Origin of the sequence: Nocardia sp. NPDC059228 (genome assembly GCF_042754245.1) — a bacterium.
Lineage (GTDB): Bacteria > Actinomycetota > Actinomycetes > Mycobacteriales > Mycobacteriaceae > Nocardia.
The window spans coordinates 53,907-102,426 of sequence record NZ_JBHZAL010000028.1; the positions used below are offsets into that span (position 1 = coordinate 53,907).

At 68.1% G+C, this 48,520-nt stretch carries 45 protein-coding genes and 2 tRNA genes (1 of these 47 running past the window's edge); 36 read left to right on the plus strand and 11 right to left on the minus strand.

What is annotated here, in order from left to right:
• A protein-coding gene (icmF, locus tag ACFXKA_RS32045; RefSeq protein WP_379430159.1) for a fused isobutyryl-CoA mutase/GTPase IcmF crosses the window boundary here: on the minus strand, positions 1-2,394 show its 5' portion. It extends 879 nt beyond the left edge of the window; the window shows 2,394 of its 3,273 coding nt (coding positions 1-2,394); it begins with the start codon at positions 2,392-2,394; its stop codon lies beyond the left edge, outside the window.
• 127 nt (positions 2,395-2,521) lie between these two features.
• On the opposite strand from icmF, the gene ACFXKA_RS32050 reads away from it, so the two are divergent.
• From ACFXKA_RS32050 to ACFXKA_RS32070, 5 genes are all read left to right on the plus strand, one after another.
• Positions 2,522-4,021 carry a CoA-acylating methylmalonate-semialdehyde dehydrogenase gene (locus ACFXKA_RS32050; protein ID WP_379430160.1) on the plus strand — a complete coding sequence of 500 codons (1,500 nt, stop codon included), beginning with the start codon at positions 2,522-2,524 and terminating at the stop codon, positions 4,019-4,021.
• A 4-nt stretch (positions 4,022-4,025) separates the two neighbouring features.
• Entirely contained in the window at positions 4,026-5,165 is a 1,140-nt protein-coding gene (locus ACFXKA_RS32055; RefSeq protein WP_379430161.1) for an acyl-CoA dehydrogenase family protein, read from the plus strand.
• 71 nt (positions 5,166-5,236) lie between these two features.
• Positions 5,237-6,352 (plus strand): enoyl-CoA hydratase/isomerase family protein, encoded by a 1,116-nt coding sequence (locus ACFXKA_RS32060; protein ID WP_379430162.1) that lies wholly within the window; start codon positions 5,237-5,239, stop codon positions 6,350-6,352.
• An 18-nt stretch (positions 6,353-6,370) separates the two neighbouring features.
• A complete protein-coding gene (mmsB, locus tag ACFXKA_RS32065) occupies positions 6,371-7,273 on the plus strand; it encodes a 3-hydroxyisobutyrate dehydrogenase (RefSeq protein ID WP_379430163.1) in 903 nt (300 codons plus the stop codon).
• A complete protein-coding gene (locus ACFXKA_RS32070; RefSeq protein ID WP_379430164.1) occupies positions 7,270-8,046 on the plus strand; it encodes an enoyl-CoA hydratase in 777 nt (258 codons plus the stop codon). The genes mmsB and ACFXKA_RS32070 overlap by 4 nt, the downstream gene beginning before the upstream one ends.
• 231 nt (positions 8,047-8,277) lie before the next feature.
• Here the strand turns inward: ACFXKA_RS32070 and ACFXKA_RS32075 are convergent, their stop codons facing one another.
• Both ACFXKA_RS32075 and ACFXKA_RS32080 read right to left on the minus strand, forming a co-directional pair.
• The gene (locus tag ACFXKA_RS32075; RefSeq protein ID WP_354849476.1) at positions 8,278-9,333 is read right to left on the minus strand and encodes a hypothetical protein; all 1,056 of its coding nucleotides are present in this window, start codon (positions 9,331-9,333) and stop codon (positions 8,278-8,280) included.
• Between the two features lie 76 nt (positions 9,334-9,409).
• Positions 9,410-9,952, minus strand: a complete 543-nt coding sequence (locus ACFXKA_RS32080; protein WP_354849479.1) for a MarR family transcriptional regulator — start codon at positions 9,950-9,952, stop codon at positions 9,410-9,412.
• A gap of 128 nt (positions 9,953-10,080) precedes the next feature.
• Between ACFXKA_RS32080 and ACFXKA_RS32085 the strand changes: the two genes are divergently transcribed.
• A tRNA-Cys gene (locus ACFXKA_RS32085) sits at positions 10,081-10,155 on the plus strand.
• 41 nt (positions 10,156-10,196) lie between these two features.
• Here the strand turns inward: ACFXKA_RS32085 and ACFXKA_RS32090 are convergent.
• Together ACFXKA_RS32090 and ACFXKA_RS32095 are read right to left on the minus strand one after the other, a co-directional pair.
• The gene (locus tag ACFXKA_RS32090) at positions 10,197-11,600 is read right to left on the minus strand and encodes a metallophosphoesterase (protein ID WP_379430165.1); all 1,404 of its coding nucleotides are present in this window, start codon (positions 11,598-11,600) and stop codon (positions 10,197-10,199) included.
• Positions 11,601-11,607: 7 nt separating this feature from the next.
• On the minus strand, positions 11,608-12,051 hold the full coding sequence (locus ACFXKA_RS32095) for a hypothetical protein (RefSeq protein WP_379430166.1): 444 nt from the start codon (positions 12,049-12,051) through the stop codon (positions 11,608-11,610).
• A gap of 179 nt (positions 12,052-12,230) precedes the next feature.
• Here ACFXKA_RS32095 and ACFXKA_RS32100 point away from each other — a divergent pair, with 179 nt between their 5' ends.
• The 6 genes from ACFXKA_RS32100 (at position 12,231) to ACFXKA_RS32125 (ending at position 18,649) form a co-directional block, all read left to right on the plus strand.
• On the plus strand, positions 12,231-13,253 hold the full coding sequence (locus ACFXKA_RS32100) for an iron ABC transporter substrate-binding protein (protein WP_379430167.1): 1,023 nt from the start codon (positions 12,231-12,233) through the stop codon (positions 13,251-13,253).
• A 74-nt stretch (positions 13,254-13,327) separates the two neighbouring features.
• Positions 13,328-14,866 carry an ABC transporter permease gene (locus tag ACFXKA_RS32105; protein WP_379430168.1) on the plus strand — a complete coding sequence of 513 codons (1,539 nt, stop codon included), beginning with the start codon at positions 13,328-13,330 and terminating at the stop codon, positions 14,864-14,866.
• On the plus strand, positions 14,863-15,981 hold the full coding sequence (locus ACFXKA_RS32110) for an ABC transporter ATP-binding protein (protein WP_379430169.1): 1,119 nt from the start codon (positions 14,863-14,865) through the stop codon (positions 15,979-15,981). The genes ACFXKA_RS32105 and ACFXKA_RS32110 overlap by 4 nt, the downstream gene beginning before the upstream one ends.
• A gap of 123 nt (positions 15,982-16,104) precedes the next feature.
• Complete coding sequence (locus ACFXKA_RS32115) at positions 16,105-16,479, plus strand: hypothetical protein (RefSeq protein ID WP_379430170.1); 375 nt, start codon at positions 16,105-16,107, stop codon at positions 16,477-16,479.
• Positions 16,480-16,636: 157 nt separating this feature from the next.
• Positions 16,637-18,040 (plus strand): hypothetical protein, encoded by a 1,404-nt coding sequence (locus tag ACFXKA_RS32120; RefSeq protein ID WP_379430171.1) that lies wholly within the window; start codon positions 16,637-16,639, stop codon positions 18,038-18,040.
• A 9-nt stretch (positions 18,041-18,049) separates the two neighbouring features.
• Entirely contained in the window at positions 18,050-18,649 is a 600-nt protein-coding gene (locus ACFXKA_RS32125; protein WP_379430172.1) for a TIGR03086 family metal-binding protein, read from the plus strand.
• Between the two features lie 693 nt (positions 18,650-19,342).
• On the opposite strand, the gene ACFXKA_RS32130 is transcribed toward ACFXKA_RS32125, so the two are convergent.
• From ACFXKA_RS32130 to ACFXKA_RS32140, 3 genes are all read right to left on the minus strand, one after another.
• Positions 19,343-19,418, minus strand: a tRNA-Arg gene (locus ACFXKA_RS32130).
• Between the two features lie 124 nt (positions 19,419-19,542).
• The gene (locus ACFXKA_RS32135) at positions 19,543-20,256 is read right to left on the minus strand and encodes a DUF305 domain-containing protein (protein WP_379430173.1); all 714 of its coding nucleotides are present in this window, start codon (positions 20,254-20,256) and stop codon (positions 19,543-19,545) included.
• Positions 20,257-20,267: 11 nt separating this feature from the next.
• Positions 20,268-21,227 (minus strand): DUF3105 domain-containing protein, encoded by a 960-nt coding sequence (locus ACFXKA_RS32140; protein WP_379430174.1) that lies wholly within the window; start codon positions 21,225-21,227, stop codon positions 20,268-20,270.
• A 122-nt stretch (positions 21,228-21,349) separates the two neighbouring features.
• Here ACFXKA_RS32140 and argS point away from each other — a divergent pair, with 122 nt between their 5' ends.
• The 6 genes from argS to rho all read left to right on the plus strand — a co-directional run bounded on the left by argS (position 21,350) and on the right by rho (position 30,301).
• Positions 21,350-23,008, plus strand: a complete 1,659-nt coding sequence (argS, locus tag ACFXKA_RS32145; protein ID WP_379430175.1) for an arginine--tRNA ligase — start codon at positions 21,350-21,352, stop codon at positions 23,006-23,008.
• On the plus strand, positions 23,009-24,430 hold the full coding sequence (lysA, locus tag ACFXKA_RS32150; protein WP_354849512.1) for a diaminopimelate decarboxylase: 1,422 nt from the start codon (positions 23,009-23,011) through the stop codon (positions 24,428-24,430).
• On the plus strand, positions 24,427-25,755 hold the full coding sequence (locus ACFXKA_RS32155) for a homoserine dehydrogenase (protein ID WP_379430176.1): 1,329 nt from the start codon (positions 24,427-24,429) through the stop codon (positions 25,753-25,755). Before lysA ends, ACFXKA_RS32155 begins: the two co-directional genes overlap by 4 nt.
• On the plus strand, positions 25,752-26,840 hold the full coding sequence (thrC, locus tag ACFXKA_RS32160; RefSeq protein ID WP_379430177.1) for a threonine synthase: 1,089 nt from the start codon (positions 25,752-25,754) through the stop codon (positions 26,838-26,840). Before ACFXKA_RS32155 ends, thrC begins: the two co-directional genes overlap by 4 nt.
• A 103-nt stretch (positions 26,841-26,943) precedes the next feature.
• Positions 26,944-27,900: a homoserine kinase gene (gene thrB / locus ACFXKA_RS32165; RefSeq protein ID WP_379430178.1), complete on the plus strand. Its 957-nt coding sequence runs from the start codon at positions 26,944-26,946 to the stop codon at positions 27,898-27,900.
• Between the two features lie 343 nt (positions 27,901-28,243).
• Positions 28,244-30,301 (plus strand): transcription termination factor Rho, encoded by a 2,058-nt coding sequence (gene rho / locus ACFXKA_RS32170; RefSeq protein ID WP_379430179.1) that lies wholly within the window; start codon positions 28,244-28,246, stop codon positions 30,299-30,301.
• Here the strand turns inward: rho and ACFXKA_RS32175 are convergent.
• A complete protein-coding gene (locus tag ACFXKA_RS32175; RefSeq protein WP_379430180.1) occupies positions 30,199-30,726 on the minus strand; it encodes a hypothetical protein in 528 nt (175 codons plus the stop codon). The two genes, rho and ACFXKA_RS32175, sit on opposite strands and share 103 nt — an antisense overlap.
• Positions 30,727-31,032: 306 nt before the next feature.
• Here ACFXKA_RS32175 and rpmE point away from each other — a divergent pair, with 306 nt between their 5' ends.
• From rpmE to prmC, 3 genes are all read left to right on the plus strand, one after another.
• Positions 31,033-31,254, plus strand: coding sequence for a 50S ribosomal protein L31 (rpmE, locus tag ACFXKA_RS32180; protein ID WP_040856062.1), 222 nt, complete (start codon positions 31,033-31,035; stop codon positions 31,252-31,254).
• Between the two features lie 225 nt (positions 31,255-31,479).
• A complete protein-coding gene (prfA, locus tag ACFXKA_RS32185) occupies positions 31,480-32,562 on the plus strand; it encodes a peptide chain release factor 1 (protein WP_354849528.1) in 1,083 nt (360 codons plus the stop codon).
• A gap of 210 nt (positions 32,563-32,772) precedes the next feature.
• On the plus strand, positions 32,773-33,651 hold the full coding sequence (prmC, locus tag ACFXKA_RS32190; protein WP_379430181.1) for a peptide chain release factor N(5)-glutamine methyltransferase: 879 nt from the start codon (positions 32,773-32,775) through the stop codon (positions 33,649-33,651).
• Positions 33,652-33,655: 4 nt separating this feature from the next.
• Here the strand turns inward: prmC and ACFXKA_RS32195 are convergent, their stop codons facing one another.
• On the minus strand, positions 33,656-33,949 hold the full coding sequence (locus ACFXKA_RS32195; RefSeq protein ID WP_379390897.1) for a DUF427 domain-containing protein: 294 nt from the start codon (positions 33,947-33,949) through the stop codon (positions 33,656-33,658).
• 323 nt (positions 33,950-34,272) lie between these two features.
• Here ACFXKA_RS32195 and ACFXKA_RS32200 point away from each other — a divergent pair, with 323 nt between their 5' ends.
• From ACFXKA_RS32200 to ACFXKA_RS32250, 11 genes are all read left to right on the plus strand, one after another.
• Positions 34,273-34,938 (plus strand): L-threonylcarbamoyladenylate synthase, encoded by a 666-nt coding sequence (locus ACFXKA_RS32200; RefSeq protein WP_354849536.1) that lies wholly within the window; start codon positions 34,273-34,275, stop codon positions 34,936-34,938.
• Between the two features lie 10 nt (positions 34,939-34,948).
• Complete coding sequence (locus ACFXKA_RS32205) at positions 34,949-36,145, plus strand: MraY family glycosyltransferase (protein ID WP_354849539.1); 1,197 nt, start codon at positions 34,949-34,951, stop codon at positions 36,143-36,145.
• 11 nt (positions 36,146-36,156) lie between these two features.
• Positions 36,157-36,585: a hypothetical protein gene (locus ACFXKA_RS32210; protein WP_379402842.1), complete on the plus strand. Its 429-nt coding sequence runs from the start codon at positions 36,157-36,159 to the stop codon at positions 36,583-36,585.
• 417 nt (positions 36,586-37,002) lie between these two features.
• Positions 37,003-37,728, plus strand: coding sequence for a F0F1 ATP synthase subunit A (gene atpB, locus ACFXKA_RS32215; protein WP_354849580.1), 726 nt, complete (start codon positions 37,003-37,005; stop codon positions 37,726-37,728).
• Between the two features lie 75 nt (positions 37,729-37,803).
• Positions 37,804-38,049 carry an ATP synthase F0 subunit C gene (locus ACFXKA_RS32220; RefSeq protein ID WP_040856073.1) on the plus strand — a complete coding sequence of 82 codons (246 nt, stop codon included), beginning with the start codon at positions 37,804-37,806 and terminating at the stop codon, positions 38,047-38,049.
• Between the two features lie 26 nt (positions 38,050-38,075).
• Complete coding sequence (locus ACFXKA_RS32225) at positions 38,076-38,627, plus strand: F0F1 ATP synthase subunit B (RefSeq protein ID WP_354849543.1); 552 nt, start codon at positions 38,076-38,078, stop codon at positions 38,625-38,627.
• A 19-nt stretch (positions 38,628-38,646) separates the two neighbouring features.
• The gene (locus ACFXKA_RS32230) at positions 38,647-39,456 is read left to right on the plus strand and encodes a F0F1 ATP synthase subunit delta (protein ID WP_354849546.1); all 810 of its coding nucleotides are present in this window, start codon (positions 38,647-38,649) and stop codon (positions 39,454-39,456) included.
• A 64-nt stretch (positions 39,457-39,520) separates the two neighbouring features.
• Positions 39,521-41,158, plus strand: a complete 1,638-nt coding sequence (gene atpA, locus ACFXKA_RS32235) for a F0F1 ATP synthase subunit alpha (RefSeq protein ID WP_379430182.1) — start codon at positions 39,521-39,523, stop codon at positions 41,156-41,158.
• 57 nt (positions 41,159-41,215) lie between these two features.
• Positions 41,216-42,187, plus strand: coding sequence for a F0F1 ATP synthase subunit gamma (locus ACFXKA_RS32240; RefSeq protein ID WP_379430183.1), 972 nt, complete (start codon positions 41,216-41,218; stop codon positions 42,185-42,187).
• 18 nt (positions 42,188-42,205) lie between these two features.
• Positions 42,206-43,636 carry a F0F1 ATP synthase subunit beta gene (gene atpD, locus ACFXKA_RS32245; RefSeq protein WP_157388301.1) on the plus strand — a complete coding sequence of 477 codons (1,431 nt, stop codon included), beginning with the start codon at positions 42,206-42,208 and terminating at the stop codon, positions 43,634-43,636.
• 6 nt (positions 43,637-43,642) lie between these two features.
• Positions 43,643-44,020, plus strand: a complete 378-nt coding sequence (locus ACFXKA_RS32250; protein ID WP_354849556.1) for a F0F1 ATP synthase subunit epsilon — start codon at positions 43,643-43,645, stop codon at positions 44,018-44,020.
• 120 nt (positions 44,021-44,140) lie between these two features.
• Here ACFXKA_RS32250 and ACFXKA_RS32255 read toward each other — a convergent pair whose 3' ends face one another.
• Positions 44,141-45,232: an NAD(P)-dependent alcohol dehydrogenase gene (locus ACFXKA_RS32255; RefSeq protein ID WP_379430184.1), complete on the minus strand. Its 1,092-nt coding sequence runs from the start codon at positions 45,230-45,232 to the stop codon at positions 44,141-44,143.
• A 263-nt stretch (positions 45,233-45,495) separates the two neighbouring features.
• Here ACFXKA_RS32255 and ACFXKA_RS32260 point away from each other — a divergent pair, with 263 nt between their 5' ends.
• From ACFXKA_RS32260 to murA, 4 genes are all read left to right on the plus strand, one after another.
• Complete coding sequence (locus ACFXKA_RS32260; protein ID WP_379430185.1) at positions 45,496-45,639, plus strand: hypothetical protein; 144 nt, start codon at positions 45,496-45,498, stop codon at positions 45,637-45,639.
• Positions 45,640-45,940: 301 nt separating this feature from the next.
• The gene (locus ACFXKA_RS32265; protein ID WP_354849582.1) at positions 45,941-46,363 is read left to right on the plus strand and encodes a DUF2550 domain-containing protein; all 423 of its coding nucleotides are present in this window, start codon (positions 45,941-45,943) and stop codon (positions 46,361-46,363) included.
• A 9-nt stretch (positions 46,364-46,372) separates the two neighbouring features.
• A complete protein-coding gene (locus tag ACFXKA_RS32270; RefSeq protein WP_379430186.1) occupies positions 46,373-46,966 on the plus strand; it encodes a cob(I)yrinic acid a,c-diamide adenosyltransferase in 594 nt (197 codons plus the stop codon).
• Positions 46,967-46,976: 10 nt separating this feature from the next.
• Positions 46,977-48,239: a UDP-N-acetylglucosamine 1-carboxyvinyltransferase gene (gene murA / locus ACFXKA_RS32275; protein ID WP_354849565.1), complete on the plus strand. Its 1,263-nt coding sequence runs from the start codon at positions 46,977-46,979 to the stop codon at positions 48,237-48,239.
• The last annotated feature ends 281 nt before the right edge of the window (positions 48,240-48,520 follow it).

Below are 48,520 nucleotides of genomic sequence, written 5' to 3' on the forward strand. Positions count from 1 at the left end.
GAAGCCGTTGGCCAGCGTGAAGGCCAGCTGGCTGATCGGGTTCGCCCCGGCCTCGGCGATGTGATAGCCGGAGATGGACACCGAGTAGAAGTTGCGAACGCCGTTGCGCACGAACCACTCCTGGATGTCGGCCATCATGCGCAGGCTGAACTCGGTGGAGAAGATGCAGGTGTTCTGACCCTGGTCCTCCTTGAGGATGTCGGCCTGCACGGTGCCGCGCACCGTGGCCAGGGTGCGGGCGCGCAGGCCGGCCGCCTCGTCGGGGGTGGGCTCGCGGCCCTGCTCGGCCGCGAACTCCGCCACCGCCTGATCGATGGCGGCATTGAGGAAGTAGGCCAGAATCGTCGGCGCGGGACCGTTGATGGTCATGGACACCGAGGTCGTAGGCGCGTCGAGGTCGAAGCCGTCGTAGAGCGCCTTCATATCGTCGAGGGTGGCGATGGACACCCCGGAGGTGCCGACCTTGCCGTAGATGTCCGGCCGCTCGGCCGGGTCGTGCCCGTACAGCGTGACCGAGTCGAAGGCGGTCGAAAGCCGTTTGGCCTCGGCGTGTTCGGAGAGCACCTTGAACCGGCGGTTGGTGCGGAAGGCATCGCCCTCGCCCGCGAACATGCGCGCCGGATCCTCGTTGTCGCGCTTGAACGGGAACACCCCGGCGGTGAACGGGAAGCGCCCCGGCAGGTTCTCCGAGCGCAGGAATCGCAGCAGCTCACCGTGATCGGTGAAGCGGGGGAGCGCCACCCGGGGAATCGAGCTGCCGGACAACGTCTCCCGGCGCAGCGCTGTCCGCAGCTCCCGATCGCGGACCCGCACCACCTGTTCGTCGCCCCGGTACGATTCCGCGACCGCTGGCCATTCCGCCAGCAGCGCAGCGGTTTCCGGCGTCCGGCCGGCGCGAGCCTGCGCGAGCAGCCCGCGCAGCACCTCTCCGGCGGCATCGGACGCGACGGCATCGCTGGTGGCCGCGGTCGCCGGGGCCGGGACTGCGCCGTCGCCCGGCAGCTCGGCGAGTACCTGCTCCAGGCGCTGGACACGCCGCGCGGCTTCCATCTCGCGCGCGGTGCCGGCATGGTAATCCCGTACGGCTTCCGCGATTTCGGCCAGATAGCGCACGCGGGCGGGCGGAATGATCTGGGCGAAGCGGGTGGAGGTGCGGGTGGCCACCCGCGGCAGCACGCCTTCCTGCAGAGGCAGCCCCTGCTCGGCGAGCAATCCGCTCAGGTGCTGGTAGAGCGCCGTCACTCCGTCATCGTTGAAGGTCGCCGCGCTGGTGCCGAAGACCGGCATGTCCTCGGGCGTGGCGTGGAACTCCTCCCGATTCCGCACCAGCTGCCGCGACACATCGCGCAGCGCGTCCTCGGCCCCGCGCCGCTCGAACTTGTTGATGGCCACCACATCCGCGTAATCGAGCATGTCGATCTTCTCGAGCTGGGAGGCCGCGCCGAACTCCGGCGTCATCACGTACAGCGACACGTCCACGTGCTCGGCGATGGCGGCGTCACCCTGGCCGATGCCGGGCGTCTCCAGGATCACCAGATCGAATCCCGCTGCCTTGCAGGCGATCACCATGGTGTCGATATCGTGCGGCAGTTCCCGCTCACCCCGGGTGGCCAGCGACCGGAAGTAGACCCGTTCGCCGTCGAGGGCGTTCATCCGGATCCGGTCGCCCAGCAGCGCGCCCCCGCCGCGCCGCCGGGTCGGGTCCACCGCCAGCACCGCGACCCGCAGCTTGTCCTGCTGATCGGTGCGCAGCCGCCGCACGAGTTCGTCTGTGAGAGAGGACTTTCCGGATCCGCCGGTGCCGGTGATGCCCAGCACGGGCACGTGCCGCACGGCCGCCGCGGCCGTCAGCGCCGCTCGGTCCGCCTCCGGCAGCGTCCCCTGCTGCAGGCAGGTGATGGTCCGCGCCAGCGCCGCCCGATCCCCGCTCAGCACCGCCTCCACCGACGCGGGCGTGTGTGAAAGATCCACGTCGCAGGCCGAAATCAGGTGATTGATCATCCCCGGCAGCCCGAGCCGCTGCCCGTCCTCCGGTGAGAAGATCGTCACCCCCGAGTCGGCCAGCCGCGCGATCTCCTCGGGAATGATCACCCCGCCGCCCCCGCCGAAGATCTTCACGTGCTCGGCCCCGGCCTCTTTCAAGGCCTGCGCCAGGTACTCGAAGTACTCGATGTGCCCGCCCTGATACGAGCTGACCGCGACGCCCTGCACGTCCTCGGTGACGGCCGCGTCCACGACGTCGCGTACGGCCCGGTTGTGCCCCAGATGAATCACCTCGGCTCCCTGGGCCTGCAGGATTCTTCGCATGATGTTGATGGCCGCGTCATGGCCGTCGAACAGCGCCGCTGCGGTCACGAACCGCACTGGATGAACCGGGACATGCAGATCGGGCATGCGGTTGCTCCAACTCTCGGAGGCTCTCTGGGTGCTGTGAATTATCCCACAGCCAATACTTGGATGTCCAACTATAGGATCGCCACAGACCGCGCAATCGGCGCGCAAGCATCGAGACAGGACTGGCATGGTTCGCGAACTGACTCACTTCATCGGCGGAAAGCACGTCCCGGGAACTTCGGGCAACTTCGGCGATGTGTTCAACCCCAGCACCGGCCAGGTTCAGGCACGGGTGCCGCTGGCGAGCAAGAGTGAGGTCGAGGCGGTCATCGCGAATGCCGCCGCCGCACAGCCGGCCTGGGCCGCCATGAACCCGCAGAAGCGCGCCCGGATCCTGATGAAGTTCCTGACCCTGGTGCAGGACGAGATGGATTCGCTGGCCGCACTGCTCTCCAGCGAGCACGGCAAGACCATCGCCGACGCCAAGGGCGACATCCAGCGTGGCCTCGAGGTCATCGAATTCGCCGTCGGCATCCCGCACCTGCTCAAGGGCGAGTACACCGAGAGCGCCGGCACCGGCATCGACGTGTACTCCATGCGGCAGCCGCTGGGCGTGGTCGCGGGCATCACCCCGTTCAACTTCCCGGCCATGATCCCGCTGTGGAAGGCCGGACCGGCGCTGGCCTGCGGTAATGCCTTCGTGCTCAAGCCCTCCGAGCGCGACCCCTCGGTGCCGCTGCGCCTGGCCGAGCTGTTCCTCGAGGCCGGACTGCCCGCGGGCATCTTCAATGTGGTCAACGGCGACAAGGAAGCCGTCGACACGCTGCTGCACGACGAGCGCATCAAGGCCGTCGGCTTCGTCGGCTCCACCCCGATCGCGCAGTACATCTACGAGACCGCCTCCGCCAACGGCAAGCGCGCCCAGTGCTTCGGCGGCGCCAAGAACCACGCCATCGTGATGCCGGACGCCGACCTCGACGATGTGGCCGACCAGCTCATCGGCGCGGGCTACGGCTCCGCGGGTGAGCGCTGCATGGCCATCTCGGTCGCCGTGCCGGTGGGCGAGGAGACCGCGGATCGCCTGCGCGCCAAGCTCATCGAGCGCATCGACAAACTCAATGTCGGCGTCTCCGACGACCCGGGCGCGGACTTCGGCCCGCTGGTCGGCCGCGACGGCGTGGACCGGGTGAACAACTACGTCCAGATCGGCGTCGACGAGGGCGCGGAACTGGTGATCGACGGACGCGGCCTGGTCGTCGAGGGCGGCGAGGACGGATTCTTCGCGGGCGCTTCGCTGTTCGACCGCGTCACCCCGGAGATGCGGATCTACAAGGAGGAGATCTTCGGGCCGGTGCTGACCATCGTTCGCGCCAAGGACTACGAAGAGGCGCTGCGCCTGCCCAATGAGCACGAATACGGCAATGGCGTCGCCATTTTCACCCGCGACGGCGACACCGCGCGCGATTTCGCCGCCCGCGTCCAGGTCGGCATGGTCGGCATCAATGTCCCGATCCCGGTGCCGATCGCGTACCACACCTTCGGCGGCTGGAAGCGCTCCGGCTTCGGCGACCTCAACCAGCACGGCCCGGACTCGATCCGCTTCTACACCAAGACCAAGACGGTGACGCAGCGCTGGCCCGCGGGACTCAAGGAGTCCAACGCCTTCGTCATCCCGACCATGGACTGACCTGATGTTCGTACTTGACGAGGACGAGAAGGCGATCGTCGAGACCGCCCGCTCCTTCGCCGACGAGCTGCTCGCGCCCAATGCCCTGGAATGGGATGAGCGCAAGCACTTCCCGGTGGACGTGCTGCGCAAGGCGGGCTCGCTCGGCCTGGGCGGCATCTACGTGCGCGAGGACGTGGGCGGCTCGGAGCTGCGGCGGCTGGACGCCGTGCGCATCTTCGAGCAGCTGGCCACCGGCTGCCCGGCCGTGGCCGCCTACATCTCCATCCACAATATGGCCACGTGGATGATCGACACCTACGGCGATGCGGCGCAACGCAATCGGTGGCTGCCGGGGCTGAGCTCCATGGACCTGCTGGCCTCCTACGCGCTGACCGAGCCGGGCGTCGGCTCCGACGCGGCGGCGCTGAGCACCAAGGCCGTCCGTGACGGCGACGACTACCTGCTCACCGGCGTCAAGCAGTTCATCTCCGGCGCGGGCAGCACCGACGTGTACGTCATCATGGCGCGCACCGGAAGCGAAGGGGCGCGCGGGATCTCGGCCTTCATCGTCCCGGCCGATACGCCCGGGCTGTCCTTCGGGGCCAACGAGAAGAAGATGGGCTGGAACGCGCAGCCCACCCGGCAGGTGATTCTCGACAATGCCCGGATCCCGGCGGCCAACCTGCTGGGCGAGGAGGGCAACGGCTTCCGCATCGCCATGAACGGGCTCAATGGCGGACGGTTGAACATCGCCGCCTGCTCGATGGGCGGGGCGCAGGCCGCGTTCGATCGGACCGTCGCCTATCTGGCCCAGCGCAAGGCGTTCGGCTCGCGACTGCTGGACAACACCGCCCTGCAGTTCGAGCTGGCCGACATGCGCACCTCGCTGGAGGCCGCCCGCACCCTGCTGTGGCGGGCTGCGGCCGCGCTGGACGCCGACGCCCCCGACAAGGTGGAGCTGTGCGCCATGGCCAAGCGGTTCGCCACCGACGCCGGGTTCGAGGTGGCCAACAAGGCCCTGCAACTCCACGGTGGCTACGGTTACCTGGCCGAATACGGCATCGAGAAGATCGTCCGCGACCTGCGGGTGCATCAGATTCTCGAGGGCACGAACGAAATCATGCGGGTGGTCGTCGCCCGCTCGGTGGTAGGGGCGGCGTGAACGGTCAGGGTCCGGAGGCGGCAGCCTGCGTAACCACGGAGGACCCCCGTTCGCGCCAGAAAGGAAACAGCATGAGCGCTGAGGCATCGAAGAGCACGGTGCGTGAACCCGAGGTGTTGATCGAGCAGCGCGACGGCCTCGGCCTGATCACGCTCAACCGGCCCCGCGCCATCAATGCGCTCAATCACCCGATGGCGCTGACCATCCTGGACGCGCTGCGGTCCTGGACGGACGACGACGAGGTGCGCGCGGTGGTGCTCACCGGCGCGGGCGAGCGCGGGCTGTGCGCGGGCGGCGACATCGTCGCCATCCACAACGACGCCGAGCACGCTGTGGCCCAGGGTGATTCGCCCGCGGTGGCCGCGGATTCCCCGAGCGGTACGTTCTGGCGCGACGAGTACATCCTCAACGCCCTCATCGGCCGCTACCCGAAGCCGTATGTCGCGGTCATGGACGGCATCGTCATGGGCGGCGGCGTCGGCCTGTCCGGGCACGCCTCGCACCGCATCGTGACCGAGCGGTCCATGGTCGGCATGCCCGAGACCGGCATCGGCTTCATCCCGGACGTCGGCGGCACCTACCTGCTGGCGCACGCGCCCGGCGAGATCGGCACCCATGTCGCGCTCACCACCGCGCGCATGTCCGCCGGCGACGCCATCGCGGCCGGGTTCGCCGACTATTTCGTTCCGTCGGAACACATTCCGGCGCTGCTGGAGGCGCTGACCAACGCCGAGGTCGACGTGGCCATCGCCAAGTTCGCGCAGCCCGCACCGGTCTCGGAGTTCGTGGCACAGCAGGAGTGGATCGACTCCTGCTACAGCGCGGACACCGTCGAGGAGATCGTGCACCGGCTGCAGCTCGACGGCCGGGCCGAGGCCGCCAAGGCCGCCGCCGACGTGCTGTCGAAATCGCCGGTGGCGTTGAAGGTCACGCTGCGCTCGCTGCGCGATGCGCGCCGGGCCGCCGACCTCGAGACGGCGCTGAACCAGGAGTACCGGGTCTCCGTCGCCGCCCTGAACACCCACGACCTGGTGGAGGGCATCCGCGCCCAGGTCATCGACAAGGACCGCAACCCGCAGTGGTCGCCCGCCACCCTGGCGGACGTCACCGACGCCGACGTCGACGCCTACTTCGGCGCGCTCGGCGATCGCGAATTGGGTTTGGCCGCACCCGTTTCAGGCGAATAGAGCATTGAAGGACGAGTAATGAGCAACAACACCAAGGTCGGGTTCCTCGGTCTCGGGCACATGGGCGGACCGATGGCCGCCAACCTGGTCGAGGCCGGATACGACGTCCTCGCCTTCGACCCGGTGCCCGCCGCGCAGGATCAGGCGCGTCAGGACGGGGCGACCGTGGTCGCCACTGCCGCGGAAGCGGTTTCGGCCTCCGACATCGTGATCACCATGCTGCCCAACGGCCGCATCGTGCTCGACCTCTACGGCGAGATCCTCCCGGCCGCCAAGCCGGGCACCCTGTTCGTCGACTGCTCCACCATCGACGTCGCCGATGCCAAGCAAGCCGCGGAACTCGCTGCGGCAGCAGGACATCGGGCCCTGGACGCCCCGGTCTCCGGCGGCGTGGCGGGCGCGGCGGCGGGCACCCTCACCTTCATGGTGGGCGGCGCGGACGCCGACTTCGCCGACGCGCTGCCGCTGCTGGAGGTGATGGGCGGCAAGGTCGTGCACTGCGGCGGCGCGGGCGTGGGTCAGGCCGCCAAGATCTGCAACAACATGCTGCTGGGCATCTCCATGATCGGCCTCTCGGAAGCCATTGTGCTGGGCGAGAAGCTGGGGCTCACCCACGACAAGTTCTTCGATGTGGTGTCCACCGCCTCGGGGCAGTCGTGGGCGCTGACCTCCTACTGCCCGGTGCCAGGACCGGTTCCGGCCAGCCCGGCCAACAATGACTACCAGCCCGGCTTCGCGACCGCGCTCATGTCCAAGGACCTGGGTCTCGCGGCGAACGCGCTGCGGGCCAATGGGGTCGACGGGCAGATCGGGCAGCTGGCGGCGGAGATCTACAGCCGCTTCAACCAGGAGGAAGCGGGCAAGGACTTCTCGGCTATCGTCACCGATATCCGCAAGCGATCGGGAGAGGAACCGGCGTGACAGACTTCGAGACCATTCTGCTGGAGCGCAAGGGGCGTGTCGCCCTCATCACGCTGAACCGGCCGAAGGCCCTCAACGCGCTGAACTCGCAGGTCCTGGCCGACATTTCGGCGGCGCTGGACGAGCTGGAGAACGACAACGAGGTCGGCGCGGTCGTGCTGACCGGGTCCGACCGGGCCTTCGCGGCCGGCGCGGACATCAAGGAGATGCAGTCCAAGTCCTATATGGACATGTTCCTGACCGACCACTTCGCCGGTTGGGACCGACTGGTCGCGTTCCGTAAGCCCATCATCGCCGCGGTCGCCGGCTACGCCCTCGGCGGCGGCTGCGAACTCGCCATGATGTGCGACATCCTGCTCGCCGCCGACACCGCCAAGTTCGGGCAGCCCGAGATCAAGCTCGGCGTCATCCCCGGCATGGGCGGCTCCCAGCGCCTCACCCGCGCCGTCGGCAAGGCCAAGGCCATGGACCTCGTCCTCACCGGCCGCAATATGGACGCCGAGGAAGCCGAACGCGCGGGCCTGGTCTCGCGCATCGTGCCCGCCGCCGACCTGGTCGCCACCGCCATGGAGGTCGCCGAGACCATCGCGTCCATGTCGCTGCCGTCGGTCATGATCGCCAAGGAAGCGGTCGACCGCGCCTTCGAAACCACCCTCACCGAGGGCCTGCGCTTCGAGCGCCGCGTCTTCCACTCGCTCTTCGCGACCGAGGACCAGAAGGAAGGCATGACCGCCTTCGTCGAGAAGCGCCCGGCGAACTTCACCAACAAGTAAGCGCCGCAACCACTCTCGGAGCTCTCGTGCCCCGCTGCCTGAGGCAGCGGGGCACGGTGACGAGAGGGGGCGGGTACTGCTCGGCGGACCTCGTGCTCGAGGTCATCGCGGCGGGGGGTCGGCGTCAGGCGTGTTCGGCGGGCCTCCTGCTCGAGGTCATCGCGGCAGGCGTCGGCGTCAGGCGTGTTCGGGTGGGCCTCGTGCTCGAGGTCATCGGTGCGGGCGCTGGTGTCAGCCGTGTTTGGGTGGGCCGACCACTTCGACGGTCGGGGGCTTGCCGTCGGGGTGTTCGGCGCCGTCGCGGTTCATGGCCAGCGCGCCGACGATGGTGCCGCCCAGGGTGGCGGTGACCGCCACTGCCGCAACGAGTTTGCGGCGGGAGACCGGGGAGGTGGCGGGGGCCTCGTGGGAGGTGGCGGCCTGGGCCAGGCGAACGCTGCGGATGCTGCGGGCCGATGGCCGTTCGGCGGCCAGCAGGACCGCGCCGCGGGTGGAGACGAATTCGGGTTCGGGATCGTAGATGAGCGGATAGCCCAGCTGCTGTTTCAGCTCGTCCCGGATGCTCTTGTTGCGGGTGCAGCCGCCCAGCAGCGCCATTCCGGTTGGCTGGATACCGGTCTCGTCGATCATGTGGCGGACGAAGGACGCCGAGTGATGAATGCCCGCTTCGACCAGTTCGGCGAAATCACTGCGGGTGACCACGGTACGCTGCCCGGTGATCGGGTCGCAGACGGCCAGGACGCGCTCGGAGGCCAGCGCCTCCTTCTGACGGCGGGTGGTGGCCAGATCCACGGTGACCCCGGCGCGGGTGAGCAGCCAGCGCAGCAGGGCGTCGTGGCCGTCACCGCCCAGGACCGTGCTGCGCTTGGTGGCGAGGACGGCATCGTTGCGGCAGTCGATCTGGGTGAGGGTCAGTCCCGACGCGCCCAGGTCGTAGAGCAGAACCGAACCCTCGCTCGGTAGCTTCCGGGTGAATCGGAGATATCGGAGCTGGGCCACCGGCTCATCGATGACCGTGAGGCGGTTGCGGCCCGCGGCGGTGCGAATGGCCTCGGCGTGGGTGGCCGAGCGGCAGGTCACGGCGATGCCGGTAATGAATTCGTCGCGCTCGGCGGCCGACTTGCGCATCTGCTGGATGGCCTCGAAGACGGGGTCCTCCATGCCGCGATCACCGGTCCGGCGCAGGACCTTGCAGCGGTCGATGGGAGGCAGGTGAGGCTGGTCGGAATGGGTGAGCATGGCACGTGCGCCAGCAGCGCCCGCCGACACCCCGAGGACCAGCACCATGCGCTCAATGGTGAACCTTTTGCGAGCCGAATCCAAGACTATGACGCGCGAAATTGGCTGCCGGGTCGCTGACCGGTTACTGACCGGCCCATCGTGTCGGCGAGCTACCCGGATCGAAGTCGCCTGCGCTCTGCCGGAACTCCGACAGCAATTGCAGCAGCAATTGCAATCGTTCCGGCGGCAGTCCGGCCTCGGCGAAAACTCGCCGGTTCAGCTCGGTGGTGGCCCTGGCCACCAATTCTCTTCCGGCATCAGTGATTTCGATGAGCGTCGCCCGCCGGTCACTGGGATGTGGCACACGCTTCACCAAGTGCGCCGCCTCCAGCCGGTCCACCGTGTTGGTGACGGAGGTGGGGTGCACCTGCAGGCGGGCGCTGGCCACCGCCATCGGCAGCGCGCCGGTTTTGCTGAAACTCAGCAGCATCAATAACTCGTACCGGGAAAAGGTCAAACCGGACGGCCGCAGGGCTTCGTCCACCCGCGCCATCACGATCTGCTGCGCCCGCACCAGCGACGTCACCGCCGCCATTCCGTCGGCCACGTCCCCCCAGCCGTGCTCGGTCCACTGACGGTGCGCCTCCTCGATCGGGTCGAGTGGCAGTGGACGTGGTCGAGACATGACCCGATCATCGCACGTCGCGAACCGGTAGGTCGCAGCGCCGAGCCGATCCGCGGGGCGCATACGAATCACGGTGATTCAAAACCTCGGCCGCAGGCCCGATTCGCCGCACTATTGGGGTACATCCTGCGGCTGTGTCCGAGTTGGTTAGGAGCAGGCCTGCAAAGCCTGTCACACGGGTTCGAGTCCCGTCGGTCGCTCCATCGGAGAACGCCTCCCGTACACCCGGGAGGCGTTCTCGCATTCAGCTCGCGATCACGCCGGAGAGATCGCGCGACACCACGAAATTGCGGTCGGCGGTCGTGCCCAGCGTGTATTCGGGCAGCAGACCGAAGTATTCGCCCCGCGACCGCGCGCTCCAGCGCCGCGCGGCCTTGGTGCGGGTCTTGTGGAAATTCAGCATGTAGCCGCCCTCGTAGAGGCGCAGCAGCGTGTAGCCGCCCGGATATTCCTTGGCCGCCGCCACTTCCAGGAATTCCACCGGGATGGGCAGATCGGGCCGGGTCCGGCGGTTGCGATGGGTGTGCCCCGCGTGGTGCAGGAAGACACCGGGCGCGGAGCGGTAGATCGATTGCAGCTCGGCGGCATTCGCGGCATCGAGAATGAAGCTCGGTCCGGCCAGATTGGACCAGCCGGACTCGGTGGTGACCGGGTGATGACCGAAAACGAGTGTGGGACGGTCCGGGTCGCCGGTGAGCCGGTCCCGTAGCTCGTCGAGCTGGGACCGGTCCACAGTGCCGCCCGGGGCGTCGAGCTGGGTGGTGTCCAGGGCGATCAGGCGCAGCTCGCCGACCTCGTAGGCCGCCAATTGCTGTCGGGCGGTGAAGGAATCACCCCAGCAGTCGTAGTGGTCGAGGTACGGGCTGCAGTCCGCGTAGTCCGAGCCCAGGTGCGGGCGGTCGTGATTGCCGCGGGCGGCGAACCAGTCCCGGCCCGGCGCACCCCAGTTCGCGAGGTGGGTGTGGACGCCGCGCACCTGGTCCGGGGTGGCCTCGGCGGTGAGGTCGCCGGCGAGCAGCAGATGGTCGACAGCACGGTCGGGCCGGTGCATATCGTCGAGCAGCGCGGTCAGCATGACCTCGGGATACGGTGCGAGACCGGGCTCCTGGCGCACGCCGGGCGGCAGGCCCGCGGTGATGAGCCCGCTGACCTCCTCGCCGAAGTGAATGTCATTGGACAGGGCGAGGGTTCGCAGCAGCCGGCCCGGCGGCGGCACCAATGTGGTGAAGACCCCCTGCGTCTCCGGCGTATTCGGCAGGCGGGTGGCGACATTCAGCGCGGGCGCGGCCGCGATGCCCTGCGAACGCGCCTCGAACCGATAGGCGCGACCGGGCTCGAGCCCGGTGACCTCGGCGTAGTGATAGGCGGTCGGCTGCGGGTCGCCGAAGACCTGCCGCAGCCCGGTCCCGTCCGCGGGACCGAGCCAGACCTCGCTGCCGGTCTCCACCGGAACAGGGTTGCCGGCCGCGTCCGGGCCCAGCGTCGTCCAGGTGAAGACGGCCGACTGCTCGGTGATGGTGACGACCTCGAGATCGGTCGCCACCAGCGAACCCGCCTGTGCCCGAGCCGGACTCGGCGCCGCCAGCGGCAGGGCCGCGGCGGCCAGCAGGCCCAGTAGCTGCCGCCGGTTCGGGCCGCAGCAGCTCATGACCGCCCTACTTCGCGTCGGTGGAACAGACCTTCCATACGCCGTCTTCCTTGCGCAGGTGTTCATTGGTGGAACGCTTGCTCTCGGCGGTGCCGGGCAGGGTGAGCGTGCCCAGGGTGACGGCCGTGGCGCGGTCGCCGGTGATGGTGATGCCCTGCACCGAATCGACCTTCATGGAGATCTTGCCCTGATCCATGGCTTTCCGCTGGGCCTCGGGCAGCGCGTCGTACTGGGCGCGGTCGCCGGCGCAGGTCTTACCGACGGCCTGCGACGCGCCGCCGGCGGAGAGCGCGTCGTAGAAATCGCGCACCGCGGTCTCGACGCGCTTGTCGTCGCTCGGTCCGGAGTCCTTGCCGTTCAACGTCACCGCGGTGGCGATGCCACCTCCCACGAGCACCACGGCGGCCACGCCGAGTCCGATGGTCAAGGAGGTACGCCGCTGCAAGCTCATCGAGATCCTTCGACTCCGGCCGATCTTCGGTTGCTGTCCGTCCGGGGCCGTCCCCGGAACGCACGCAGACTACAGCGATTCCGTGTCGATTGGTGGGGTGGCATTTGAACTCGTGACATGGGACGGTACGTTGGTTAGGCAAACCTCATAGACGAGGCTGGGCAAGCGAAAGGACGGTCATGACGGCGGCTCGATGGAAACTGGTGTCCGGTGCACTGGCGGCGATCGCGGTGCTCGGCGCGACCACTGCCTGCTCCAGCTCGTCGAAGAACGACAACGAGATCCTGGTCTACAACGCGCAGCACGAATCCCTCACCAAGGAGTGGGTGGACGCGTTCACCAAGGACACCGGCATCAAGGTGACCCTCCGCAACGGTGGTGACACCGACCTCGGCAACCAGATCGTGGCCGAGGGCAAGAACTCGCCCGCCGACGTCTTCCTCACCGAGAACTCCCCGGCCATGGCGCTGGTCGAGAACGCCGGCCTGTTCTCCGACGTCGACAAGGACACCCTGGCCCAGGTGCCGGACCAGTTCCGCCCCTCCACCGGCAAGTGGACCGGAATCGCCGCGCGCTCCACCGTTTTCGTCTACAACACCGCCAAGCTCCCGGCCGACCAGCTGCCCAAGTCGCTGCTGGATCTGCAGCAGCCGCAGTGGAAGGGCCGCTGGAGCGGCGCCGCCTCCGGCGCGGACTTCCAGGCGATCGTGGCCGCCCTGCTCGCCCAGAAGGGTGAGGACGCCACCAAGGCGTGGCTGAAGGGCATGAAGGACAACGCGGTCATCTCGCAGAACAACACCACCGTCATGAAGGGCGCCAACTCCGGCCAGTTCGAGGGCGGCGTGATCTACCACTACTACTGGTACCGCGACCAGGCCAAGACCAAGGAGAACAGCGGCAACACCCAGCTGTTCTACTTCAAGAACCAGGACCCGGGCGCCTTCGTCTCCATTTCCGGTGGCGGCGTGCTGAAGTCGAGCAAGAAGCAGGCCAACGCCCAGAAGTTCCTGGCCTTCATCACCTCCAAGCAGGGCCAGGAGGTGCTGCGCGACGGCGACTCCATGGAGTACCCGGTGGCCGCCGAGGTCGCGGCCAACCCGGCGCTGCCGCCGCTGGCCTCGCTCGGCGCGCCCAAGATCGACCCGAGCAAGCTGGACGCCAAGAAGGTCACGCAGCTCATGACCGAGGCGGGTCTGCTCTAACCGTGGCTGTTCGGACCGCTGCACCCACCCGGGCGGCGAAGGACCTGCCCAGCAGGGGCCGGGCACTGACCAGGATGGTCTCGAGTGCATCGGCCATCCGGCCCGGGGCGATCGTCACGATCGCCGCCCTGCTCATGGTGGCGGCCACCTTCGTGCCGCTGGGGTACATCGTGTCCACCCTGGTCTCGACCGGATGGCACGAGACCGCACAGCTGGTGTTCCGCCCGCGCGTGGCCGAATTGCTGCGCAACACCGCCGAACTGGTGGTGCTGACCGTGCCGATCTGCGTGGCGCTGGGCATCGGCCTGGCCTGGATCGTGGAACGCACCGACGTGCCGGGCGCGGCCTGGTGGGGCCCGATCTTCGCGGCCCCCCTCGCGGTTCCGGCCTTCGTCAACAGCTACGGCTGGGTCAGCGTCATCCCCTCGCTGCACGGGCTCTGGGCGGGGGTGCTCGTCTCGACGGTCTCGTACTTCCCGCTGGTGTACCTCCCGGCGGCGGCCACCCTGCGGCGGCTGGATCCCGCCGTGGAGGAATCGGCCCGGGCTCTCGGCTCCGGGCCCGTCGCCGTCTTCGCACGTATCGTGCTGCCGCAGCTGCGGCTGGCGATTCTCGGTGGCGGACTGCTGATCTCGCTGCACCTGCTGGCCGAGTACGGCGCCTTCGCCATGATCCGGTTCGACACCTTCACCACCGCCATCTTCCAGCAGTACCAGTCCAGTTTCGCGGGTGCGGCGGGCAGCACGCTCTCGGGCGTGCTGGTGGTGCTGTGCCTGGTACTGCTGGCCGGTGAGGCCACCGTGCGCGGCCGGGCCCGCTACGCCCGGATCGGCGGCGGCGCGCAGCGGGGCGCGAACCGGATTCGCCTGGGCCTGACCAAGATTCCCATGTTCGCGCTGCTGACCGCCGCGCTGGCGGCCACGCTGGGCGTGCCGCTGTGGACCATCGGCCGGTGGCTGAAGATCGGCGGCTCGGCGGTGTGGAACACCACCGATATCGGCGAATCCCTCGGTCAGACCATCGGTTTGGCCGCCACCGCCGCGGTGATCACCACCCTGTGCGCCTTCCCGGTGGCCTGGGTCGCGGTGCGCTCCACCTCGCGGTTCGCGCGGATCATCGAGGGGGCCAACTACATCACCAGTTCGCTGCCGGGCATCGTGATCGCGCTGGCGCTGGTGACCGTGTCGATTCGCTGGCTGCCCGCGCTCTATCAGACGGCCGCGACCATCCTGGCCGCCTACACGCTCATGTTCCTGCCGCGCGCGCTGGTGAGCGTGCGTGCCGGGCTGGCGCAGGTGCCGGTGGGGCTGGAGGAGGCCTCGCAGGCGCTCGGAAAATCCCCGGCCGCCACCTTCTTCCGCGTCACCCTGCGGCTCACCGCACCCGCGGCGGCCGCGGCGGCGGCCATGGCGTTCGTGGCTGTGGCCACCGAGCTGACCGCCACTCTGCTGCTGGCCCCCAACGGCACCAACACCCTCGCCATGCAGTTCTGGCAGCTGTCGGGCGAATTGGACTACGCGGCCGCCGCGCCGTACGCGCTGATCATGATCATCGTCTCGGTGCCGGTCACCTATCTGCTGTTCACCCAATCCAGGAAGGCGGCGGGGCTGTGAGTCGTCTTGTCGTAGACCAGGTTCGCAAGACCTTCGGACAGGCGCCGGTGCTCGACGGCATCAGCCTCGACGTCGCCGACGGCAGCGCCACGGCGGTGGTCGGATCCTCCGGATGCGGCAAGACCACGCTGCTGCGGGTGATCGCCGGATTCGAGAACCCGGACGCCGGATCGGTATCCGTCGGCGGGGAAACCATTACCCGCCAGGGCTTCTCGGTGCCATCGCACCGGCGCAGAATCGGCTACGTGGCGCAGGACGGGGCGCTGTTCCCGCACCTGAGCGTGGGGCAGAACATCGCCTACGGTCTCGGCGGGGGACTGGGCGCGCGGCGCAAGCATCGGCAGCACGTCGCCGAACTGCTCGATATGGTCTCGCTCGACCCGTCCTACGCGAATCGGCGGCCGCATCAGCTCTCCGGCGGCCAGCAGCAGCGCGTCGCCCTGGCCCGCGCCATGGCCCGCAAACCCGATCTCATGCTGCTGGACGAGCCCTTCAGCGCCCTGGACACCGGACTCCGCGCCGCCACCCGGCAGGCCGTCGCCGAGACCCTGCGCGCCGCGGGCATGACCAGCATCCTGGTCACCCACGACCAGGAGGAGGCGCTGTCCTTCGCCGATCAGGTCGCGGTCATGTGCTCGGGGCGGTTCACCCAGGTCGGCACCCCGGAGCAGGTGTACGCGGCCCCCGCGGACCTGTTCACGGCCGGATTCCTCGGCGACACAGTGCTGCTCGACGCCGCCATCGGCACGGAGACCGCCCAGACCGTGCTCGGCCGCATCCCGGTGCAGGTGAACGCGCCGACCGGTGCGGGCGCGGTCATGATGCGGCCCGAACAGCTGCTGGCCCGGGCGGCCGCCGACGGTCATGCCGGCTGTGCCACCGTGCGCGCCCTCGAGTTCCGGGGTGCGGACGTCCTGCTCACCCTCGACCTCGACGGCTGCCCCGAACCTGTCCAGGTGCGCCGGGTGAGCGTGGACGCGCCCACGGTGGGCGACCGTGTCGAGCTCGAAGTCCTCGGCGCGGCAGTCGCTTTCACCTCTGAGCAGTGCGCCGCCGCCGGCCGGACAACCGGCGCGGCCGCCGTGAGCCGGGTCGGCGCGGTCTCCGCGGTCTGAGCGATCGGCCAGTCCGGCCGGTCGGAATGTGACCGATCGGACCGGGGAGTCCCTATAGTGGCGCGGAGGCCGAATCGTCGGCCGCAGAGGCGAACTGCCTCAGCTCGTCCCGAAGGAGACAAGGTGCGCCGCACGCTGCTCGTCACATCCGCTCTCGCCGCCGCGTGCGCCCTGGCCCCGCTCGCGTGCGCCCTGGCCCCGGTCGCGTCCGCGGAGCCGGCCGCCGATCCCGCGGTGACGGTGCAGGCGGTCTACGGCCCCGAGCAGTTCCCCATGGCGGGCGTGGCCGCCGACATCGCGCCCTGCGGCGGCGGCGCGAATGTGGCGACTCTCACCACCGGCGTCGACGGCACGGCCGTCTACAACGGCGCGCTCGGCTGCTACCGGGTTCAGGTCAGCACCCCGATCGGCTGTGCGCTGGACAGTGATCCGGCCGTTCAGGTCACCTCGGCGCCGGGCGTCACCCCGCCGGCGATCTTCCGTTTCCGCTGCGCCTGACGGTGTCTCGGGCCCGCTCCCCGGCCCGCCGAAGGACTGTGACCGGCTCCACTTCTCAGGGTTCCCACATACCGCAGCTGTTAATGTCGCGAGAGATAGCTGCTCGTTATTGCTGTAACGCGGAAGGCGTCGCATCACCGAGGGAGTAGGTGACGAGATGGGCGCGAGGTTCGCGTTGGCAGACCCGCTGGACAGGACCGCGCCCCTGGCGCTGCGACGCTACGCGGTCCCGATCGAGGCGATGGCCGCCCTGCTGGGCGCGGCGGTGGCCGGACTGCTGCTCATGGCCCCCCTCGATCTGGGCTGGACCTCCGAAGGCCCGGTACTGCAGCTGGATCTGCTGGTGCTGAACATGCCGCGCGCGGCCGCCGCCGGCGCGGCGTTCGCGGTGGTCTCGGCGGCGTTGGTGGTCGCGCTCGGGCACAAGACGGCCTGGATCGCGTCGAGCGGCAGCGCGGTGGTGCTGGTGATCGACCAGCTGTGGAACCGCGACGCGGCGATCCCGGGAAATCTGACCACCGCCAACTACATCGATTCCATCTTCAGTGGCATCCTGCTCGGGGCGCTCGCGGTCGCGGTATTCGGCAAACCCATCGCGACGGGCGCGTACCTGGTCGGCGCCCTGTCCGCGATCCTGATCGCCGACCAGACCTCGCTGCCGCCCTCGGGCGGCCGGGGCAATCCCCTCACCGAATGGGCGTCGACCGGAACGCCACCGGTGTGGCTGCTCGTGCTGGCCGGTGCGCTGCTGGTCGCGGGGATCGCCGTCCAGCAGCCGGAACCGGCGGGCGAACACGAGAACACCGATCTGGCGATGGGCCCGATCCTGTCCGCGCTGATCCTGGTCACCGCGACCACGCTGTCGACGCAGTGGTTCGTGCAGCACGCCGGCACCGTCGCGCAGGCCGGGGTGGCCGCGGCCATCACCATCGGCGCGGCGCTGGTCGCGGCGCTGCTGCTGCCCGGGCGCGAGGGCACCCTGGTGCTGCTCGCGGTGGCGGTGGCCAATGCGGGCAGCGCGATCATCGCGGTGCCCCGGCCGGATTGGACCGCGCCGTTCCCGGTCCTGGCCGTGGTGGCCGGGCTGGCGGTGGGACGCCGATGGCGCGCGCCCTGGATCGCGCTCGCCGCGACCGCCGGGCTGGCGGTCTTCGCGGCCGGCACCGCGGGCATCGCGCACCAGTACGCGGTGATCCCGGTGCTCGGTGTGATCCTCACCGCGCTGGCCATCGGCTTCTGCTTCGGCGCGGCGGTCCCGAAGACCGCCGGCAGCGCCGTGGTGGCGCTCGCCGTACTGGTGGTGCCGTGCCTGGTGGTGGCGTTGCGAGGCAGCAGCTTCGGCCGGGTCGCCTACTCGCCGCGCTGGTATCGGGATCCGCACGGGGCGGTCTCCGCGGTGCCCGGCGCGGTGGCCCTGGTGATCACCCTGGGCTGTGCGGCCGGGCTGTACCTGCTGTGGCGGATCCGATCCCCGCAGGCCGTGGCCGCGCCGGAACCCGCTCCCCCGCCACAGGTGATCGTCATGCCCGATGGGGCGCGGAACGTCTTGCCGCAGGGCTAGTCTGGCCGCATGGCCGACAAGTCACCGGTGGACCCGACGATCGATCTCCTGGAACGGGCCATCGCGCAGATGGGCGATGTCATCGCCGCCGTCAGCCCGGACCAGGCAGCCCTGCCGACGCCGTGCGAGGACTGGCGCGTGCGCGGGCTGCTGGACCATATCGTGGGCCAGATCCTGCGCGACTTCACCATCGCCGCACGCGGCGAGATGCCCGACCGGGGCGCACCGCCCGACCCGGTCGGCGTGGACTGGGCCGCCGAGTTCCGCACCCGCGCGCAGCCGCTACTCGAGACGTGGCGCGCCGCCGATCCGGAGCGGCTGGTGCCCGGCATGGGCGGGGAGGCCCCGCTGCGCGGTCGCGCCGATCAGCAGATCACCGAATTCGCCATGCACGCCTGGGATCTCACCCGGGCCACCGGTCAGGGCCGCACCCTGGATCCGGAGCTCGCCGAGCATGGCCTGGCCTGGTCCAAGCAGCTGCTGAAGCCCGAATTCCGCGGTCCAGGAAAGGCTTTCGGGCACGAGGTGCCGATCGCCGCCGACGCGCCCGCCTACGACCGGCTGGCCGCCTGGTTCGGCCGCGACCCGGGCTGGATGCCCGCGGCCTGACCCCACCGGCCGAACCGGGTATCCACCCAGGCCAGTGCGTCATTGAACGACGCGTCGAGTACGCCGCGGTGGTCCGCGCCCGGATAGCTGTGGTACTGCACGGCTGACGGCCCGCGCGCTGCTGCACCACCATGGCGTCGGTGGCGAGCGCCGGCACCGTGGTGTCGGCGCGGCCCTGCAATACCAGCAGCGGTTGCGTGAAAGCCAGTGCGCTGGGGTCGTTTTCGTTCGGCACCCGGATCAGTGCGGAGATGTCCCCGTCACGGTTGAAGACGTCGTCGGCGGTGAGGCCGCCGGGGGGAGGTGTCCTGGGAGGGCGCACAGACATCGGCGACACCGGTGGTGCCGTGCGCCCAGGAGATCAGCGGCCTGCCCGGTCCTCAGCCATACCGCCGACTGATCCGAAACTGTCGGCGTCCGCACCGATCTCGTCCACCGCCGTATCCGCCGGCAAGGCGGTCCTGGCCGTGGCCTGAACTCTGATCGTGGCCCGAGAAAGCGCTCGCGGTGTCCGGCTGCCTCCTGCACAACCGGACACCGCGATGCACAGCTACTACCTTTGCTCCCGAGTCCTCGAATCGGAATCCCAATCGGTCACGATGGCACGATAAGTCAGTCATTCGGTGCCGTAACGGCCCGCCGCCCCGCGAACGAGTAAGGCCCCGACCGTGATCCACGGTCGGGGCCTTACTGTGGTGCCCTCGGCAGGATTCGAACCTGCGGCCTTCTGCTCCGGAGGCAGACGCTCTATCCCCTGAGCTACGAGGGCGGGGATGGTCCCGTCCGGTCTCCCGGTCGGGCTGGGACAGCGTATCGCATCGCTCGCGCTGCGCCAAAAACGAACACGGACCGGGCGTTTCTGTGCCCGGTCCGTGTCGGTCGGAGGTGCTCGGTCAGTTCATCGGCAGCGGGGAGGCTTTGCGCTCGGCCAGCATCTGGGTCATCAGATCGGCCTCGCTCTTCTGGGTCTTGGCCATGCTCTCGGCCAGCGAGCGCACCGCGTCGGTGTCCGCGCGCTGGGCGGCGTACTCGATCATCGGCATGCCGCCCTGGTGGTGGCGCAGCATGAGCTGCAGGTACAGCGCGTCGAGGGCCGGGCCGGTGGCCTGGCCCAGGGCGGCCATCTCCTGATCGGACGCCATGCCGGGCATGGTCTGCACCGCGCCGGAGTGCATGGCGGTGCCGGAATGCTCGTGCGTGGACATGTCTGTCATCCAGCCCATGTAGCCGTTGGGGGAGATGAGCGGTTTGTCCCACTGCTGCAGCCAGCCCTGCATGCGGCCGGCCTGATTGGCCTGCGTGGTGAGGATGTCGTAGGCGAGCCGCTTCACCGCCGGGTCCGTGGTCCCCGACAGCGCGACGCCCGACATCTGCACCGCCTGCGCGTGATGCACCGACATGTCCTGGGAGAAGCCGACATCCACCGTGCCGGGCGTCTCCGGGCCGTGGTGCATGGCATTGCCCACCAGCAGTCCGGCCATGAAACCGATGAGCAGCACCGCGACCACCCCGATCGCCAGCAGGGCGGGCTGCTGATTGCGGCGTGTTTGCGGCACCGGTTCGGCGGCGGGATCGGGCTCGGAGCTGCGATCTGGGATGTCGGACATGAACGGCGGCACTACTGGGTCGGAGCCGGCTGATCCGGCTGGGTCGGGCCGTCGGTCGGGGCCGGGATGGACGGGATGCCGCCGGGCAGGCTCGTGCCGTCGGTGGGCAGGCCCGGCACGCCGTTCGGGAGACCCGGGATACCGCCGGCGGGCATGCCTGGAATACCGCTGCCGCCACCCAGCTCGCTCGCATCCTGCTGCAGGCCCTTGCCGTCCATCGGCACGGCGTCGGGGCCGGGCGAGGTCGGGTCGAAGGCCGGCGGGTTGTCGGTGTTGAAGGTCGGGTTCGCGCAGTCCGCGCCGACCTCCGGGTAGGCGTACTGGTTCAGGCGCAGCGCGGTGATGAACTCGCCGACGCGCTTGTCGTCGGCGCTGTTCAGCTTCAGCTGGTGACCCCACGACTGCAGGGAGATCGGGGTGTCCAGGCCGGGGTAGGGGGACATCAGGCTGTAGGGCTTGCCCTTGACCTTCGACTTCAGGGTGTCGATGCCGGCCTGATCGACCTTGTCCGGGTTGTAGGTGATCCAGATCGCGCCGTGCTCGAGCGAGTGCACCGCGTTCTCGGTGCGGATCGCCTTGGCGTACACCACGCCGGTGCAGGCCGCCCACGAGCCGTCGTGCGGACCGCCGAAGGGCGGGGACTGGTCGTAGTTCACACGCTGGGTGGCCGCGACGTGCATGCCCGCCGCGTAGTCCTTCTTCACGACGCCCGGAATCTGATCCGAGGGATCCTTCTTCTGGGCGGACGGCGTGTACTTGTCCTGCTCCTGCTTGTCCTGGATCTTGGGCACCAGCACCCAGGCGATGCCGCCGATGAGGGCGACGATGCAGACCACGGCCCCGATCATGAGCCACGGAATCTGACGCTTACCGCCCAGGCTGCCCCCGCGACCGCCCTTCCTGGACGATCCGGCCGACTTGCCCGCGGCCTTGATGGCCTTGGCCGACTTGGCACTGGTCTTGCTCGGCATGCTTGTTGTGCTCTTTTCGACGTGTCGGACAATCAAACGACGCGGCCGCATCGTTTGCTGGGCACCTGCCCGGTGGTGCCCGCTCGCGGCGTTCACCTGCTCAGACCATAGGATAGTGACTCGTGACTCCAGCTGACCTTGCAGATCTCCTTCGTGCTACCGCGGCGAAGGTACTTGTCGAACGTGGATCAGACCCTGCGATCCTGCCCGACGAGGTCAAGGTGGAGCGTCCCCGCAACCCCGAGCACGGTGACTATGCCACGAATGTGGCCATGCAGGTAGGCAAGAAGGCGGGAATGAACCCCCGCGATTTCGCGACGTTGCTGGCCGGGGCGCTGTCGGCCGCCGAGGGCATCGAGGCCGCCGAGGTCGCGGGACCGGGCTTCCTGAATATTCGCCTGGCCAAGGCCGCGCAGGGCGCGATCGTCGAGAAGATCCTCGAGGCGGGTGCGAAGTTCGGCACCGCGGACGCTCTCGGGGGCACCAAGATCAACCTCGAATTCGTCTCCGCCAACCCGACGGGCCCGATCCACCTGGGTGGAACCCGCTGGGCCTCGGTCGGCGACGCGCTCGGCCGGATCCTGGCGGCCCAGGGCGCGGACGTAACGCGCGAGTACTACTTCAACGACCACGGCGCGCAGATCGACCGCTTCGCCAACTCGCTGGTGGCCGCCGCGCTGGGACAGCCGACCCCCGAGGACGGCTACGCGGGCGCGTATATCAACGAGATCGCCGACACCGTCGTGAAGGCCAACCCGGGTGTGCTGGAACTCCCGGAGGCCGAGCGCCACGAGCTGTTCCGCCGCGAGGGCGTCGAGCTCATGTTCGCGCACATCAAGCAGACGCTGCACGATTTCGGCACCGACTTCGACGTCTACTTCAACGAGAGTTCGCTGTTCGCCTCCGGCGCGGTCGAGCAGGCCATCGAGACGCTGAAGGCGTCCGGCAAGCTGTACGAGAAGGACGGCGCCTGGTGGATCGCCTCCACCGAATACGGCGACGACAAGGACCGCGTCGTCATCAAGAGCGACGGCAAGTCCGCCTACATCGGCGGTGACATCGCCTACTTCCAGAACAAGCGCTCGCGCGGTTTCGATCTGTGCATCTACATGCTCGGTGCGGACCACCACGGCTACATCGGCCGTCTCAAGGCCGCCGCGGCCGCGTTCGGCGACAACCCGGACACCGTCGAGGTGCTCATCGGCCAGATGGTGAACCTGGTGAAAGATGGTGCCGCCGTTCGCATGTCGAAGCGCGCGGGCACCGTCGTCACCCTCGACGACCTGGTCGAGCAGATCGGCGTGGACGCGGCGCGGTACTCGCTGGTGCGCTCCTCGGTGAACTCCAGCATCGACATCGACCTGGACCTGTGGACCCGGCAGGACAGCGAGAACCCGGTTTACTACGTGCAGTACGCGCACGCGCGCACCAACCAGATCCTCGGTAACGCGGCCGCGTTCGACTACGCCTCGGTCACACCGGATTTCGCGCTGCTGACCGATGACCGCGAGGGCGCGCTCATCCGCACGCTGGGCGAGTACCCGCGCGTGGTGGCCACCGCCGCCGAGATGCGGGAGCCGCACCGGGTCGTGCGCTACCTCGAGGAACTCGCCGGGGCCTACCACCCCTTCCAGTCCGACAAGACGCTGCGCGTCATCCCGCAGGGCGACGACGTGGTCACCCCGCTGAATGCCGCTCGCCTCGAGCTGGTCAAAGCCACCCGTCAGGTTCTCGCCAACGGCCTCGGCCTCCTAGGCGTCAGTGCACCGGAGCGTATGTAGATGAGTGCTCACCCCGCAGGACCCCGCCACGCGGACATCCCGCACGCGCCCACGCTCGCCGAGCGCCCCAGCGCACCGGCGCAGATGATCGAACTGCCCGCGAATGTGTGGCCGCGCAACGCCGCTCGCGACGCCGACGGCGTGGTGCGGCTGGCGGGCGTGCCGGTGCACGAGCTGGCCGCCGAGTACGGCACCCCGCTGTTCGTGATCGACGAGGACGACTTCCGCTCCCGCTGCCGGGACATGGTCCGCGCCTTCGGTGACGGCGCGCGAGTCCACTACGCCTCCAAGGCATTCCTGTGCGGCGAGGTCGCCCGCTGGATCCGTGACGAGGGCCTGCACCTGGACGTGTGCTCCGGCGGCGAGCTGTCGGTGGCGCTGCACGCCGGCTTCCCGGCCGAGCGGATCGCCCTGCACGGCAACAACAAATCGGTGCCAGAGCTGGAGATGGCGGTCGGGGCGGGCGTCGGCGACGTGGTCGTCGACTCGCTGATCGAGATCGAGCGCCTGGAGGCGGTGGCCAAGCGCGCCGGCAAGGTGGTGGACGTGCTGATCCGCGTCACCGTCGGCGTGGAGGCCCACACCCACGAGTACATCTCGACCGCGCACGAGGACCAGAAGTTCGGCTTCTCCATCGCCGGCGGCGACGCCATGCAGGCCATCGCCCGGGTCTTCGAGTCCGACAATCTGCGCCTGGTCGGCCTGCACTCGCACATCGGCTCGCAGATCTTCGAGATCGACGGCTTCGAGATCTCCACCCGCCGCATGCTGGGCCTGCTGCGCGAGGTCGCCGACAAGTTCGGCATGGAACGCGCCGAACAGATGCGCGTGCTGGATCTCGGTGGCGGCCTGGGCATTTCGTACCTGCCGCACGAGGATCCGCCGGCCCTGGACGGCTTCGCCGCCAACCTGCGCCGCATCGTGGCAGAGGAGGCCGAGCGGGCCGGGCTGCCGGTGCCGACAATCGCGGTCGAGCCGGGCCGCGCCATCGCCGGTCCCGGCACCGTCACCGTCTACGAGGTCGGCACCATCAAAGATGTTGTGCTCGACGGTGGTAATCGCCGACGCTATGTGAGCGTCGACGGCGGCATGAGCGACAACATCCGTCCCGCTCTGTATCAGGCCGAGTACGACTGCCGCCTGGTCTCGCGCTCCAGCGAGGCCGGTCCGGTGGTTGCGCGAGTGGTCGGAAAGCATTGCGAGAGTGGGGATATCGTCATCCGCGATACCTGGCTCCCGGCCGATGTGGGCCCGGGCGACCTGGTGGCGGTGGCCGCGACCGGCGCGTACTGCTACTCGATGTCGAGCCGCTACAACATGCTCACCCGGCCCGCAGTGGTCGCGGTGCGAGATGGCAAGGCGCGCTTGATCCTTCGCCGCGAAACGGTGGAGGACCTACTCAGCTTGGAGGTGAAGGCATGACCGAGAACAGAAACGGCGTGTGGGGACAGGATCATCCCATTGGCGTGGCCGTCCTCGGCATGGGCACGGTCGGCACCGAGGTGGTCCGCATCATTCGTGACCACGCCGACGACCTGAGCAACCGGGTCGGCGCTCCGGTCGTGCTGCGTGGTGTCGCGGTGCGCGACCTGAGCAAGGACCGCGGCCTGCCCGCCGAGCTGATCACCACCGATGCCGAGGCCCTGGTCACCCGCGACGACGTGGACATCGTGGTCGAGGTCATGGGCGGTATCGACCCGGCCCGCGACCTGATCAAGTCCGCGCTCACCAAGGGCAAGTCGGTGATCACCGCGAACAAGGCACTGCTCGCCGATTACACCGGCGAGCTGGCCGCCGCGGCCGAATCCAACCGTGCCGACCTGTACTTCGAGGCCGCGGTCGCCGGGGCCATCCCGGTGATCCGCCCGCTCATCCAGTCGCTGTCCGGCGACCGGGTCAACCGCGTGGTCGGCATCGTCAACGGCACCACCAACTTCATCCTCTCGGCCATGGCCGAGACCGGCGCGGACTACGGCGACGTGCTTGCCGAGGCCACCCGCCTGGGCTACGCGGAGGCCGACCCGACCGCTGATGTCGAGGGCTACGACGCCGCCGCCAAGGCCGCCATCCTCGCCTCCGTGGCCTTCCACACCCGCGTCACCTCCGGTGATGTGTACCGCGAGGGCATCTCCAAGATCACCTCCGAGGATCTGGAGACCGCGGCGGCCGTGGGCTGCACCGTGAAGCTGCTGGCCATGGCCGAGCGCGTCACCGATGACGGCGGCAAGGAGAAGATCTCCGTGCGCGTCTACCCCGCCCTCATCCCGCGCAAGCACCCGCTGGCCGCGGTCAACGGCGCGTTCAACGCCGTGGTCGTGGAGGCCGAGAACGCCGGCCGGCTGATGTTCTACGGTCAGGGCGCCGGCGGCGCGCCGACCGCCTCGGCCGTCATGGGCGATCTGGTGATGGCGGCGCGCAACAAGTTCTACGGTGGCCGCGCTCCGGGCGAATCGGTCTATGCTGAGCTGCCGATCGCTTCGATCGGCGACACCCCGACCCGCTACCACGTGAACCTGCAGGTGGCCGACCGCACCGGTGTGCTGGAAGCGGTCGCCGGGGAATTCGCCAAGCACGGTGTGAGCATCTCGACGGTCCGGCAGGAAGGCCACGACGTCGGCGCTCGCCTGGTCGTGGTGACCCACCATGCGCAGGAATCCGCGCTTGCGGATACCGTTGCCGCATTGGCCGAACTGGACTCCGTCACGTCCGTGACCAGTGTTCTGAGATTGGAAGGCACCGAGGAATGAGTGCAACCGCACGCGCGACAGCCGTGCATACGCCGTGGCCGGGTCTGATCGACGCCTACCGCGATCGGCTCGCGATTCCCGCTGACTGGGAAGCCGTCACTCTCTTCGAGGGCGGCACCCCGCTGGTGCCCGCGCATCACCTCTCCGAGCTGACCGGCTGTGAGGTGTACCTCAAGGTCGAGGGCGCGAACCCGACCGGTTCCTTCAAGGACCGCGGCATGACCATGGCCATGACGGATGCGAAGTACAACGGCAAGACCGCCGTGCTGTGCGCCTCCACCGGCAACACCTCGGCCTCGGCCGCGGCGTACGCCACCCGCGCCGGTCTGCACTGCGCGGTGCTGATCCCGTCGGGCAAGATCGCCATGGGCAAGCTGGCCCAGGCGGTCATGCTGGGCGCGAAGATCATTCAGGTGGACGGCAACTTCGACGACTGTCTCGAGCTGGCCCGCAAGGTCACCGCGGACTTCCCCGAGGTCGGCCTGGTGAACTCGGTCAACCCGGCCCGCATCGAGGGCCAGAAGACCGCCGCCTTCGAAATCGTGGACGCGCTGGGCAAGGCGCCCGATGTGCACGTGCTGCCGGTCGGCAATGCGGGCAATATCACCGCGTACTGGAAGGGCTACAGCGAGTACCACGCCGACGGCACCACCAGCTCGCGCCCGCGCATGCTGGGTGTACAGGCCGCCGGCGCCGCGCCGCTGGTCAACGGCGCTCCGGTCGCGAACCCGGAGACCGTGGCCACCGCCATCCGGATCGGCGCGCCCGCGTCGTGGAACGGCGCCATGAACGCCAAGACGGAATCGGGCGGTGCGTTCCGCGCGGCCACCGACGAGGAGATCCTGGCCGCGTATCACCTGGTCGCGGCCAAGGAGGGCGTGTTCGTGGAGCCCGCTTCCGCTGCCTCGGTGGCCGGTCTGCTGGCCGCGCGCGCCGAGGGCTGGCTGGATTCCGGCCTCACCGTGGTCTGCACGGTGACCGGCAACGGCCTCAAGGATCCGGACAACGCGCTCAAGGGCATGCCCGAGGTGACGCCGATCGCGGTCGACCCGGTCGCCGTGGCCCACGAACTCGAGCTGGCCTGAGTTGAATTCTCGTGATGGTCAGCTCCGTGAGCGAGCGGAGCGAGGGAACCATGTCACAGCCGCTTCGCGGTACGACGGTACCGAGCGCCGGCGAGGCACCGGCGTGACGCGGACGCTGCCCGCCGGAATCTCTGTCACCGTGCGGGTTCCGGCGTCGAGCGCCAACCTGGGCCCGGGTTTCGATTCTCTCGGAATCGCTTTGGGGCTGTACGACGAGATCACGGTGTCCACCACCGACTCCGGGCTGACCATCAGGGTGGAGGGCGAGGGCGCCGACGATGTGCCCTGGGGCCCTTCGCATCTGGTGGTGCGCGCCGTCGAGCGCGGCCTGCAGGCCGCGGGCGTCTGGGCCGACGGCCTGGACGTGGTGTGCCGCAACGTGATTCCGCACTCGCGGGGCATGGGCTCGTCGGCGTCGGCCGCGGTGGGCGGCCTGGCGGCCGGACGCGGGCTGGCCGCGAAATTCGATCCGGAGCTGGCCTACGGCGATGACGTGCTGGTCCAGCTGGCCGGTGAATTCGAAGGCCACCCGGATAATTCGTCCGCCAGCATCCTGGGCGGATTCGTGGTGTGCTGGACGGAGACCGACCGTTCCGCGGACGAAAACGGCAGTGCCGACGCGCATCACGCCCGCCTGTACCGTGCGGTGCGGCTGGAGCCGCATCCCTCGCTGCGGCCGGTGGTGCTCATTCCCGAGGAACGCTCCGCCACCGCGCACACCCGCGGCCTGCTCCCGGAGACGGTTCCGCACGGGGACGCGGCCTTCAATGCCAGCCGGTCCGCGCTCGCGGTAGTTGCCTTGACGCAGCGGCCCGACCTGCTGCTTCCCGCCACGGCCGACCGGCTACACCAGGGCTACCGCGCCTCGGCGCTGCCGCTCACCACCAAATGGGTGCAGCGGTTGCGTGCCGCGGGCATCGCGGCCACCGTCTCGGGCGCGGGCCCGACCGTGCTCGCCTTCGCGACCAGCGAATTCCCCGAAGAACTGCGCGAACTCGCCATCGCGGACGGCATGCGCGTTCTCGAGCCGGGCATCGCCGGCGGCGTCTCGGTGGATTGACAGCGCGCCTGCCTTGCCGATGCAAAAGGTGGGAGCTATCCTGAGCGAGTCCGTACATCGTGCGCGTCAGACGCCGGTGCTTCATCAGGGCAAATCGCTCCAGAGGCTCCTTGCTCAGGCTCGAGGCTTGAGGCTCGAAACTTGGGGGTAGCCAGTCAACTGGAATGATCTCTCCCACCTTGTGAGTTGGATGAGCACCAGCACTCGGTGGCGAAGCCCACGTGGTGGCAACCCCACCGGCCCGGCGGGACAGGCGATACGGCATCCGAGTCCGGCACGTGACCGGACTGCAGGAGGAACCCTCGAACAGGCACACGGCGGTCGAGGGAAGGAAAGGATTTCCGTGACAGATACGGACCTGCTCGCGACACCCGGGACGGATAGCGATTCAGCGTCCTCGGGTAGCCGCGAAAGTGACTCCGGACAGATTTCGAAGATGAGCGAACAAACTGACGTCGCACGATCGGGGCTGACTGGAATGTTGTTGCCGCAGTTGCGTGCGCTTGCGGGAGAGCTCGGTATCCGAGGCACTTCCGGGATGCGTAAGGGTGATCTCATCGCCGCTATCAAGGAGAACCAGGCCGGGGGCGCCAAGCCTGTTGCCACCACCGGCGGCAAGCCCACGCGGAACGCGAAGGCCAAGACCGAGGACGCGCCGAACGGCGGAGAGTCCGTGTCGGCCCCCGCGCGCGAGGTGAAGAAGGCCGCTGCTGTTGCCGACTCCGCTCCGGCCACGGCCGAGGTGAAGGCGGAGGCGAAGGCCGGCCACGCGGACAAGGTCGAAGCGCGCAAGGCCGACACCCAGTCGCGCCAAAACGCTTCGGAGACTCGCGAATCCAAGCGCGAGGAGGGCGAGAACGCCCGCGCCGAGGGCGGCGACGACAGCCGGGATGGCGGCCAGCGCGGCCGCGGTCGCCAGCGCCGGGGCCGCGAGCAGCGTGGCGCCGCCACCGCCGAGACCACCGCCGAGGCTCCCGCCGCCGACAAGGGCGAGCAGGAGGGCGGCGAGCGCCGTCGCGATCGTGGCAACCAGGGCGATCGCCGCGAGCAGGGCCAGCGCACCGACCAGGGCGAGCGCAACCAGCAGAGCCAGAACGGCGCCGGCCGCGGCAACCAGCGCGATGATCGCGGCGGTGACGACGAGGAAGGCGGCCGCGGCCGCCGGGGCCGTCGCTTCCGTGAGCGTCGTCGCGGGCGGGACCGCGAGGGCGGCGCCGCCGGTGGCGAGGCCCGCGAGATGGAGATCCGCGAGGACGACGTCCTGCAGCCGGTCGCCGGCATTCTCGACGTGCTCGACAACTACGCGTTCGTCCGGACCTCCGGCTACCTGGCCGGCCCGAACGACGTGTACGTCTCGATGAACCTGGTCCGCAAGAACGGCCTGCGCCGCGGTGACGCCATCACCGGTGCGGTCCGCGCCCCGCGCGACGGCGATCAGAGCAACCAGCGGCAGAAGTTCGATCCGCTGGTGCGGTTGGACACGGTCAACGGCGCGGACGTCGAAAGTGCCAAGCGCCGACCGGAATTCAACAAGCTGACCCCGCTGTACCCGAATCAGCGACTGCGGCTGGAGACCCAGCCGAACAAGCTGACCACGCGCATCATCGATCTGATCATGCCGATCGGTAAGGGTCAGCGCGCGCTGATCGTGTCCCCGCCCAAGGCGGGTAAGACCACGATCATGCAGGACATCGCGAACGCGATCTCGGTGAACAACCCCGAGTGCTACCTGATGGTGGTGCTGGTGGACGAGCGTCCCGAGGAAGTGACCGATATGCAGCGCTCGGTGCGCGGCGAGGTCATCGCCTCCACGTTCGACCGGCCGCCGAGCGACCACACCTCGGTCGCCGAGCTCGCCATCGAGCGCGCCAAGCGCCTGGTGGAGCAGGGTCAGGACGTCGTCGTGCTGCTCGACTCGATCACCCGATTGGGCCGTGCGTACAACAACTCGTCCCCGGCCTCGGGCCGAATCCTTTCCGGTGGTGTGGATTCCACCGCGCTGTACCCGCCCAAGCGGTTCCTCGGCGCGGCCCGCAATATCGAGAACGGCGGCTCGCTCACCATCATCGCCACCGCGATGGTGGAGACCGGTTCCACCGGTGACACGGTCATCTTCGAGGAGTTCAAGGGCACGGGTAACGCCGAGCTCAAGCTGGACCGCAAGATCGCCGAGCGCCGCGTGTTCCCGGCGGTCGACGTCAACCCGTCCGGCACCCGCCGCGACGATCTGCTGATGTCGCCCGACGAGGCCGCGGTCCTGCACAAGCTGCGCCGCGTGCTCTCCGGCCTGGATTCACATCAGGCCATCGACCTGCTGGTCGACCGGTTGAAGAAGACCAAGAGCAATGTCGAGTTCCTGATGACGGTCTCCAAGACCGCCCCGGGCGCACTCGACGAATGAGCCTGTAGCACAAGGCTATTGACGACGGCGGCTCCGCTTCTGCGGAGCCGCCGCCGTCGTTCCGGCAGTGCCTGCGGTTTTCCCGGGACCGGGCGCGGGCTGTAGAAGAACAGTCCGATCAGCGCGCCGCCGGCGATCATGAAGCCGAGAATGAGCGCGGTCACGGCACCGGACACATCCGCTGCCGTGACCGCTGTGTAGGTGAGGGTGGCGTCCCCCCGCAGCGGGATGGGGGCCGGGTTCAGCGGTCCCACCGCGTTGCCGGACTCTCCGGGAGCCATCCACCAGCCCGCTACCGCCAGCAGCGTCAGTGTGACCAGGATCGCCCCCGCGACGAGCTCCGCGCCCCGCCGGTCTGCCCTCCCGGCCTCGGCGGGCACGGTGACGGGGGACGGACCCCCGATCGTCGCGTCCTTCCTGGTCACTGCCGTCCTTCCGATGGTCGCGGGACTCTCACCTGGACAAACTCTATGAACATGAGTGTTCGTAGTCCTGAGTAGCGAGCTACTCGACTTCCAGCCTCACTGGAATATCCGGAATATGCGTGCCCGTAGTTTTATGGGGGAACGACCGGGAACAAACGGGTCCAACCACCTGTTCACGACGGTGTCACCCCTCGTGACGACCACTCGCCCGCGGCACATATACTGTTCCGTCGGCAACCATGCCTAGTCGGTTCCGGTTCACGTCTCGCATCGCCAGGCGACCCGGAGCCTTTTGAAAGGACACCCATGAAGGCAGGAATTCACCCCACGTACGTGGACACCACGGTCGTGTGTGGCTGCGGCAACACCTTCCAGACCAAGAGCACCAAGGAGTCGGGCCAGATCACGGTCGAGGTCTGCTCCCAGTGCCACCCGTTCTACACGGGCAAGCAGAAGATTCTGGACACCGGTGGCCGCGTGGCTCGCTTCGAGGCCCGCTACGGCAAGCGCGACAAGGCTGCCAAGTAGCTGTCCCGCCGACGCCCGTCCCGCACCCGCGGGCCGGGCGTCTGTGTTTAATTGCCTCCGCTTCGCTCCGGCCGTTCGCGGCCCTGCAAGCTCGATTCTTCCCTCCTCCGCTCCTCCGCTTCGCTCCCCCGCTCCGTCAGTCCAGAATCGAGCCGGGCCGCGAACCGTGGGCGGTTCCTCTCTCGCTTATGTTCAGAACCACGTTCTCGAAGGAGTTCACACGCCATGGCCGACAAGCAGGCGGCCCCGTCCGCGATCGATGACATCCTGGCTGAGTACACGGGTCTGGAAACCCAGCTCGCGGACCCGGCGCTGCACAACGATCCGGGTGCGGCACGGCGTGTGGGCAAGCGGTTCGCCGAGCTCGGTCCGATCATGGCCACCTACAACAAGTTGAAGACCGCGCGGGAGGATCTCGCGGCCGCCGAGGAGCTGGCGGCCGACGATTCGTCCTTCGCGGCAGAGGTCCCGGGCCTGCAGGAGCAGGTGGAGGAGCTGGACAAGCAGCTCACCGACCTGCTCGCGCCGCGCGACCCGCACGACTCCGACGATGTCATCCTCGAGGTGAAATCCGGTGAGGGCGGCGAGGAATCGGCGCTGTTCGCCTCCGATCTGGCCCGCATGTACCTGCGTTACGCGGAACGGCACGGCTGGAAGGTCGAGGTGCTCGGCGTCACCTACTCGGATCTGGACGGGTACAAGGACGCCAGCTTCTCCATCAAGAGCAAGGAAGCGACCCGCGACGGCGTGTGGTCCAAGCTCAAGTTCGAGGGCGGCGTGCACCGCGTGCAGCGTGTGCCGGTCACCGAATCCCAAGGGCGCATTCACACTTCGGCCGCGGGCGTGCTGGTGTACCCGGAGCCGGACGAGGTCGAGGAAGTCGAGATCGACGAGAAGGACCTGCGGATCGACGTCTACCGGTCCTCCGGCAAGGGCGGCCAGGGCGTCAACACCACCGACTCGGCCGTGCGCATCACCCACCTGCCCACCGGCCTGGTGGTGACCTGTCAGAACGAACGCTCGCAGTTGCAGAACAAGATTCGCGCCAAGCAGGTGCTGGCGGCGCGGCTGCAGGCCCTCGCCGAGGAACAGGCCGATGCCGACGCGGCCGCGGGCCGCGCCTCGCAGATCCGCACGGTGGACCGCTCCGAGCGCATCCGCACCTACAACTTCCCGGAGAACCGCATCGCCGATCACCGCATCGGTTTCAAGGCACACAACCTGGACTCGGTGCTGGACGGCAACCTCGATGACCTGTTCAACGCCCTGGGCGAAGCCGACCGCACCGCCCGCCTCGCCGCGGAATAAGCGGAATAACCGGCATACCCTCACAGTCAGCGTTCGGCGGCCAGTATCGTCTCCCAACGTGACAACTGATTTCGTCGCGCCCGGGGTAACTCCTCGGGTACGTCCAGAATCGGTTCGGCACGCGACCGTCGACATGGATGCATGGCGGTCGACGGCTCTTGGCCGTCCGCTGAAGGCTCGGAGAGGCGGGGGAGTGAAAGGCTGCGAACCGTGAGTCGTGTACCGTTGCGCCCCGCCGTCCGGGAGGCCGTCGAGATCCTGGCCGCGGCGGGGGTCCACAGCCCCCAGGCCGACGCGGAATACCTTGCGGCACATGTGCTGGGCGTCGATCGCGGGCGCCTCGCCCTGATGCCCATGCTCACCCCCGACCAGCTGGAGGAGTACCGCAAGCTGGTCGCCAGACGGGCGGAACGCGTTCCGCTGCAGCACCTTACGGGCACCGCGGCGATGGGGGAGATCGACCTCGCGGTCGGCCCCGGCGTCTTCGTCCCGCGCCCGGAGACGGAATTGCTGTTCGCCTGGGCGCTCGCTCAGCTCGAAGCCCTCGGCCATGAGCATCAGCCGATCGTGGTGGACCTGTGCACCGGTTCCGGCGCCCTGGCCCTGGCCATCGCCCACGCCCGCCCCGACGCCCAGGTGCACGCCGTCGAACTCGACACCGAGGCCCTGGCCTGGGCCCGCCGCAACGCGCGGCAACTGGCCGACGAGGGCGACACCCCGATCGACCTGCACGCCGGCGACGTCACCGACCCCGCCCTCCTCGCGCAGCTCAACGGCCGGGTGGACATGGTCGTCTGCAACCCGCCCTACATCCCCGAGGACGCCGAACTCGATCCCGAGGTGATCGACCACGACCCGCACCGCGCCCTCTTCGGCGGCCCCGACGGCCTGTCCGTCATCCGCCCCATGACCGCCACCATCGCCCGCCTGCTGCGCGAAGACGGCACGGTGGCAGTCGAACACGACGACACCAACGGCTCCGGCGTCGCCGCCCTCTTCGCCGCCCACGGCGGCTTCACCGACATCGTCGAACACCCCGACCTCGCCGGAAAGCCCCGCTTCGTCGTGGCCCGCCGCACCGCCGGCTGACGGTTTACTCGGGGCTGCCCTCGATCTCCACGCCGTGCCAGAACGCGACATGATCCTTGATCTTGCGCGCCAGCGGGCTCGGCTTCGGGTAGTACCAGGCCGCGTCCGGATTCTCCTTCCCGTCCACCGTGACCGAGTAATAGCTCGCAATGCCCTTCCACGGGCACACGGTGTGGTGAGAGCTCTCGCTGAAGAACTCCCGCTTCAACGACTCCACCGGAAAATACTGATTCCCCTCGACCTCCACGGTCCGCGGAGCCTCGGCGATGACCGTCCCGTTCCAGATCGCACGCATCATGAGTCGTGCCTCCTTCGTCGCCCCCGAGCCTACGTTCGCCCGGCCTCTCCGCAATCCGTAAGAGTGCCGATCCTGCGAATTCACGCCCCGGGACGCTCGTCGTTTCCCGCGGCAGCAGCCGCAGGGCCCTTTCCAGTGCTCGCGGCCGGTCGCACTCACCCGGTCGGCGTTCGGGGCCGGGGCTGCGACGTCTTGTCGAGGGTTCAAGGCCCGGGCTCCGGCGGCTCGTCGGGGGTTCGGGGGCGGAGCCCCCGGGATTCCCGGGGTTTCAGGGGCTTGCCCCTGAGAGCTATCGAGAGTTGATCCGTGCCAAGATGTCAGCCGTGAGTACCGTCTACGACTGTGCCGATCCCGACTCCCGCGCCGCCGGCCTGAGCGCCGCGCGCAGCACGCTGAAGTCCGGGCGATTGGCGGTCATTCCGACCGACACGCTCTACGGACTCGCTGCCGACGCGTTCGACAGTCAGGCGGTGAGCGCGCTGCTGGCCGCCAAGCGGCGCGGGCGGGACATGCCGGTGCCGGTGCTGGTCGGGTCGTGGAACACCATCGACGGACTGGTCTTCTCGGTGCGTCCGCAGGCCCGCGAGCTGATCCGCGCCTTCTGGCCGGGCGGGCTGAGTCTCGTTGTGCAGCAGGCTCCTTCGCTGGCCTGGGATCTCGGTGACGCGCGCGGCACGGTGATGCTGCGCATGCCGCTGCACCCGGTCGCGCTGGAGCTGCTGCGCGAGGTGGGTCCGCTGGCGGTGTCGAGCGCGAACGTCTCCGGGCAGCCGCCCGCCACCACGGTCGCCGAGGCGCAGGCGCAGCTGGGCGATCTGGTCGGGGTGTACCTCGACGGCGGACCGGCCGATCACGCGGTGGCGTCCACCATCGTCGATCTCACCGCCGACACCCCGCGCATTCTGCGCGAGGGCGCGGTGCCGGTCGAGAAGGTCGCGGAGGTGCTCGGCATGTCGCCCGAGGAGCTCCGTCAGGCGGGCGCGCGGTGACGGCCCGTTAATGCTGCTGAGTCAGGGCGTATTCAGCCAGGGCGCGGTCGTCCCGCTGCGGGAGCTGCTGCTGGTGCTGCTCGTCGCCACGGTCATCGCCTACCTGACCACCGGGGGAATCCGGGTGCTGGCCATCGCCTTCGGCGCGGTCGCCATTCCGCGTGAGCGCGATGTGCACGTGAAGCCGATTCCGCGAATGGGCGGGCTGGGCATCTACCTGGGCCTGCTGGCGGCCGTGCTGTTCGCCCACCAGCTGCCCGCCCTGCGCCGCGGATTCGACTATCCCAAGGACATTCCGGCGGTGCTGGCCGCGGCCACGCTCATCGTGCTGGTCGGCATCATCGACGACCGCTGGGGCCTGGACTGGCTGACCAAACTGGTCGGCCAGATCACCGCGGCGGGTGTGATGGCGGTGATGGGCCTGAGCTGGGTGGCCATCTACAACCCCTTCACCAACGAGACCGTGGTGCTCGATCCGCTCCAGGGTGGTCTGGTGACGGTGGGCATCACGGTGACGGTCGTGAATGCCATGAATTTCGTGGACGGCCTGGATGGTTTGGCCGCGGGCCTCGGTTTCATCGCGGCGGTCGCGGTTTTCGTGTTCACCGTGGGTTTGCTCTATGAGGTGGGCGGTTCCACCGATACCTATCCGCCCGCGTTGCTGGCCGCGGCGCTGGCCGGTGCGTGCCTGGGATTTCTGCCGCACAATTTTTCTCCAGCCCGCATTTTCATGGGTGATACCGGCTCCATGCTCATCGGATTGATGCTGGCCGCGGTGTCCACCGGCGCTTCCGGGCGAATTCCGCTGCAGGGTTACGGCCCGCGCGACATCGTGGGTCTGCTGTCGCCGTTGTTGCTGGTGGGTGCGGTGATGTTCATTCCGGTACTCGATCTTGTTTTGGCGGTGGTCCGTCGTGTTCGCGCAGGTGTGAGCTTTTCCACTCCGGACAAAATGCATCTGCATCACCGTTTGCTGCAGATCGGGCATTCGCAGCGCCGCGTAGTGCTGGTGATCTATCTGTGGGTGAGTGTGCTCGCATTCGGCGCGGTCGGGACCTCGCTGATCTCGGATCGGCGCATGGTGGTGCTGCTGTTCGCGGCCGGACTGGTTTTCGCGCTGATCGTCACCGCGGTGCCGTCCTGGCGGGAACTGAAGATCAACTCAGTCCGCAAACCGCCCCGCGATCGCGACCACGCCGCCGGGTAGAGTTGCTGAACGTGAGCACGCCTTCCGATCCCGGTCCCGACGCCCCGCTGCGCGCGGCACTGCGCTATGGCATCGCCGGTTTGGCTGTGCTGGTTGTGGTTTCGGCCATCCTCTCGACGGTCTTCGCGGGCCTGCCCGGCCTGTGGGGCGCGTTGATCGGCGCCGCCCTGGGTGGCGCCTTCATCCTCACCACCGCCGCCTCGGTGTTGTTCAGCGCGAAGATCGAATCCGGCCTGCAGGGCATCGTGCTGCTCGGCAGCTGGGTCGGAAAGCTGCTGCTGACAGTGATTGTCGTCGCAGTGCTCCAGCAGTACGACTTCTACAGCCGCGGCGCGCTGTTCTGCACCGTGGTCGCCGCGCTGCTCATCGTGCTGGGTGCGGAGACGTACGGTCTTCTGCGCCAACGGGTTCCGACCGTGCAGGTGGACCGGGACCTGTAGCCGCGGGACCCCTGCGGCGACCTCGCGAAACACCGTTCATCACGCGTTTCCGCGACCCCCTACGCATTGTCGTAGATAACTTGATAAACTCTTTACCTGTAGCCAACCGAATCAACAGGGGGGTCATCTTCGACCCGCCTGAGAGCAGGTTATGCTTACAGCCGTACCGGACCCTGTCGGGTCACGGTTCTGCACCGTCGACGATGTCGCCGACGCGCGTACAGACGCCAGGGCGTGATGCCACAGCTGCTGACGAACTTCGAGCCGACCTGAGTCGACCCACCAGATCGTCAATGTCCGATCGAACCGCAGGAGAAAACTATCTCCTGCGGCCGACCACGGGAGAGAACGCTGAGCGTCACCATTTTGGCGGGCGAGTTCCACGCGCCGTCACTCAACGACTTCTTCCCTCCAGCAGTGCTGTTCGAGGGGACGCCTTTCGAGCTCGACCGCTTGATGCTTATTCGCATCCTCATGTCGGTCGTTCTCCTGGCCGTGATGTTCGCCGCTTTCCGTCGGCCGCAGCTGGTTCCGCGCGGACTGCAGAATGTCGCCGAATCCGGCCTGATGTTCGTCAAGGAGCAGATCTGCGACGAGGTGCTCGGCAAGGAATCCGGCAAGAAGTTCTTCCCGCTGATCGCGTCGATCTTCTTCACCGTGCTGTTCCTGAACGTCTCGGGTGTCATTCCGGGCCTGAACATCTCGTCGAACGCGCGGATCGGCATGCCTCTGGTGCTGGCGATCGTCGCCTACGTCACCTTCAACTACGTAGGCATCAAGAAGTACGGCTTCCTGAAATACATGCGCTCGTCCATCGTGGTGCCGGATGTGCCGGTCGCGCTGCACCTGCTGCTGATCCCGATCGAGTTCATCTCGACCTTCGTGCTGCGCCCGTTCACGCTGACCGTCCGTCTTCTGGCGAACATGCTGGCAGGCCACATCATGTTGGTGCTGTTCTTCAGTGCCACCCAGTTCTTCCTGTTCGATGCCGTCTCCTGGATGAAGGTGTTCTCGCCGTTCTCGCTGCTCGCGGGCCTCGGCTTCACCCTCTTCGAGCTGCTGGTGGTTTTCCTGCAGGCGTACGTGTTCGCGCTGCTGACCGCTGTCTACATCGGTCTGGCGCAGCACGCCGACTCTCACTGACCGACTGCACCAACATCACAAACCTGCCTTCCACGCCGCCCGGCGGGTGGGCGACAGAAAGGGAATGAAACACACATGAGCACCCTCTCGTACCTGGCTGCTGAAGTTGCCGAGTCCAAGTCCAAGGGCTTCGGCGCCATCGGTTACGGCCTCGCTGCGATCGGCCCCGGCATCGGTGTTGGCATCGTCGTCGGTAAGGCCATCGAGGGCATCGCCCGTCAGCCCGAGCTGCAGGGCACCATCCGGACCAACATGTTCCTGGGTATCGCGTTCACCGAGGCCCTGGCGCTGATCGGTCTCGTCGCCGGCTTCATTTTCTGATTCCGGCAAAAGACTAGGAATCAACGATGAACAGCATTTACTTGCTCGCGGCCGAGGAGGACATCAACCCCCTCGTCCCGAAGACCTATGACATTGTCTGGTCTGCGATCGTCTTCATCGTTATCGCCTTTGTCTTCGCCAAGTACGTCGTCCCGCGCCTGACCAAGGTGCTGGACGAGCGTTCCGAGAAGATCGAGGGCGGTATCGCCAAGGCCGAGGCCGCGCAGGCCGAGGCGCAGGCCACCCTGCAGCAGTACCAGGAGCAGCTGGCCGAGGCTCGCCTCGAGGCTGCCCGGATCCGTGAGGAAGCCCGCACCCAGGGTGCGGCCATCCTGTCGCAGATGCGTACCGATGCGCAGGCCGAGGCCGACCGCATCGTGGCCGCCGGTCACTCGCAGCTGGAGGCACAGCGCCAGCAGATCGTGACCGAGCTGCGGTCCGAGCTGGGCCGTACCGCGGTCGACCTGGCCGAGAAGATCATCGGTCAGTCGGTGGCCGACGAGGCCAAGCAGTCGGCGTCGATCGACCGGTTCCTGGCGGAACTGGACGCGAACGCCGGCATCGGGGTCGGAAGGTAACGACGCGAAAGTGGGAAGCATGTACGCAGCGAGCCGCGAGGCGAGTTCCCGTGCGCGGGAAGCTCTTCGGGCCGCTCTGACCGGTAGCGACACCGTCGCGGCTACTACGGGGTCGGAACTGTTCGCCGTTGTCGCCGTCCTCGACGACCAGCGTTCGCTGCGTGTGGCGCTCGCGGATAAGTCGGTGTCGAGTTCGGCGCGCGCCGAGCTGGCCGAACGCGTCTTCGGCGGCAAGATCAGCGGCACCACCCTGGCCGTGCTGACCACGGCGGTGGCCCAGGACTGGTCGCGGGCCCGCGATCTGGTCGACACGCTGGTCCTGCTCGGCCGCGAAGCGCTGCTGCGCGCCGCGGACGAGCGTGGCCGTCTGGACGCCGTCGAGGACGAGCTGTTCCGGCTGGCCCGGATCATCGACGACAACCCGGACCTGGAGCAGGCGCTGCAGGACCACGGCAAGCCGGCGGAAGCCAAGCTCGCCCTGGTGCAGCGTCTGCTCGCGGGCAAGGTCGAGGACATCACCCTGCAGCTGGCCGAGCAGGCCGTGCTGCGCCACAAGGGCGATGCCGGCGCGGCCATCGACGAGCTGTCCGACCTGGCGGCTTCGCTCCGGGAGCAGATCGTGGCGCACGTCCGTGCCGCGGTGGCCCTGACGCCGCAGCAGCGCGAGCACCTGGCGGCTTCGCTGCAGCGCATCTACGACAAGCCCGTCACGGTGCACGTACAGGAGGACCCGAGCCTGCTGGCCGGCGTCGTCGTGCGCGTGGGCGACGACCTGATCGACGGCAGCGCCGTCGGCCGCCTCCAGCGCTTGCGTCAGTCTCTCGCTTAGAGACGAACGCCCCGAAGCGCACTTACACACCGACATTCGAGACCACAGCGAGAGCAGGAAGAACATGGCGGAGCTGACGATCTCCCCCGATGAGATCCGTAGCGCGATCGAGAGCTACACCCAGAGCTACACCCCCGAGACCTCCATCGAAGAGGTCGGTGTCGTCACCGACACCGGCGACGGTATCGCCCACATCAGCGGCCTGCCGTCCGCGATGGCCAACGAGCTGCTGGAGTTCCCGGGCGGCGTCCTCGGCGTGGCGCTGAACCTGGAGGACACCGAGATCGGTGCCGTCATCCTGGGTGAGTTCGACACCATCGAAGAGGGCCAGCAGGTCCGCCGCACCGGCGACGTGCTCTCGGTTCCCGTGGGCGACAAGTTCCTCGGCCGCGTCATCGACCCGCTGGGCGCGCCGATCGACGGCCTGGGCGAGATCGAGGCCGACGAGCGCCGCGTGCTCGAGCTGCAGGCCGCGACCGTGCTGGAGCGTCAGCCGGTCGGTGAGCCCATGGCCACCGGCATCACCGCCATCGACGCCCTGACCGCCATCGGCCGCGGCCAGCGTCAGCTCGTCATCGGTGACCGTAAGACCGGCAAGACCGCGGTCTGCATCGACGCCATCATCAACCAGAAGGCCAACTGGGCCACCGGCGATCCGTCGAAGCAGGTCCGCTGCATCTACGTCGCGATCGGCCAGAAGGGCTCCACCATCGCGGGTGTGAAGTCCGCGCTCGAGGCGCACGGCGCGATGGAGTACACCACCATCGTCGCGGCGCCCGCGTCGGACTCCGCCGGCTTCAAGTGGCTGGCTCCCTACACCGGTTCGGCCCTCGGCCAGCACTGGATGTACCAGGGCAAGCACGTCCTGATCGTGTTCGACGACCTGTCCAAGCAGGCCGAGGCCTACCGCGCCATCTCGCTGCTGCTGCGTCGCCCGCCGGGCCGCGAGGCGTACCCGGGTGACGTCTTCTACCTGCACTCGCGTCTGCTGGAGCGTTGCGCGAAGCTGTCCGACGAGCTGGGCGCGGGCTCGATGACCGGTCTGCCGATCATCGAGACCAAGGCCAACGACGTCTCGGCGTTCATCCCGACCAACGTCATCTCCATCACCGACGGCCAGGTGTTCCTGGAGTCGGACCTCTTCAACAAGGGTGTCCGCCCGGCCATCAACGTCGGTATCTCGGTGTCCCGAGTCGGTGGTGCCGCGCAGACCAAGGCCATGAAGAAGGTCTCCGGTTCGCTGCGTCTGGAGCTGGCCTCCTACCGTGAGCTCGAGGCGTTCTCCGCCTTCGCCTCCGACCTGGATGCCGCCTCGCTGGCCCAGCTGGAGCGTGGCGCGCGCTGGGTCGAGCTGCTCAAGCAGGACCAGTACGCCCCGGTTTCGGTTGAGGACCAGGTTGTTTCGCTGTTCCTGGTGGACGGCGGCTACTACGACTCCGTCCCGGTCGGCGACATCCGCCGCTTCAACGCCGAGCTGCTGGAGAGCCTGCACGCCACCGTGCAGTCCTCCTTCGACGCCCTGCAGGGCGGCGCCAAGGTGCTCGAGGGCGAGGCCGCCGACGCCATCAAGGCCGCGACCGACAAGTTCAAGCAGGGCTTCCTGGCGTCCGACGGCACCCGCGTCGTCGAGGCCGAGGCCGGCCAGCTGGACCACGAAGAGGTCGAGTCTCTTTCCGTCACCCGCAAGCACGTCGAGAAGTAATCGAGACGAGCACATGCGAATGACCGAATCGACGAATGAAGGGAGTGTGAACCGCTAATGCCAAGCGTGCGTGAACTTCGCTCCCGTATTCGTTCCGTGAGCTCGATCAAGAAGATCACCAAGGCGCAGGAACTGATCGCGACCTCGCGAATCAGCAAGGCGCAGGCCCGCGTTGCCGCCGCCAAGCCCTACGCGGAGGAGATCACCAAGGTGCTCGCCGAATTGGCGAGCGCCAGTGGGAATCTCAATCACCCGCTGCTCACCGAGCGTGAGAACCCGCGCCGCGCAGCGGTTCTGGTCATCACCTCAGACCGCGGTATGTGCGGTGGCTACAACTCCAACGTGCTCAAGCGCGCCGAGGAGCTCATGACCACGCTGCGCACCGAGGGCAAGGAGCCGGTGCTGTACGTGATGGGCGCGAAGGGCCTGACGTACTACACCTTCCGCCGTCGCGCCGTGAACGGCTCCTGGCTGGGCTTCTCCCAGCAGCCGAACTACGTGGACGCGTCCGCCGCGTGCAACCACCTGGTCGAGGCGTTCATGGCCGGATCCGACGGTGAGGTGGCGTCCCCGAACGGGGCCGGCACCATGGCCGGCGTCGACGAACTGCACATCGTCTACACGCGTTTCGTGTCGATGCTGTCGCAGCAGCCGGAGGTGCGTCGCCTGGCGCCGATCCAGGTGACGTTCGTGGACGAGAACTTCGACATGGGCCCCGACAGCTTCAGCGACTCCCCGTCGGCGGAGCCGGTCGCCCAGTACGAGTTCGAGCCGGACGCGGATCGCCTGCTGGGCGCGCTGCTGCCGAAGTATGTCAACACTCGGATCTACTCGTCGCTGCTCGAGGCGGCGGCATCGGAGTCGGCTGCGCGCCGCACCGCCATGAAGGCCGCGACGGACAACGCCACGGAACTGGTCAACTCGTTGACCCGGACCGCGAACTCGTTGCGCCAGGCACAGATTACGCAGGAAATCACGGAAATCGTCGGTGGCGCCAACGCGCTGGCGTCGAGCTCGGACCGCGACTAAGGCCCAGGAAGAGAACCAATGACCGCAGCTACTGAAACCCGGGTCGGCACAGGCCGTGTCGCCCGCGTCATCGGACCCGTCGTGGACGTCGAGTTCCCGCGCGGTTCCATTCCCGACCTGTACAACGCCCTGAACGTGGACATCGCGCTCGCGTCCGTGGCCAAGACCCTGACCCTCGAGGTCGCGCAGCACCTGGGCGACAACATCGTTCGCACCATCTCGATGCAGCCGACCGACGGTCTGATCCGTGGCGCCGAGGTGCGCGACACTGGCAAGCCGATCTCGGTGCCCGTCGGCGACGTCGTCAAGGGCCACGTGTTCAACGCGCTCGGCGACTGCCTCGACACCCCCGGCCTGGGCCGCGACGGCGAGCAGTGGGGCATCCACCGCCAGCCGCCCGCCTTCGACCAGCTCGAGGGCAAGACCGAGATCCTGGAGACGGGCATCAAGGTCATCGACCTGCTCACCCCGTACGTGAAGGGTGGCAAGATCGGTCTGTTCGGTGGCGCCGGTGTCGGCAAGACCGTTCTGATCCAGGAGATGATCACCCGTATCGCGCGTGAGTTCTCCGGTACGTCCGTGTTCGCGGGCGTCGGTGAGCGCACCCGTGAGGGCACCGACCTGCACCTGGAAATGGAAGAGATGGGCGTCCTCCAGGACACCGCCCTCGTCTTCGGCCAGATGGACGAGCCGCCGGGGACGCGTATGCGCGTCGCCCTCTCGGCCCTGACCATGGCCGAGTACTTCCGCGATGTGCAGAACCAGGACGTTCTGCTGTTCATCGACAACATCTTCCGCTTCACCCAGGCCGGTTCCGAGGTCTCGACCCTGCTGGGTCGTATGCCTTCGGCCGTCGGTTACCAGCCGACCCTGGCGGACGAGATGGGTCAGCTGCAGGAGCGCATCACCTCGACCCGTGGCCGCTCGATCACCTCGATGCAGGCGATCTACGTGCCCGCGGACGACTACACCGACCCCGCGCCGGCCACCACCTTCGCGCACCTGGACGCCACCACCGAGCTGTCGCGTCCGATTTCGCAGAAGGGCATCTACCCGGCCGTCGACCCGCTGTCGTCGACCTCGCGAATCCTCGAGGCCTCGATCGTCGGCGAGCGTCACTTCCGGGTGGCCAACGAGGTCAAGCGAATCCTGCAGAAGTACAAGGAACTCCAGGACATCATCGCGATTCTGGGTATGGACGAGCTCTCCGAGGAGGACAAGGTCCTCGTCGGTCGCGCCCGTCGCCTGGAGAAGTTCCTGGGCCAGAACTTCATCGTGGCCGAGAAGTTCACCGGCCAGGAGGGTTCCGTCGTGCCGCTGGAGCAGACCATCGACGACTTCGACCGGGTCTGCAAGGGCGAGTTCGACCACCTGCCGGAGCAGGCGTTCAACTCCTGCGGTGGCCTGGACGACGTCGAGGCTGCTGCGAAGAAGATCGCCGGGAAGTAGTCCACCATGGCGGATATGTCAGTTGATCTGGTCGCCGTCGAGCGGCTGCTGTGGTCGGGCCGGGCGAAGTTCGTCTCGGCTCAGACCACGGAGGGTGAGATCGGCATCCTGGCCGGCCACGAACCGCTGCTCGGGCAGCTGGTCGAGGCCGGCACCGTGACCATCGTGTCCGACGATGACGAGCGCGTGGTCGTGGCCGTGCACGGCGGGTTCTTCTCGGTCACCGCCACTTCGGTGCGCGTGCTGGCCGAATCCGCCGATTTCGCCTTCGATATCGACGAGGCGGCCGCCAAGGCCGTTGTCGCCGACCCGGATGCGAGCCCGGCCGCGCTGGCCAAGGCACAGGGCCAGCTGCGGGCGGTCGAGAAGGCGGCGTCTGCCTAGCCTTCCGGCGCTGAAACCGAGAGCGGCGGTCCCAGGGAAAATCCCTGGGGCCGCCGCTTTTTCGCGTTCACACCGACCCGCACTCGCGCCCGCATCGAGCCGCGCGCGAGTATGTCGTTCTCACTGGAAGGTGAGAATGGGCTTGATCGTGGTGCCGTGGTGGGCGTCCGCGACCGCGGCGTCGATATCGCTGAAGGCGTAGGTCTTGCTGATCTTCTCGATCGGGAACTTGCCTTCGGCATGCCACTGCAGCAGTCGCGGAATGAATTGCTGCGGATCGCCACTGCCCTCGATGCAGCCCCGGACAGCCTTGCCGTTGCCGGTGAGGTGGCCGATTTCGAGGTCCATGCTGGCCTCTCCCAGCCCGACGAGCACGAGAGTTCCCATGGGGGCCAACGCCTCCAGGCCCTTGGCGATGACGGCATTGAGGGCGGTCGTGTCGAGCGCGAAGTTCGCGCCGCCGTTGGTCGCCGCGACGATCTGCGCCACCACGTCCTCGGCCGCGCCGTCGATGGTGACGTCCGCGCCGAGCTCCTTGGCCACGGCCAGCCGATCGGCGGAAAGGTCAATGGCGACAATGGTTCCCGCGCCGATGGCACGGGCCGCCATCAGTGCCGCCATCCCCACGCCGCCGACGCCGAAGATGGCCAGCGAGTCGTTCGGCCCCGGCTTCATGACATTGGCGACCGCGCCCGCACCGGTCTGCACACCGCACCCGAACGGGGAGGTGGCCACCAGGTCCACGTCCTTGTCGACCACCACGACACTGCGCGCCGGCACCAGTGCGTGGGTGGCGAAACTCGATTGCCCGAAGAACGCGCCCATCACGCGTTCGCCATTACTGCTCAGCGGCGAGGTGAAATCCGCGCGTCCGCCCGAGGTGTTCAGAATGACGAAATTCTCGCAATAGGGCGGAAGCCCGTTGGTGCATCGCGAACAGGTTCCACAACTGGCATAGGTGAGCAGAACATGGTCGCCGACTTCGATTCCGGTTACCTCCGAGCCAATCTGCTCGACGATCCCGGCACCCTCGTGACCGAGCACGATCGGCAAATCGGCGGGAAACACGCCCTTGGTGACCAGGTCGGTGTGGCAGACCCCGGACGCGACGATACGCACCAGCACCTCGCCCGGTCGCGGTTCCTCCAGGGTGAGGGTCTCCATCGAGAACGGCACGTCCGCTCCCCGGGCCACCGCAGCGGTAATTTCCACGGAATCTCCTTCCAAGACATCCCAATTGTCCGGAGCATAAGAACGTGTTCCAGTTTACGGCCATCGCCGATCCCGCTCAGCGGGTCGCGCGTTCGGCTCTTGCCGCCGGGAACTGGTAAGCAGCCCAGGTTTTCGGATACTTTGTGCCGTAATTGAGACCTTGGTTACTCAACGTGGCTGAATGAATTCACCGGTCCCCGGATGTGATCTGAAGCGTTCGGCAAAGTACCGGCTATTGAAGTGCTTTCGGGTCTCCCGCCACGATGCACACCGGCTATGCGGTCGGCTGCCAGGTGGATATCGGCGGAACGAACTACGGCGACAGCGGCGGGTATACGACCGACATGACGCAGGCGACTCAGCACAACCTGCTCGGCGCCATTGCCACAATCTGCCCGGCGACATAGCCCCTGCCTTGGGTTGCCCGAGGGGCAACAACAAGGTTCCCGCCCGCACACCGACGTCGGCTGGACGGACGAGACCTGCGCGGTGAACGGGTGCGGCGGTTACGCCGAGGCGCGCTCGTTCGTCATTGGTTGATATATCTTCTGCACCCTGCTGATCAGCGCATACGTCACATTCGGTGGATGGCCGGACTTCGCCTTTCCGCGGTCGCTACTATCGACCGAAAGCGGGGCACGGCCGTCGGCCGGTCAGTGATCGACAGCAACGCGGATGTGAAGGGACGGAGCGGCATTGCAAACCGGGATGTGGCTTCTGATCATTCTGGTGTTGCTGCTGGTCGGCCTGGCCCTGGCCTCGACGTATCGCCTGGTGATGCTGCGCCGCGGCGGAACCGCCGCCCTGCTGCGCGTGCTGCCCGCCCGCGGCCACGGCGGGGGCTGGCGGCACGGCCTGATCCGTTACGACGAGGACACGCTCCTCTTCTACAAACTCTCCAGCCTCAAGCTCGGCCCGGATTCCACCATGCGCCGGCTCGCCATCGAGGTGGGCCCGCGGCGGTCCCCGCAGGACGACGAGTACGACATCATGACCGACGAGGTCATCGTCCAGGTCTCCGACGGTGACGGCAGCTACGAGCTGGCACTCGACCGCGGCGCCATGGCCGCCTTCCTCTCCTGGGTCGAATCCCGGCCCTCCGAGCGAATTCGCCGCCGCCGCGCCGGATAGTGTGACCCTGTGAGCGTTCACTTGACGCGGATCTACACGCGGACCGGCGACGACGGCACCACGGGGCTGAGCGATTTCTCGCGGGTGGCCAAGACCGACCCGCGGCTGATCGCCTACGCCGACTGTGACGAAACCAATGCCGCACTGGGTGTCGCCATCGCGCTCGGGCAGCCGGACGAGCGGATGCTCGGTGTGCTGCGTTCCATACAGAACGATTTGTTCGACGCCGGCGCGGACCTGTCCACGCCCGTTGTCGCGGAGCCCAAGTACCCGCCGCTGCGCATCACCCAGGTCTACATCGACCGCCTCGAGAAGTGGTGCGACGAGTTCAATGAGCCTCTGGCGCCGTTGAATTCGTTCATCCTGCCCGGCGGCACACCGCTGGGGGCACTGCTGCACACCGCCCGCACCGTGGCGCGACGCGCCGAACGTTCGGCGTGGGCCGCGGTCGCGGCGCACCCGGACGACACGAACGCGCTGCCCGCCAAATACCTCAACCGACTGTCCGACCTGCTGTTCATCCTCGGCCGGGTCGCCAATCCGGACGGCGACATACTTTGGCGGCCGGGCGGAGACGCCGCGAGCGCGAGAGAGGACCACTAGGCTGACCCCCGTGAGTGAACGGTTTCTGGTGACCGGGGGCAGCAGGCTCGTCGGTGAGGTCGCGGTAGGCGGCGCGAAGAACAGCGTCCTCAAGCTGATGGCCGCCGCGTTGCTGGCCGAGGGGACGACCACCATCACGAACTGCCCGGACATCCTCGACGTGCCGCTCATGGCCGAGGTGCTGCGCGGTCTCGGATGTGACGTCACCGTGGACCACGAGACCGTGACCATCGTGACGCCGCCGGAACCGAAATACCACGCGGACTTCCCGGCCGTCACCCAGTTCCGTGCCTCGGTCTGTGTGCTGGGTCCGCTGATGGCGCGCTGCAAGCGGGCCGTGGTGGCGCTCCCGGGCGGTGACGCCATCGGTTCGCGTCCGCTGGACATGCATCAGGCCGGTCTGCGACTGCTGGGCGCGACCTCCGAGATCGAGCACGGCTGTCTGGTGGCGCGCGCCGAGGAGCTGCAGGGCGCCCGGATTCGCCTGGACTTCCCGTCGGTCGGCGCGACCGAGAACATCCTGATGGCCGCGGTGCTGGCCGAGGGGGAGACGGTCATCGACAATGCCGCGCGTGAACCGGAGATCGTGGATCTCTGCAACATGCTGGCGCGGATGGGCGCGAAGATCTCCGGCGCGGGCACCTCGGTGCTGACCATCGAGGGCGTGGACAAGCTCTCGCCGACCACCCACCGCGTGATCGGCGACCGCATCGTCGCAGCGACCTGGGGTATCGCCGCCGCCATGACCACCGGCGACGTTCGGGTGACCGGCATCAACCCCAAGCACCTGTCCCTGGTGCTGGACAAGCTGCGCTCCGCGGGCGCGCGAATCTCGTTCGAACCGGATGGTTTTCGCGTGGTGCAGGCGGATCGCCCTCGCGCCGTGAACTTCTCGACCCTGCCGTTCCCCGGGTTTCCCACCGATCTGCAGCCGATGGCCATCGGCCTGGCCGCGATCGCCGACGGCACCTCGATGATCACCGAGAACATTTTCGAAGCGCGCTTCCGCTTCGTCGAAGAGATGATCCGCCTGGGCGCGGATGCCCGCACCGACGGGCATCACGCTGTGGTGCGCGGGATTCCGCGACTGTCCTCGGCGCCGGTGTGGTCGTCGGACATTCGCGCCGGCGCGGGTCTGGTGCTCGCGGGTCTGGTCGCCGACGGTGTCACCGAGGTCCACGATGTCTTCCACATCGATCGTGGCTACCCGGATTTCGTGGAGAATCTGCGCTCGCTCGGAGCCCGGATCGAACGGGTCGGAACCGCGGACTGAACAGCCGGTGTCGGGACGGGTTCGCGAAAACCCGTCCTGAACAGGCGATTTGACATGCGAACAACCAACACGTAACTTATTCCAGGTCAGAGCGACACGGACACCGACTCCGGTGAGACGAGCTTCGCCTGATGATCACACTAGCTCCCAGCCAACCAGCGGATTTGGTTTCGCTGCGCGGACGGGGCTAAGCTGTAAAAGTTGCCTCACGAACGAGCGGGACTAAGAGCCCGGGAGATCGTGTGTGCGTGTGTTCTTTGAGAACTCAATAGTGTGTCGAT

Coding starts and splice junctions, on each gene's coding strand:
- ACFXKA_RS32050 (WP_379430160.1), top strand. CDS start 2,522: ATGGTTCGCGAACTGACTCACTTCATCGGCGGAAAGCACGTCCCGGGA.
- ACFXKA_RS32055 (WP_379430161.1), top strand. CDS start 4,026: ATGTTCGTACTTGACGAGGACGAGAAGGCGATCGTCGAGACCGCCCGC.
- ACFXKA_RS32060 (WP_379430162.1), top strand. CDS start 5,237: ATGAGCGCTGAGGCATCGAAGAGCACGGTGCGTGAACCCGAGGTGTTG.
- mmsB (WP_379430163.1), top strand. CDS start 6,371: ATGAGCAACAACACCAAGGTCGGGTTCCTCGGTCTCGGGCACATGGGC.
- ACFXKA_RS32075 (WP_354849476.1), bottom strand. CDS start 9,333: ATGGTGCTGGTCCTCGGGGTGTCGGCGGGCGCTGCTGGCGCACGTGCC.
- ACFXKA_RS32080 (WP_354849479.1), bottom strand. CDS start 9,952: ATGTCTCGACCACGTCCACTGCCACTCGACCCGATCGAGGAGGCGCAC.
- ACFXKA_RS32090 (WP_379430165.1), bottom strand. CDS start 11,600: ATGAGCTGCTGCGGCCCGAACCGGCGGCAGCTACTGGGCCTGCTGGCC.
- ACFXKA_RS32095 (WP_379430166.1), bottom strand. CDS start 12,051: ATGAGCTTGCAGCGGCGTACCTCCTTGACCATCGGACTCGGCGTGGCC.
- ACFXKA_RS32100 (WP_379430167.1), top strand. CDS start 12,231: ATGACGGCGGCTCGATGGAAACTGGTGTCCGGTGCACTGGCGGCGATC.
- ACFXKA_RS32105 (WP_379430168.1), top strand. CDS start 13,328: ATGGTCTCGAGTGCATCGGCCATCCGGCCCGGGGCGATCGTCACGATC.
- ACFXKA_RS32120 (WP_379430171.1), top strand. CDS start 16,637: ATGGGCGCGAGGTTCGCGTTGGCAGACCCGCTGGACAGGACCGCGCCC.
- ACFXKA_RS32125 (WP_379430172.1), top strand. CDS start 18,050: ATGGCCGACAAGTCACCGGTGGACCCGACGATCGATCTCCTGGAACGG.
- ACFXKA_RS32135 (WP_379430173.1), bottom strand. CDS start 20,256: ATGTCCGACATCCCAGATCGCAGCTCCGAGCCCGATCCCGCCGCCGAA.
- ACFXKA_RS32140 (WP_379430174.1), bottom strand. CDS start 21,227: ATGCCGAGCAAGACCAGTGCCAAGTCGGCCAAGGCCATCAAGGCCGCG.
- lysA (WP_354849512.1), top strand. CDS start 23,009: ATGAGTGCTCACCCCGCAGGACCCCGCCACGCGGACATCCCGCACGCG.
- ACFXKA_RS32155 (WP_379430176.1), top strand. CDS start 24,427: ATGACCGAGAACAGAAACGGCGTGTGGGGACAGGATCATCCCATTGGC.
- thrC (WP_379430177.1), top strand. CDS start 25,752: ATGAGTGCAACCGCACGCGCGACAGCCGTGCATACGCCGTGGCCGGGT.
- rpmE (WP_040856062.1), top strand. CDS start 31,033: ATGAAGGCAGGAATTCACCCCACGTACGTGGACACCACGGTCGTGTGT.
- prfA (WP_354849528.1), top strand. CDS start 31,480: ATGGCCGACAAGCAGGCGGCCCCGTCCGCGATCGATGACATCCTGGCT.
- ACFXKA_RS32195 (WP_379390897.1), bottom strand. CDS start 33,949: ATGATGCGTGCGATCTGGAACGGGACGGTCATCGCCGAGGCTCCGCGG.
- ACFXKA_RS32205 (WP_354849539.1), top strand. CDS start 34,949: ATGCTGCTGAGTCAGGGCGTATTCAGCCAGGGCGCGGTCGTCCCGCTG.
- ACFXKA_RS32220 (WP_040856073.1), top strand. CDS start 37,804: ATGAGCACCCTCTCGTACCTGGCTGCTGAAGTTGCCGAGTCCAAGTCC.
- ACFXKA_RS32225 (WP_354849543.1), top strand. CDS start 38,076: ATGAACAGCATTTACTTGCTCGCGGCCGAGGAGGACATCAACCCCCTC.
- ACFXKA_RS32230 (WP_354849546.1), top strand. CDS start 38,647: ATGTACGCAGCGAGCCGCGAGGCGAGTTCCCGTGCGCGGGAAGCTCTT.
- atpA (WP_379430182.1), top strand. CDS start 39,521: ATGGCGGAGCTGACGATCTCCCCCGATGAGATCCGTAGCGCGATCGAG.
- ACFXKA_RS32240 (WP_379430183.1), top strand. CDS start 41,216: ATGCCAAGCGTGCGTGAACTTCGCTCCCGTATTCGTTCCGTGAGCTCG.
- atpD (WP_157388301.1), top strand. CDS start 42,206: ATGACCGCAGCTACTGAAACCCGGGTCGGCACAGGCCGTGTCGCCCGC.
- ACFXKA_RS32250 (WP_354849556.1), top strand. CDS start 43,643: ATGGCGGATATGTCAGTTGATCTGGTCGCCGTCGAGCGGCTGCTGTGG.
- ACFXKA_RS32260 (WP_379430185.1), top strand. CDS start 45,496: ATGCACACCGGCTATGCGGTCGGCTGCCAGGTGGATATCGGCGGAACG.
- ACFXKA_RS32265 (WP_354849582.1), top strand. CDS start 45,941: ATGTGGCTTCTGATCATTCTGGTGTTGCTGCTGGTCGGCCTGGCCCTG.